The sequence below is a fragment of the Peristeroidobacter agariperforans genome, from assembly GCF_004138335.1.
GTDB lineage: Bacteria > Pseudomonadota > Gammaproteobacteria > Steroidobacterales > Steroidobacteraceae > Steroidobacter > Steroidobacter agariperforans.
Genome location: NZ_RYFW01000005.1, coordinates 115344 through 173014, shown reverse-complemented (window position 1 = coordinate 173014; position 57671 = coordinate 115344). Strand labels below are relative to the sequence as shown.

51 protein-coding genes (2 of these 51 cut by a window edge) are annotated in these 57671 nt (G+C 62.6%); 20 read left to right on the top strand and 31 right to left on the bottom strand.

The annotated features are described in order from the left end of the window. The 3 genes in view from EK373_RS28540 to EK373_RS28530 are tightly spaced (at most 14 nt apart) and all read left to right on the top strand, a layout consistent with a single transcriptional unit that may run on beyond the window. On the top strand, positions 1-466 hold the 3' portion of the coding sequence (locus EK373_RS28540; protein ID WP_157994584.1) for a YfiR family protein. Its footprint begins 80 nt before the window's first position; only the last 466 of its 546 coding nucleotides appear in the window; its start codon lies beyond the left edge, outside the window; its stop codon occupies positions 464-466. Positions 467-480: 14 nt separating this feature from the next. Further along, positions 481-2766: an ATP-binding protein gene (locus EK373_RS28535; protein WP_129648270.1), complete on the top strand. Its 2286-nt coding sequence runs from the start codon at positions 481-483 to the stop codon at positions 2764-2766. Positions 2767-2777: 11 nt separating this feature from the next. Beyond that, on the top strand, positions 2778-3281 hold the full coding sequence (locus tag EK373_RS28530) for a low affinity iron permease family protein (protein ID WP_129648268.1): 504 nt from the start codon (positions 2778-2780) through the stop codon (positions 3279-3281). A 6-nt stretch (positions 3282-3287) separates the two neighbouring features. Here EK373_RS28530 and EK373_RS28525 read toward each other — a convergent pair whose 3' ends face one another. The 4 genes from EK373_RS28525 to EK373_RS28510 are packed head-to-tail and all read right to left on the bottom strand — an operon-like array spanning position 3288 to position 5559. After that, on the bottom strand, positions 3288-4574 hold the full coding sequence (locus EK373_RS28525; protein WP_129648266.1) for a phospholipase D-like domain-containing protein: 1287 nt from the start codon (positions 4572-4574) through the stop codon (positions 3288-3290). A 51-nt stretch (positions 4575-4625) separates the two neighbouring features. Further along, positions 4626-4898: a DUF5985 family protein gene (locus EK373_RS28520; RefSeq protein ID WP_129648264.1), complete on the bottom strand. Its 273-nt coding sequence runs from the start codon at positions 4896-4898 to the stop codon at positions 4626-4628. A 3-nt stretch (positions 4899-4901) separates the two neighbouring features. Next, the gene (locus EK373_RS28515) at positions 4902-5165 is read right to left on the bottom strand and encodes a DUF5985 family protein (protein ID WP_198683717.1); all 264 of its coding nucleotides are present in this window, start codon (positions 5163-5165) and stop codon (positions 4902-4904) included. A 4-nt stretch (positions 5166-5169) separates the two neighbouring features. After that, positions 5170-5559: a hypothetical protein gene (locus tag EK373_RS28510; protein WP_129648262.1), complete on the bottom strand. Its 390-nt coding sequence runs from the start codon at positions 5557-5559 to the stop codon at positions 5170-5172. A 343-nt stretch (positions 5560-5902) separates the two neighbouring features. Between EK373_RS28510 and EK373_RS28505 the strand changes: the two genes are divergently transcribed. From EK373_RS28505 to EK373_RS28490, 4 genes are all read left to right on the top strand, one after another. Beyond that, a complete protein-coding gene (locus EK373_RS28505; RefSeq protein WP_129648260.1) occupies positions 5903-12682 on the top strand; it encodes a HAMP domain-containing protein in 6780 nt (2259 codons plus the stop codon). 17 nt (positions 12683-12699) lie between these two features. Then, positions 12700-14364, top strand: a complete 1665-nt coding sequence (locus EK373_RS28500) for an ATP-binding response regulator (protein WP_198683716.1) — start codon at positions 12700-12702, stop codon at positions 14362-14364. Between the two features lie 36 nt (positions 14365-14400). Continuing rightward, positions 14401-15051, top strand: a complete 651-nt coding sequence (locus tag EK373_RS28495) for a sensor histidine kinase (RefSeq protein ID WP_129648256.1) — start codon at positions 14401-14403, stop codon at positions 15049-15051. A gap of 185 nt (positions 15052-15236) precedes the next feature. Next, a complete protein-coding gene (locus EK373_RS28490) occupies positions 15237-18323 on the top strand; it encodes a TonB-dependent receptor (protein ID WP_129648254.1) in 3087 nt (1028 codons plus the stop codon). On the opposite strand, the gene EK373_RS28485 is transcribed toward EK373_RS28490, so the two are convergent. Genes EK373_RS28485 through EK373_RS28475 form a run of 3 tightly spaced genes read right to left on the bottom strand, consistent with a single transcriptional unit; the run spans position 18320 to position 22513 of the window. Next, complete coding sequence (locus EK373_RS28485; RefSeq protein WP_129648252.1) at positions 18320-20059, bottom strand: NADPH-dependent assimilatory sulfite reductase hemoprotein subunit; 1740 nt, start codon at positions 20057-20059, stop codon at positions 18320-18322. The two genes, EK373_RS28490 and EK373_RS28485, sit on opposite strands and share 4 nt — an antisense overlap. Then, positions 20059-21864, bottom strand: coding sequence for an assimilatory sulfite reductase (NADPH) flavoprotein subunit (locus EK373_RS28480; protein ID WP_129648250.1), 1806 nt, complete (start codon positions 21862-21864; stop codon positions 20059-20061). Before EK373_RS28480 ends, EK373_RS28485 begins: the two co-directional genes overlap by 1 nt. 16 nt (positions 21865-21880) lie before the next feature. Continuing rightward, positions 21881-22513 (bottom strand): peroxiredoxin, encoded by a 633-nt coding sequence (locus EK373_RS28475; RefSeq protein ID WP_129648248.1) that lies wholly within the window; start codon positions 22511-22513, stop codon positions 21881-21883. Positions 22514-22704: 191 nt separating this feature from the next. Here EK373_RS28475 and EK373_RS28470 point away from each other — a divergent pair, with 191 nt between their 5' ends. The 3 genes from EK373_RS28470 to EK373_RS28460 all read left to right on the top strand — a co-directional run bounded on the left by EK373_RS28470 (position 22705) and on the right by EK373_RS28460 (position 24439). Then, on the top strand, positions 22705-23133 hold the full coding sequence (locus EK373_RS28470) for a MarR family winged helix-turn-helix transcriptional regulator (RefSeq protein ID WP_198683715.1): 429 nt from the start codon (positions 22705-22707) through the stop codon (positions 23131-23133). Positions 23134-23278: 145 nt separating this feature from the next. Further along, positions 23279-23506 (top strand): hypothetical protein, encoded by a 228-nt coding sequence (locus EK373_RS28465; protein ID WP_129648246.1) that lies wholly within the window; start codon positions 23279-23281, stop codon positions 23504-23506. Positions 23507-23578: 72 nt separating this feature from the next. Then, positions 23579-24439, top strand: coding sequence for a LysR family transcriptional regulator (locus tag EK373_RS28460; protein WP_129648244.1), 861 nt, complete (start codon positions 23579-23581; stop codon positions 24437-24439). Here EK373_RS28460 and EK373_RS28455 read toward each other — a convergent pair. The 5 genes from EK373_RS28455 to EK373_RS28435 all read right to left on the bottom strand — a co-directional run bounded on the left by EK373_RS28455 (position 24436) and on the right by EK373_RS28435 (position 27085). Further along, positions 24436-25122 carry a superoxide dismutase gene (locus EK373_RS28455; RefSeq protein ID WP_129648242.1) on the bottom strand — a complete coding sequence of 229 codons (687 nt, stop codon included), beginning with the start codon at positions 25120-25122 and terminating at the stop codon, positions 24436-24438. The two genes, EK373_RS28460 and EK373_RS28455, sit on opposite strands and share 4 nt — an antisense overlap. A gap of 107 nt (positions 25123-25229) precedes the next feature. Then, positions 25230-25751 (bottom strand): hypothetical protein, encoded by a 522-nt coding sequence (locus EK373_RS28450; RefSeq protein ID WP_157994583.1) that lies wholly within the window; start codon positions 25749-25751, stop codon positions 25230-25232. Between the two features lie 118 nt (positions 25752-25869). Next, positions 25870-26283 carry a GFA family protein gene (locus EK373_RS28445; protein WP_129648238.1) on the bottom strand — a complete coding sequence of 138 codons (414 nt, stop codon included), beginning with the start codon at positions 26281-26283 and terminating at the stop codon, positions 25870-25872. 14 nt (positions 26284-26297) lie between these two features. Then, entirely contained in the window at positions 26298-26759 is a 462-nt protein-coding gene (locus tag EK373_RS28440; protein WP_129648236.1) for an SRPBCC family protein, read from the bottom strand. Beyond that, positions 26756-27085 (bottom strand): ArsR/SmtB family transcription factor, encoded by a 330-nt coding sequence (locus EK373_RS28435; protein WP_129648234.1) that lies wholly within the window; start codon positions 27083-27085, stop codon positions 26756-26758. Before EK373_RS28435 ends, EK373_RS28440 begins: the two co-directional genes overlap by 4 nt. A gap of 122 nt (positions 27086-27207) precedes the next feature. Between EK373_RS28435 and EK373_RS28430 the strand changes: the two genes are divergently transcribed. Together EK373_RS28430 and EK373_RS28425 are read left to right on the top strand one after the other, a co-directional pair. Further along, positions 27208-28221 (top strand): SDR family NAD(P)-dependent oxidoreductase, encoded by a 1014-nt coding sequence (locus tag EK373_RS28430; protein WP_129648232.1) that lies wholly within the window; start codon positions 27208-27210, stop codon positions 28219-28221. 213 nt (positions 28222-28434) lie between these two features. After that, the gene (locus EK373_RS28425) at positions 28435-28863 is read left to right on the top strand and encodes a nuclear transport factor 2 family protein (RefSeq protein ID WP_157994582.1); all 429 of its coding nucleotides are present in this window, start codon (positions 28435-28437) and stop codon (positions 28861-28863) included. A 285-nt stretch (positions 28864-29148) separates the two neighbouring features. Here EK373_RS28425 and EK373_RS28420 read toward each other — a convergent pair whose 3' ends face one another. Next, the gene (locus EK373_RS28420) at positions 29149-29784 is read right to left on the bottom strand and encodes an SRPBCC family protein (RefSeq protein ID WP_129648228.1); all 636 of its coding nucleotides are present in this window, start codon (positions 29782-29784) and stop codon (positions 29149-29151) included. A 10-nt stretch (positions 29785-29794) separates the two neighbouring features. On the opposite strand from EK373_RS28420, the gene EK373_RS28415 reads away from it, so the two are divergent. Continuing rightward, positions 29795-30460, top strand: coding sequence for a TetR/AcrR family transcriptional regulator (locus EK373_RS28415; RefSeq protein ID WP_232831342.1), 666 nt, complete (start codon positions 29795-29797; stop codon positions 30458-30460). Positions 30461-30506: 46 nt separating this feature from the next. Here EK373_RS28415 and EK373_RS28410 read toward each other — a convergent pair whose 3' ends face one another. Both EK373_RS28410 and EK373_RS28405 read right to left on the bottom strand, forming a co-directional pair. After that, entirely contained in the window at positions 30507-32486 is a 1980-nt protein-coding gene (locus EK373_RS28410; RefSeq protein ID WP_129648224.1) for a glycoside hydrolase family 97 protein, read from the bottom strand. Between the two features lie 24 nt (positions 32487-32510). Further along, positions 32511-35219, bottom strand: coding sequence for a TonB-dependent receptor (locus tag EK373_RS28405; RefSeq protein ID WP_157994581.1), 2709 nt, complete (start codon positions 35217-35219; stop codon positions 32511-32513). Positions 35220-35499: 280 nt separating this feature from the next. On the opposite strand from EK373_RS28405, the gene EK373_RS28400 reads away from it, so the two are divergent. Then, on the top strand, positions 35500-36726 hold the full coding sequence (locus EK373_RS28400; RefSeq protein WP_129648220.1) for an OmpA family protein: 1227 nt from the start codon (positions 35500-35502) through the stop codon (positions 36724-36726). An 11-nt stretch (positions 36727-36737) separates the two neighbouring features. Further along, positions 36738-37592 carry a hypothetical protein gene (locus EK373_RS28395; RefSeq protein ID WP_129648218.1) on the top strand — a complete coding sequence of 285 codons (855 nt, stop codon included), beginning with the start codon at positions 36738-36740 and terminating at the stop codon, positions 37590-37592. 38 nt (positions 37593-37630) lie between these two features. Here the strand turns inward: EK373_RS28395 and EK373_RS28390 are convergent, their stop codons facing one another. The 3 genes from EK373_RS28390 to EK373_RS28380 all read right to left on the bottom strand — a co-directional run bounded on the left by EK373_RS28390 (position 37631) and on the right by EK373_RS28380 (position 40132). Next, on the bottom strand, positions 37631-39130 hold the full coding sequence (locus tag EK373_RS28390; RefSeq protein WP_129648216.1) for an outer membrane protein assembly factor BamB family protein: 1500 nt from the start codon (positions 39128-39130) through the stop codon (positions 37631-37633). A gap of 181 nt (positions 39131-39311) precedes the next feature. Beyond that, on the bottom strand, positions 39312-39635 hold the full coding sequence (locus tag EK373_RS28385; protein ID WP_129648214.1) for a hypothetical protein: 324 nt from the start codon (positions 39633-39635) through the stop codon (positions 39312-39314). Further along, positions 39632-40132 carry a hypothetical protein gene (locus EK373_RS28380; RefSeq protein ID WP_129648212.1) on the bottom strand — a complete coding sequence of 167 codons (501 nt, stop codon included), beginning with the start codon at positions 40130-40132 and terminating at the stop codon, positions 39632-39634. The genes EK373_RS28385 and EK373_RS28380 overlap by 4 nt, the downstream gene beginning before the upstream one ends. 171 nt (positions 40133-40303) lie before the next feature. Between EK373_RS28380 and EK373_RS28375 the strand changes: the two genes are divergently transcribed. Continuing rightward, a complete protein-coding gene (locus EK373_RS28375; RefSeq protein WP_129648210.1) occupies positions 40304-40576 on the top strand; it encodes a hypothetical protein in 273 nt (90 codons plus the stop codon). 83 nt (positions 40577-40659) lie between these two features. Next, positions 40660-40959, top strand: a complete 300-nt coding sequence (locus EK373_RS28370; RefSeq protein WP_129648208.1) for a hypothetical protein — start codon at positions 40660-40662, stop codon at positions 40957-40959. Here the strand turns inward: EK373_RS28370 and EK373_RS28365 are convergent. The 3 genes from EK373_RS28365 to EK373_RS28355 form a co-directional block, all read right to left on the bottom strand. Continuing rightward, positions 40950-42197, bottom strand: coding sequence for a phospholipase D-like domain-containing protein (locus EK373_RS28365; protein ID WP_129648206.1), 1248 nt, complete (start codon positions 42195-42197; stop codon positions 40950-40952). The genes EK373_RS28370 and EK373_RS28365 overlap by 10 nt on opposite strands. An 18-nt stretch (positions 42198-42215) precedes the next feature. After that, positions 42216-43787: a M48 family metalloprotease gene (locus tag EK373_RS28360; protein WP_129648204.1), complete on the bottom strand. Its 1572-nt coding sequence runs from the start codon at positions 43785-43787 to the stop codon at positions 42216-42218. Positions 43788-43889: 102 nt separating this feature from the next. Further along, on the bottom strand, positions 43890-47177 hold the full coding sequence (locus EK373_RS28355) for a LamG-like jellyroll fold domain-containing protein (protein WP_129648202.1): 3288 nt from the start codon (positions 47175-47177) through the stop codon (positions 43890-43892). Positions 47178-47324: 147 nt separating this feature from the next. Here EK373_RS28355 and EK373_RS28350 point away from each other — a divergent pair, with 147 nt between their 5' ends. Continuing rightward, entirely contained in the window at positions 47325-47873 is a 549-nt protein-coding gene (locus tag EK373_RS28350) for a hypothetical protein (protein WP_129648200.1), read from the top strand. 4 nt (positions 47874-47877) lie between these two features. On the opposite strand, the gene EK373_RS28345 is transcribed toward EK373_RS28350, so the two are convergent. Next, positions 47878-48231: a DUF6152 family protein gene (locus tag EK373_RS28345; RefSeq protein ID WP_198683714.1), complete on the bottom strand. Its 354-nt coding sequence runs from the start codon at positions 48229-48231 to the stop codon at positions 47878-47880. Between the two features lie 118 nt (positions 48232-48349). Next, positions 48350-48736 (bottom strand): PEP-CTERM sorting domain-containing protein, encoded by a 387-nt coding sequence (locus tag EK373_RS28340; protein ID WP_129648199.1) that lies wholly within the window; start codon positions 48734-48736, stop codon positions 48350-48352. A gap of 189 nt (positions 48737-48925) precedes the next feature. Between EK373_RS28340 and EK373_RS28335 the strand changes: the two genes are divergently transcribed. Together EK373_RS28335 and EK373_RS28330 are read left to right on the top strand one after the other, a co-directional pair. Further along, a complete protein-coding gene (locus EK373_RS28335; RefSeq protein ID WP_129648197.1) occupies positions 48926-50098 on the top strand; it encodes an alpha/beta hydrolase fold domain-containing protein in 1173 nt (390 codons plus the stop codon). A gap of 4 nt (positions 50099-50102) precedes the next feature. Further along, the gene (locus EK373_RS28330) at positions 50103-51356 is read left to right on the top strand and encodes a DUF418 domain-containing protein (protein ID WP_129648195.1); all 1254 of its coding nucleotides are present in this window, start codon (positions 50103-50105) and stop codon (positions 51354-51356) included. 6 nt (positions 51357-51362) lie between these two features. Here the strand turns inward: EK373_RS28330 and EK373_RS28325 are convergent, their stop codons facing one another. The 8 genes from EK373_RS28325 to lpdA form a co-directional block, all read right to left on the bottom strand. Next, complete coding sequence (locus EK373_RS28325; RefSeq protein WP_129648193.1) at positions 51363-51923, bottom strand: hypothetical protein; 561 nt, start codon at positions 51921-51923, stop codon at positions 51363-51365. After that, the gene (locus tag EK373_RS28320) at positions 51923-52156 is read right to left on the bottom strand and encodes a hypothetical protein (RefSeq protein ID WP_129648191.1); all 234 of its coding nucleotides are present in this window, start codon (positions 52154-52156) and stop codon (positions 51923-51925) included. The genes EK373_RS28325 and EK373_RS28320 overlap by 1 nt, the downstream gene beginning before the upstream one ends. Beyond that, a complete protein-coding gene (locus EK373_RS28315) occupies positions 52153-54186 on the bottom strand; it encodes a carbon starvation CstA family protein (RefSeq protein WP_129648189.1) in 2034 nt (677 codons plus the stop codon). The genes EK373_RS28320 and EK373_RS28315 overlap by 4 nt, the downstream gene beginning before the upstream one ends. Before the next feature lie 78 nt (positions 54187-54264). Continuing rightward, positions 54265-55578 carry a cytochrome c gene (locus tag EK373_RS28310; RefSeq protein WP_129648187.1) on the bottom strand — a complete coding sequence of 438 codons (1314 nt, stop codon included), beginning with the start codon at positions 55576-55578 and terminating at the stop codon, positions 54265-54267. 59 nt (positions 55579-55637) lie between these two features. Continuing rightward, the gene (locus EK373_RS28305) at positions 55638-56063 is read right to left on the bottom strand and encodes a CHRD domain-containing protein (protein ID WP_129648185.1); all 426 of its coding nucleotides are present in this window, start codon (positions 56061-56063) and stop codon (positions 55638-55640) included. A 193-nt stretch (positions 56064-56256) separates the two neighbouring features. Continuing rightward, positions 56257-56727 (bottom strand): Lrp/AsnC family transcriptional regulator, encoded by a 471-nt coding sequence (locus EK373_RS28300; RefSeq protein WP_116811970.1) that lies wholly within the window; start codon positions 56725-56727, stop codon positions 56257-56259. Between the two features lie 288 nt (positions 56728-57015). Next, entirely contained in the window at positions 57016-57489 is a 474-nt protein-coding gene (locus EK373_RS28295) for an Lrp/AsnC family transcriptional regulator (RefSeq protein ID WP_129648183.1), read from the bottom strand. Between the two features lie 23 nt (positions 57490-57512). Further along, positions 57513-57671 carry the 3' end of a dihydrolipoyl dehydrogenase gene (lpdA, locus tag EK373_RS28290; RefSeq protein WP_129648181.1) on the bottom strand. Its footprint extends 1245 nt past the window's final position, so 159 of the gene's 1404 nt are visible here — the last part of the coding sequence; its start codon lies beyond the right edge, outside the window; it ends in the stop codon at positions 57513-57515.

Genomic DNA, 57671 nt, shown 5'->3' with positions numbered 1-57671 from the left:
GTTCACGCGCTACGTCGAGTGGCCCGCGAGCGCCTTTGCCACGCCCACGGCCCCGATTGTCGTGTGTGTATTGGGCTCAGATCCTTTCGGATCGGTGCTCGATGAGACCCTGGCCGGACAACTGAGCCAGAAGCGTCCCTTGAGCGTGCGCCGCGTGAGCGACGCGGGCGCGGCCGAACAGTGTCACGTGGTCTTCATCGGCGCATCGCCGACCCAGCCGCCGGCGAGCCCGCAAACGAGTCAATGGCTCGACACGCTCGCCAATCATCCAGTGCTCACGATCACTGAGACGCCCGAGACCCTCCAGCAGGGAGCCATGCTGTGTTTCGTGAGTGAAGTCGAAGGCGGTCAGGCCCGCATTCGTTTCGAAGCGAGTCTCCCGCCGATGCACCGCGCCGGTTTGACCGCGAGCTCGCAGATGCTGGTTGCGGCTCGCAAGGTTCATCGCGAAGCCCCTGGCATCTGAGCCGCGAGGAACCCATGAAACCGCTCGCCCTCAGCCACCTGCCACTGCAACGCAGAGTGCTGCTACTCGTGGGTTTGGCAGCGGTATTCTCTTTGCTGCTCGCCGTCGTCGCCGCGGCGATTTATGACTTCAGCACGTATCGGCCGCGCACCATCGAGCGGGCTCGCGCACAAGTGGAAAGCATCGCGGCGATCGTCACCGCAGCCGTGGAGTTTCAGGATGCGCGCACCGCGAACGAATATCTGAGCGAGCTCGGACGCGACCCCTCCATCGAAGCCCTCGCGATCGTGCAAGAGGACGGAACCGTCTTCGCCGAATATCACAGCCCGGGCACGCGTGTCAGGAATTTCGCCGATACTGGAGCGCGAGCGCAGCTGATTCATGCCGGGCGGATTCTCACCACCCACACGATCGATGCGGCCGGTCCGGCGCACGCCGATCTATGGATGGCGACGACGTTGATGCCGTTCGCCGATCGCATCTGGGAATATGCGCCGCTGCTCGGCGCTGTGGCGTTGTCGCTCTCAGTCCTCGCGATCATGCTGTCCATCACGCTTCGCCGCGCGATCTCCGAGCCCGTGCAGGCGCTTGCCGCGACCGCGCGCGATGTGACGCGGCTGCGTGACTATCGACGGCGTGTCTCGAGCGAAGGCAGCGATGAAGTCGGCCAACTGGCACGCGACTTCAACGCCATGCTCGATGCCGTCGAGGAACGCGAGCGAGCCTTGCGGCAGAGTGAGGAAACCGCGCATCGACAGCTGATCGAAATCGAAGCGATCTATGCCAACGCACAGGTCGGCCTGTGCGTGATCGACAACGAGCTGCGGTACGTTCGCATCAACAAGCAGATGATGGAAATGAGCGGACACCCGGCAGACGCGCTGATCGGGCGCACGCTCGAGGAGGCGACGCCCGAGCTTGCCACGGTGCTCGCGCCCATTTGCAGACAGGTGCTCACGACCGGCGAACCGGTCGCCAACATCGAGTACGCGAGTGCCGCGCCACCGGATGGAACGCAGCGCTACTGGATCGGCAACCACCACGCGCTGCTCGATGAGGTGGGCAACATCATCGGCGTGAACGTCGCGATCCACGACATCACCGATCGCAAGCGCGCCAACGAAGAGCGGGCGGCGCTCGAAACGCAGCTGCGTCAGTCGCAGAAGATGGAGGCGCTCGGCACGCTCGCCGGCGGCATCGCGCACGATTTCAACAACGTGCTGACCGCGATCTCGGGGAATGCCCAGCTCGCCATCGAAGATCTCACGCCGGAGCATCCGGCGACGCCCTCGCTGTACGAGATCAAACGCGCCACGGGGCGCGCCAAGGATCTGGTCCGTCGCATCCTGGCGTTCAGTCGTCCGGAGCAGAACATTCAGCATCTGATCGACCTGCGTCCGGTCGTCGAAGAAGCGCTGCGACTGTTGCGCGCGACCGTGCCGAAGATGATCGACATTCGTTTGGAAGCCGAGCCGGACCTGCCCGCGGTGATGGCCGATGCGACGCAGGTCCATCAGGTGCTGATGAACCTCGGCAAGAACGCCTGCGACGCCATGCAGAATCGCGGCGGGACGCTCACGATCCGGCTCGCGAGCGAACGCATCGATTCGCTGCTGCACAGTCCGTCGCCCGATCTGCACCCGGGCACTTATCTGCGCATCTCCGTCGAGGACACCGGCACCGGCATTCCCGCCGAGCTGATCGAGCGGGTGTTCGAGCCCTTCTTCACGACCAAAGGACACGGCGAAGGCACGGGGCTCGGGCTGTCGGTCGTGCACGGCATCGTCAGAGGTCACCGTGGCGCCATCCTGGTTCGTAGCAGACCTGGCACGGGCACCGTGTTCGATCTTTATTTTCCCGCCGCCGAGCGCGAGCCCGAGGATGCCTCGAAGGCTACTGCCGCCGCCACCACACCCGCCGGCCGCGGCGAGCATGTCCTCTATGTGGACGATGAAGATCAGCTGGTCGACCTGGTCACGCGAATGATGGAGCGCATGGGCTACAACGTCACCGGCATGACGCGCCCCGCCGAGGCCATCGATGCCGTGCGTGCCGATCCGACCACCTTCGATCTGGTCCTGACCGATCTGGGCATGCCCGGCATGAGCGGCATGGACCTGGCCGAAGAGCTGCTGCAGATCCGCCCTGACCTGCCCATCATCATCACCTCTGGCTACGTGCGCGCCGAGGATGCGCGGCGCGCGGAGCAAATCGGCGTGCGGGACGTTGTAATGAAACCCAACACCGTCGCCGAGATCGGTCAGCTCATTCGCGATCGTCTCGATGCATTGAAGAAATGATCGGAGCTCGCATGGCCAGCCACAGTCGCAATCGCACCTGGTTCACCCGTTTCGCCAAATCGACCGCTCGCGCCGCAGGCCACCCCGCCGTGTTTTGCGCAGCGCTGGCCATCATCGTGCTCTGGGCCGTGTGCGGCCCGCTGTTCGGCTTCAGCGATACCTGGCAGCTGATCATCAACACCAGCACCACCATCATCACCTTCCTGATGGTGTTTCTGATCCAGAACACCCAGAACCGCGACTCCGAGGCCATCCAGGTCAAGCTGGATGAACTGATCCGCTCCATCGACGGCGCGCACCTCGCGCTGCTCGACCTCGAAGAGCTCGAGGAGGAGGATCTGCAGCGGATCAGCAAAGGTTATCGGGAGCTCGCGCAGCAGGCTCGCAAGGAGTTGGACGAAGGCAAATCCGATACCGATGTGCGCGAGGTCGGCTCCTCCCATCGCAAGGAGCTCAGCGAACGGCAACGCTCCCACTCACGAAAAAAAGGGCACGCGAAGCGCGCCAGGCATTGACCGCCGTCAGAGCTGCGAAGCAAGCGCCGCGGCCGCGTTCTCCATGATCTTCTCGCTCAACGGTCGATGCAGCCAGGCCTGCAGCGTGATCTGCCGGGTGCGTTGCAAATCCTGCTCGAAGACTTTCGTCAGCGCTTGCGCGAACCGGGCATCGTAGACATTCAAATTGGCTTCGTCGTTGAGGCGAAACGAGCGCGTGTCGATATTGGTCGAGCCCACCGACACCAGCAGCCCGTCGACGATCAGCGTCTTGCAATGAAACATTGTCGGCTGGTACTCATAGATCTGCGCGCCGGCCGCCAGCAGCTCGCCCCACGACGCGCGCGAGGCCTTGCGCACGATCTCGGTATCGATGTCCTCGCCGGGCACGATGACCCGCACACGCACTCCTCGCTTCAGCGCGTCGATCAACACGCGCAGCGTCAGTTCGTCGGGCACGAAATACGAGGCGGACAGATCGATGGTCTTCGTGGCCGAGGAAAACGCGAGCAGGTACATCAAGAGCATGCTGTCCGCGCCGCCGGTGGGCGAACTGGTGAAGACCTGCCCGGCCGCATCACCCGTTGCTTCGAGCGCTGGGAAGTAGGCCTCACCGCGCAGCACGGCACCGGTCGCCTTGATCCAGTTGTCCATGAACGCGGCCTGCATCTGCGCCACCGCCGGGCCTTCGATGCGGTAGTGCGAGTCGCGCCAATGCTCATCGTCCTGCGCATCGCCCTCCCATTGATCGGCGATGCCGACCCCGCCGGTGAAGCCTACCTTGCCATCGACCACCAGCAGCTTGCGGTGCGTGCGATTGTTCATGCGGACCAGGTGATACCAGTGCAGCGGGTGATAGCGCTCGATGCGTATGCCCGCATTCGCCATCTCGTGCACCAGCACCTCATCCATCTTCTGGCTGCCCACCCAATCGATCAACACGTGCACCGGCACCTTGGCCCGGGAGCGCTCGATCAGTGCATCGGCGAACTCGCGACCGATGTCGCCCGACCAGTAGATGTAGGTTTCGAAGTTGATGCTACGGCGCGCGCCCCGGATGGCGGCGAGCATCGCCGGAAATATCTCATCGCCATTCTCGAAGTTCGCGACCCGGTTGCCCTTCAGAATGGGCGGACCGAGCAGCGTGCCGAGCTCATGCAGGAAACGCGGATCGTCGGTGGTGTAGCGATGCTCGACCTGGCGCTGGATGCGCCGCTCGGGTTGCACGAAATTCAGGGCGATGACGGTGAAGGCCACGGCGAGCAGCGCCCCGATCACGCCCGCGGCAACGATTTGCCTTCGGCTCCAACTCATGCCAGAGAAACGTTGTCGCCCCGGCGCTCGGTTCCGCCGATTCGGTGCCAGCTACTTCTTGCTCGACGGGCTGTCCCGGTTCTTGGCCACGATGGCGCCGAGAATCAGCAGGAACGCGACCAGCCGCACCATGTATATGACCGGACTGCCCTCGCTCGGCTTGTCCACCAGCAGGAACGCCATGCGGTTGATGCCTTCGATCGCGAACGCCAGCGCGAACGCAAAGAACAGCTTGTCACGGGTCTGGCGGTAGAACCGCCAGAAGAAGCCGGCGGCAGTCAGCGACGCCGTCACGATCACTCCCAGTAAGAAGCCCTCGACCATGACTCACTCGCTCTCGAAAACCAGCCCGTACACCAGCAGCAACATCGCCGCGGCGGCCGTGCTCAATCGCCACATGTAAAGACTCTGGTCCGCTCCCAGCACGACCAGGTCCACGAACAACAACACGTTCGATACCGTCAGGCCGGCGAAACACAGACCGCTCCACAACAACAGACGGCTGCGCGAGCGCGCGTAACCCCGCAGCAGCAGGATGGCGCTCGTGACGGTCACGATGGCGCCCAGCAAATAGACGAGCTTTGCCAGCATGGTGTTAGTCCTTGTCCTTGAGCCGGAACGCTCGCGCAAAGTCGCGCACGGAGCCCGAGGCGTTGGAATGAATGAAGCGGGTCAGTTGGACCAGCTGCGTGCGATAGGACTGTGCGACCTTCTCGAGCAGCGCGCTCTGCTCCGTCGAGCGTGGGACGTATTGATAAGTCGCCGGCGCCTGCTCGCTGCGCACGATCAGCGAGCGTCGCGTGAGATCTTCGAGAATGGTGCTCGCCTGCTTCTCGCTGACATAGATGCGCGCGGCCAGCTGCACCACTGTCCACACAGTGGCGGGTGCCTGAAAGAGCAACAACAGAGCCTCGAGATGAGGCACCGTGTCGATGCTATCGAGCAAGAACTGCTCGACTGCTGGATCAATCGCTCCTGCCGTCATCTCCCGTCCGTTCGACCTTTATTGCTCTTGCTCGTTATAATCATCGCCCGCTGAACCGCGTAAAACGCTTACCCGCAATGAAAGTTCCCGCTGTCAGGAACTTTCTTTCATCCGCAGGAGTAACGGACGTGTAATGGTTGCACGAGTGGCCTTGAATGGATAGGTTCCCAACCGCCTTCAGTAGCAACAACAACAGACGCTGCGCCGACCTGCGCCCGGTTCGTCCTCATTCGGAGCTTTGATGCAAACCCCCGCGAGAGTTCGTCGTCGGATCGCGAAAGCGCCTGTGAAAAAAATACCTGCCACGAAGGCCTCCGCCAGGTCGGTGGGCAAGAATGTCGCTATGAAGGCCCCCGTGCCGTTCGATTTGAAGAACCTCCTGCTCACGCTGCAGGCGGTGCGCGATGGCAACTTCTCGGTGCGGATTGCAGGTGACCATGAGGGCATCGAAGGCAAGATCGCCGAGACCCTGAATGACATCATCGCCGCGAATCAGCGCCTGTCCGAAGAGATGTCCCGCGCCGGTCAGCTGGTCGGCAAGGAAGGCAAGACGCGCCACCGCGTCGGCATCGATCGCCGCTCCGGCGCCTGGGGCGATATGGAAGGCTCGATCAATACGCTGATCGATGACCTGCTCTGGCCGACGACCGAAGTCACTCGCACCATCACCGCTGTCGCCAAGGGCGATCTGTCGCAAACCGTGCGGCTGGAAGTCGATGGCCGGCCCTTGAAAGGTGAATTCCTACGCTCGGCGACTATTGTTAACACGATGATCGAGCAGATGGGGCTGTTCACGTCCGAAGTGACGCGCGTGGCCCGCGAGGTCGGCACCGAAGGCAAGCTCGGCGGCCAGGCGTCCGTGCCCGGCGCCGCCGGCACCTGGAAAGACCTCACCGACAATGTGAATTCCATGGCCGGCAACCTGACCGGCCAGGTGCGAAACATCGCCGAGGTGGCAACCGCCATCGCCAGCGGCGACTTGTCTCGCAAGATCACCGCCAACGTCCGCGGCGAAATCCAACAGCTGAAAGAAGCCATCAACACGATGGTGGACCAGCTGCGCTCCTTCGCCTCCGAAGTGACGCGCGTGGCGCGTGAAGTGGGCTCCGAAGGCAAGCTCGGCGGCCAGGCCGTGGTGCCCGGCGTCGCCGGCACGTGGAAGGACCTCACCGATTCGGTGAACTCCATGGCCGGCAACTTGACCGGCCAGGTCCGTAACATTGCCGAAGTCGCGACCGCGATCGCGCGAGGCGACTTGTCGCGCAAAATCACGGTGGACGTGAAAGGCGAGATCCTGCAGCTGAAAGAAACCATCAATACGATGGTCGACCAGTTGAACGGCTTCGCCGCCGAAGTGACGCGCGTCGCGCGTGAAGTGGGCACCGAAGGCAAGCTCGGCGGTCAGGCCGAAGTGAAAGACGTGTCGGGCGTGTGGAAAGACCTCACCGACAACGTGAACTCCATGGCCTCGAACCTGACCGGCCAGGTCAGAAACATTTCCGAAGTGACCATCGCCGTCGCGAACGGCGACCTGTCGCGCAAGATCACGGTGGACGTGCGCGGCGAAATCCTGCAGCTGAAGGAAGCCATCAACACGATGGTGGATCAGCTGCGCTCGTTCGCCTCTGAAGTAACACGCGTCGCACGAGAGGTGGGCTCCGAAGGCGAGCTCGGCGGCCAGGCCATCGTGCCGGGCGTCGCGGGCACGTGGAAAGACTTGACCGACTCGGTCAACGCCATGGCCAAGAACCTCACCGGTCAGGTTCGTAACATCGCCGAAGTGACCACCGCCGTGGCTCGCGGTGACTTGTCCCGCAAGATCACCGTGGACGTGAAAGGCGAAATCCTGGAGTTGAAGGAAACCATCAACACGATGGTGGACCAGCTCAACGGCTTCTCCGCCGAAGTGACGCGCGTGGCGCGCGAAGTGGGCACCGAAGGCAAGCTCGGCGGCCAGGCCATCGTGCCCGGCATCAGCGGCGTGTGGAAAGACCTCACCGATAACGTGAACTCCATGGCCGGCAACCTGACCGGCCAGGTCAGAAACATTTCTGAAGTGACCATCGCCGTCGCGAACGGCGACTTGTCGCGCAAGATCACGGTGGACGTGCGCGGTGAAATCCTGCAGCTGAAGGAAGCCATCAACACGATGGTGGATCAGTTGCGCTCGTTCGCCTCCGAAGTGACCCGCGTGGCGCGAGAAGTGGGCTCGGAAGGCAAGCTCGGTGGTCAGGCGCTCGTGCCGGGTGTCGCGGGCACGTGGAAAGACTTGACCGACTCCGTCAACGCCATGGCCACCAACCTCACCGGCCAGGTCCGAAACATCGCCGAAGTGACGACGGCCGTGGCGCGAGGCGACTTGTCTCGCAAGATCACGGTGGACGTGAAAGGCGAGATCCTGCAGCTGAAAGAAACCATCAACACGATGGTCGACCAGTTGAACGGCTTCGCCGCCGAAGTGACGCGCGTCGCGCGTGAAGTGGGCACCGAAGGCAAGCTCGGCGGTCAGGCCGAAGTGAAAGACGTGTCGGGCGTGTGGAAAGACCTCACCGACAACGTGAACTCCATGGCCTCGAACCTCACCGGCCAGGTCCGAAACATCGCCGACGTGGCGACCGCCATCGCAAGCGGTGACTTGTCCCGCAAGATCACGGTGGACGTGCGTGGTGAAATTCTGCAGTTGAAAGAAACCATCAACACGATGGTGGATCAGCTGCGCTCGTTCGCCTCCGAAGTGACGCGCGTGGCGCGTGAAGTGGGCTCCGAAGGCAAGCTCGGCGGTCAGGCCTACGTGCCCGGCGCTGGCGGCACGTGGAAGGATCTCACGGACAACGTGAACTCCATGGCCTCGAACTTGACTGGCCAGGTTCGTAACATTGCCGAGGTCTCGACCGCCATCGCCCGCGGTGACTTGTCCCGCAAGATCACCGTGGACGTGAAAGGCGAAATCCTGCAGCTGAAGGAAACCATCAACACGATGGTGGACCAGCTCAATGGCTTCTCCGCCGAAGTGACGCGCGTCGCGCGCGAAGTGGGCACCGAAGGCAAGCTCGGTGGTCAGGCCGAAGTGAAAGGCATCAGCGGCGTGTGGAAGGACCTCACCGATAACGTGAACTCCATGGCCGGCAACCTGACCGGTCAGGTGCGAAACATTGCCGAGGTGGCCACAGCCATTGCGAACGGCGACTTGTCGCGCAAGATCACCGCCGACGTGAAAGGCGAGATTCTGCAGCTGAAAGAAACCATCAACACGATGGTCGACCAGTTGAACGGCTTCGCTGCCGAAGTGACGCGCGTCGCGCGCGAGGTCGGCACCGAAGGCAAGCTCGGCGGTCAGGCCGAAGTGAAAGACGTGTCGGGTGTGTGGAAGGACCTCACCGACAACGTGAACTCGATGGCGTCCAACCTGACGGGTCAGGTGCGAAACATCGCCGAGGTGGCGACCGCCATCGCGCGTGGCGACTTGTCACGCAAGATCACGGTGGACGTGCGCGGCGAAATTCTGCAGCTGAAAGAAACCATCAACACGATGGTCGACCAGTTGAACGGCTTCGCCGCCGAAGTGACGCGCGTGGCGCGTGAAGTCGGCACCGAAGGCAAGCTCGGCGGCCAGGCCATCGTGCCGGGCGTCGCAGGCACCTGGAAGGATCTCACGGACAACGTGAACTCCATGGCCTCGAACTTGACTGGCCAGGTTCGTAACATCGCCGAGGTCTCGACCGCCATCGCCCGCGGTGACTTGTCCCGCAAGATCACCGTGGACGTGAAAGGCGAAATCCTGCAGCTGAAGGAAACCATCAACACGATGGTCGACCAGCTCAACTCCTTCGCCGCCGAAGTGACGCGCGTGGCGCGCGAAGTCGGCACCGAAGGCAAGCTCGGCGGTCAGGCCACCGTGCCCGGCGTGGCCGGCACCTGGAAAGACCTCACCGACAACGTCAACACGATGGCGAACAACCTCACGAACCAGGTGCGCGGTATCGTGAAGGTGGTGACGGCCGTCGCGAACGGCGACCTGCGTCAGCGTCTCACCGTGGAATCCAAGGGTGAAGTCGCGGCGCTCGCCGAAACCATCAACAGCATGACGACGACGCTTGCGACCTTCGCCGATCAGGTGACGAGCGTGGCCCGTGAGGTGGGCGTGGAAGGACGACTCGGCGGCCAGGCCAACGTGCCAGGCGCTGCCGGCACCTGGAAAGATCTGACCGCGAACGTGAACCTGCTCGCCGCCAATCTCACGACGCAGGTGCGCGCCATCGCCGAAGTGGCGACCGCTGTGACCAGCGGCGACCTCACCCGCTCCATTCAGGTCGACGCGCGTGGCGAGGTGTCCGAGCTCAAGGACAACATCAACGCCATGATCGGCAACTTGCGCGAAACCACCGAGCGCAACACCGAACAGGACTGGCTGAAGACCAACCTCGCGAAGTTCAGCCGCATGATGCAAGGTCAACGCGACCTCGTGACCATGGGCGAGATGCTGCTCGCCGAGCTCGCTCCGCTGGTCGGCGCGCAGCAGGCCATTCTGTACATCGCCGAGCAGGAAGAGCAGCAAAAGGTGCTCAAGGAATTTGCGACCTACGCGGATGCGAATCCGGGCGAGCGTCGCGTCTTCGCGCTGCGCGAAGGTTTGGTGGGCCAGGCAGCCGCCGACGGTCGCCGCATCCTGCTCGAGAACGTCCCGCTCGACTCCATCCATGTGCGCAGTGGCTTGCTCGCCGCGCGCGCCCGCAACGTCATCGCCCTGCCGATTCTGTACGAAGGCCAGGCGAAGGCCGTGATCGAGCTCGCCTCGTTGCACGAGTACACCGCCTCGCAGCTCGCGTTTTTGGAACAGCTCGCCGGCAGTATCGGCGTCGTGCTCAACACGATCGAAGCGACGATGCGCACCGAAGGCCTGCTCAAACAATCGCAGGAGCTCGCGGGCGAGTTGCAGACTCAGCAGAAGGAGCTGCAGCAGACCAACGAAGAGCTCGCCAACAAAGCGATGCTGCTCGCCGAGCAGAACGCGGAGGTGGAGCGCAAGAACGAGGAAATCGAGCTGGCGCGTCGCGCGCTCGAAGAAAAAGCCACCGAGCTCGCGCTCACCTCGCGTTACAAGTCCGAGTTCCTGGCGAACATGTCGCACGAGCTGCGCACGCCGCTCAACAGCATCCTGATCCTCGGTCAGCAGCTGGCCGAGAACGCCGATTCGAATCTGTCGCCACGCCAGATCGAGTTCGCCAAGACCATTCACGGCGCCGGCACCGACCTGCTCAACCTGATCAGCGACATCCTGGACTTGTCGAAGATCGAGTCGGGCACGGTGACGGTGGAGTCCGAAGACCTGTTGTTCTCGCATCTGCGCGAGACCATCGAGCGCAACTTCCGTCACGAAGCCGAAGCGCGCGCCCTGCTCTTCAGTGCGGACTTCGATCCGGCGCTCGGCCGGCAGATCTCCACCGATCCCAAACGCCTGCTGCAGGTGTTGAAGAACCTGCTGTCGAACGCGTTCAAGTTCACCGCGCAAGGCAGCGTGATTCTGCGGGTGCGTCCGGCGGCCTCCGGCTGGAGTCCCGATCACCCCGTGCTCAATCAGGTCGCTACCGTCGTGGCGTTCTCGGTCACCGATACCGGTATCGGCATCGCGCCCGAGAAACAAAGAATCATTTTCGAAGCGTTCCAGCAGGCCGATGCCGGCACCTCGCGCAAATACGGCGGCACGGGCCTGGGCCTTGCCATCAGCCGAGAGCTTGCGCACCTGCTCGGTGGCGAGCTGCGTCTGGTGAGCGTGCCCGGTCAGGGCAGCACGTTCACGTTGTATATGCCGCTCACGTTCGTCGGCTCCGCCTACCGTCAAGCGAAGACGCAACCGGGCGGGAGCTCAACGCAGAACGCGCCGTTCCCGCCCCTGCCCTTGCCGCTGCGCGCCGAGGAATTGATCGACGATCGCCACGATCTGCAGCCCGGCGATCGGGTGCTGCTGATCATCGAGGACGATCCGCACTACGGCAAAGTGCTGCTGAACCTGGCTCGCGACAATGGCTTCAAGACCATCGTCGCGAAGACCGGCGCCGATGGCCTCGCGATGGCGCGCAAGCACTCACCGACGGCGATTTCGCTCGACGTGTTCCTGCCCGACATGCTGGGCTGGACGGTGCTCAATCAATTGAAACAAAGCCCGGCCACCCGGCACATCCCGGTGCAGATCCTCACCGTGGAGGAAGAGCGTCAGTACAGCCTGGAGCGCGGTGCGTACGCCTTCATGAACAAGCCTGCGACCACCGATGAGCTGGCCGGGGCCCTGCAAAGGATCCGCAACTTCGCGGCCGCGAATGTCCGCGAGCTGCTGGTGATCGAGGACGACCCGGCCGAACAGCTCAGTATCGCCGAGCTGATCGGCTTCGACGATGTGACCATCACGGCGGTCGGCAGCGGCCAGGACGCGCTGCAGGCCATGCGCACCAAGCAATTCGATTGCGTGGTGCTCGACCTGCGCCTGCCCGATGTTTCAGGGTTCGAGCTATTGGCCGAGATCCAGACCGACGCCAGACTGCGGGATACCCCGATCGTGGTATTCACCGGCCGCGACCTCTCGCCAGCCGAGGAGCAGGAGTTGCGCACCAAGGCCAAGAGCATCGTGCTGAAGGGCGTACGCTCGCCGGAACGGCTGCTCGATGAGACGGCGCTGTTCCTGCACCGGGTGGTGACCAACCTGCCGCCGGCCAAGCAAAAGATGATCGAAGCCCTGCACGAGGGCGATGAGCCGCTGCACGGGCGCAAGGTGCTGGTGGTGGACGATGACGTCCGTAACATTTTCGCCTTGAACAGCGTGCTGGAACGCCGCGGCATGCAGGTGATCAACGCCAGCAATGGCATGGACGCCATCAAACTGGTGGAATCTACCGACGACCTGTCACTGGTCCTGATGGACGTGATGATGCCGGAGATGGACGGCTACGAGACCATGCGACGGATTCGCGAAAACGCCCGATTCCGGCTGCTGCCCATCATCGCTTTGACCGCCAAGGCCATGAAGGGCGACCGGGAAAAGTGCCTGGAGGCGGGTGCATCTGACTATGTTGCGAAACCCGTCGATACAGCGCAGTTGCTGTCTCTGGTAAGAATGTGGCTGCAACCGTAACTTCATCCCCCAGAACCGTGAACGCGCCGCCTTTCAACGAGCGAGTCAACATCCTGCTGGTCGACGACCAGCCGAGTCGCTTGCTTTCCTACGAGTCGGTCCTGGCCGAGCTGGGGCAGAACCTGGTCAGCGCCCGCTCGGGCGAGGAGGCCCTGCAGCGCCTGCTCGAGGATGACTTCGCCGTCATCCTGCTGGATGTGAGCATGCCGGGCATGGATGGCTTCGAGACCGCGGCCATGATCCACGATCATCCGCGCTTCGAGAGCATTCCCATCATCTTCGTCACCGGCGTGCACGACTCCGAGTTCGATGCCCTCAAAGGCTATCGGCTGGGCGCGGTGGATTACGTATCGATTCCCCTCGTGCCGGAGATCCTGCGCAGCAAGGTCTCGGTGCTGGTCGAGCTGTACATGCAGCGCCGGGAGCTGCAGCGGCTCAACAACAGCCTCGCCGAGGCCAACGCCACCCTGCAAGCCGAGAAGGCGCGGGAGCTCGAGCGCGTCAATCGCAATCTGGAACAAGCCAACGCCGCCCTGCGCGACGCCGACCGTCACAAGGATGAGTTCATCGCGATCCTGGCGCACGAGCTGCGCAATCCCCTCGCCCCGATCCGGGCGGCGGTGGATGTGATGTCGCTCATGCCGCTCGATCATCCGCAACTGCGCTGGGCTCGCGAAGTCATCGATCGGCAGACGACGCATCTGAGCCGCCTGGTCGATGATCTGCTCGATGTCTCGCGCATCTCGCGCGGCACGATCAAGCTCAACAAGGAATTGCTGACGCTGCGGACCATCCTCGATCGCTCGGTCGAGGCGGCGCAGCCCATCATCTCGGCGCACCACCACGAGCTGCAGATCGAATGTCTGGCCGCGCAGGCCACCGTCGAGGGCGATCCGACCCGCCTGGTCCAGATCCTGAGCAACCTGCTCAACAACGCGGCGAAATATATGCAGGCGAGCGGCACCATCCTGCTTCGGGCCAGCGTCGACGCCGAGCACGCCGTGTTCGCGGTGAAGGACTCCGGCATCGGCCTTACTTCCGAGGCGCTGCCGAAGCTGTTCAATCTGTTCTCGCGCGTCCACGAGGATGAAGGTCATCTGCCGAGCGGCTTGGGCATCGGCCTCGCGCTCGTGCGTCAGCTCGTCGAGCTGCACGGAGGCACGGTCCATGCCACGAGTCCCGGCCCGAATCGCGGCAGCGAGTTCACCGTTCGCCTGCCCTTGACCTCGAGCGTCGTCCCGGTGGTTGCCTTCGATGAGATCGCCCCAGCATCGGGCACAGCTCGGGCGCTGCGCGTGTTGGTCGCCGATGACAATGCGGACGCGTTGGAGAGTCTCGCCCTATTGCTGGAGGTCTGCGGCCATGAAGTCCGCAAGGCCTCGGACGGGCAGGAAACCCTGCAGGCCGTGACGGCCTGGCGCCCCGACGTGGCGCTGCTCGACATCGGCATGCCCATCCTCGATGGCTATGAAGTCGCCCGGCGCATCCGCAGCGAGCCGTGGGGCACGCAACTGTTTCTGGTCGCCGTCAGTGGTTGGGGCCAGAGCGAGGACCGCCAGCGCGCCACCGATGCCGGCTTCGACCTGCACTTCAGAAAACCCATCGGCCTGCCCATTCTGGAAGGAATTCTGGAAAAAGCGCAGCGACTGAATGCCGAAACGGTCGTAAAGTCCGACACCTGAAGTTTTTCTCGCCACGGTCGGCGCAAAATTTACACAGTGAACGATATTTCTTTGCTGGAGGACGCGCTGTGCGCGTATCTCAACCGTCGCTGCCGGCGCGCTTACGGGCACGACCTGCGCAATGGGCTGCAGGGCATTTTTGGCGGCGTCGACGCCCTGACCCGTGCGGCCCGCTCGACCACGAGCGGCAAGCCGCTCGCTGTGCCGCTCGAACAATTGACGACGTTCGTCCAACAAGCGATCGCCAATCACGAGCGCGGCTTGGAACGCGTGCTCGAGCACCTGGCCCCCGAACGGCACGAGCCCGGCCCGATCTCCTGCCGGGAGCTGCTCATCGAGCTCGCACGCTTTCTCACAAACGATGCCGCCCGTAACAGCGTACGCATCCGCCAGGATTTCCACGACGATCTGAAAACCACGACGGTGGTCGCGCGGCTGCGTTTGATTTGCCTAGCACTGCTGACCGACAGCATCGATGCTCTCGCAGGCGGTGGTGAGATCCGAATCTCCGGACGTACGAGCGAGGGCCGCGTGCAGTTCGAGATCACCGATACACGCACCGGGCCGCGGCCCGTGTCATTCGTGAGCGATGCGATCGAACGTCTGGTCGCAGAGCTGTCGGGTCGGCTCGAAAGCAAACAAAACGAAACGGGCGGGCTCGCGGTCCGAGTCGAGCTGCCGGCCTGATCCAAGCCCGGCATTCGGTTGACCGAACAATTTCGACACCTGAACGCGCATTGACGGAATCGCTTCACGGGTGCTAACTAACCGCCGGTACTTTGTTAGCGCTCTCACCGTTGTGAATACAATCATGGCCTGATGTCGGGGGATTTCGACGGCCACTGCCCAACGAATGTTTGGGGGGAATTTGTATGAAGCAGTTCATCGCTCGCCCTCGCTCGACCGGCACCCTCGCCGCCACGCTGCTCGCCGCCGGCGTCTCGACCGCCCCGGCGCAACAGGCACAACCACCGGCGCAGTCTCAGTCTCAGGAACTCGAGGAAGTGGTGGTCACCGGCTTCCGGCAAAGTTTGCAGGACTCCACCGAGGCCAAGCGCGACTCGGTCGGCTTCGTCGACGCCATCTTTGCCGAAGACATCGGCAAGTTTCCGGACACCAATATCGCCGAATCTTTCCAACGCATTCCGGGCATCCAGATCAGCCGGGAAATCAGCGGCGAAGGCACCACCGTCGCCATTCGCGGCCTGAACACCAATTTCACGCGCGTGTTGTTGAACAACTCGCCGGTCGCGGTGGCGACCGCTCCGCAAGAAGGCTCGGGTGCGAACCGCGAAGTGCCGCTCGACATGTTTCCACCGGAATTGTTTTCCAAGCTCGAGGTGTTCAAAACGCCGACTGCGAGCATGGTCGAAGGCGGCGCGGCGGGCACGATCAATATGCGCATGGCGCGGCCCTTCGATACCGAAGGTCCGCATCTCACTTATTCCCTGCAAGGCACCGACAACAGCAACGGCAACGATCTTGGCGGTCGTGCCGCGTTGATCGCGAGCAACACCTGGGACCGCTTTGGCGTGCTGGCTGGCGTGACCGCGGTTCGCAACAAGGTCGCAACCACGGGGTTCGAATCGGTGGGCTGGGCGAACCTCGCCCTGACACCAGAACAGTGCGGCACCTCTCCCTGCAACACGACGCAAGGCAATGGCCCTGCCACTGTGCCTACCGTTCCGACCAATGCGAGCACGATCGGCGCCGGCCTCGCACCCGGCACGCCGGTCGATCAAGCATTCCTGCTGGCGAACAATCCAGGCCGCACCATCCGGCAAATCGACAACGCCGTGATCCCGCGACTGGGCCGGACGATGTTCGAAGAAGGCGACCGCGATCGTTACAACGCGGTCGTGAGCCTGGAATTCCGCCCCAGCCAGAACATGCAGTTCTTCCTCGATTCGATGTACGGCAAGCAGGACAGCGATTTCCATCGACAGGCGACGGCGTGGGGAATTCGCGCGGGCAGCCAGGGCGGCCGGCCGATCCCGACGCAGTTGCAGGTCGATCGTGACAACTGCGACAACGGCTGTGTCGCCACCGCGGGCGTGTTTCCGAACTCACAATTCCTGCTGGAGTTTCGGCCCTATATCGAGGAGTCCGAGTTCTGGGGCACGAATCCCGGCATGACCTGGCAGATTGCAGAGCAATGGAATCTCGACGTGCAGGCCAATTACACCAAGAGCAAGTTTTCTCGCCAGGCCTCGACCGCGCTGTTCATCTCCGACACCACCACCGTCAATTTCGACAACGGCGGTGGCGATACGCCGACCATCGCTTCGAGCGTGGATCTGAACGATCCAAACAGCTGGCAGTGGCTGATCACCGATCGCGGCGGCACGGACGTGGGTCGCGTCAACCTGCAAGACGAGAAACGCGAGACCGAAACGACGGGCGCTCGATTCGCGCTGACCTGGGGCGACAGCCAGTTCAATATCAGCGGTGGCGCCGCTTACGACGAGGTGTCACGCGATATCCGTCCATTCGCGGCCGATGCGCAATGGCAGGCGCAGGTCTGCGGCGGCAATCCGGGCAACTTCCAGGTCAATCCCAATGGCCAGCCCGGTTGCCGCGGCGAGACCGAAGGCGAGATCGCGCCCATCCTCGCCACGCCCGGGCAGACGATCTATCCAGGCTATGCCGGACCGTACGGCGGTTCGCTGATCCCGAATGCGGCGGTCCCAGGATTTCTGCGCGCCTCCCGATACGGAATCGCGACCGTGAACTGGGACGCCTTCCGTCGTGCGTCGAACTATGACGCGACTCGCGCAGCGGCGCCGGAAGCCGGGTCCACTCCGTCGACGGCTAATTGGGGCTCGATCGAGGAGGACGTCACCGCGGTGTTCACTCAGGTCAATGGCGATATGGATATCGGCGAGCAGCGCCTGCGATACAACGTCGGCGTGCGCTACGTCGAGACCGATCAGTTGGTGACCTCTCGCCTCACCTTCCCCAATCCTGCCAACACACCGACGACGCCCGACGGTCAACGGCTCGGCGATGTCGTCAATATCGTGCCGCGCGAGTCGACCTATGAGAACTGGCTGCCCTCGGCGAACGTGTCGTTCAATCTGACGGAGAAGGCCATCGTGCGTGCGGGCCTGTCGAAGACGATGACGCGCGCGAATCCCACCGACATGTTGCTGGGTCTGTCGATCCGTAACGCCGATGTGTCTCAGGTCGACTTGGGCAATCCGGAGCTGAAGCCGTACGTCTCGGACAACCTCGATCTGGGCTTCGAGTACTACACCGGCGACGAAGGCTACATTGGCGCGGCCGCCTTTCGCAAAGGCATCGACGGCTTCACGCAGCGCCAGTCGCAGTTCATTCCATTCTCGGAGCTCGCGCAATACGGCGTGACGCTCGACACGCTCGCCCAACAACAGCGCGACGCGGTCGAGGGGCGTGGCGGCAACGACGCCATCGTCGAACTGCGCCAGACCGTCAATGCCAGCGGTCGATTGACGATCAACGGTCTGGAATTCAACTGGGTGCAGCCGCTCGGTGTCCTGTTGAGCGGGCTCGACGGCCTCGGTTTCGCGGCGAACTACACCATCATCGATCAGAAGGGCGAAGGCGCTGCGCCCGCGATTGCCATCGGTGTTCCGCCCGAGAGCTATAACGCGACGCTCTACTACGACAAACATGGCATCAGCGCGCGCGTCTCGGTCACCCACAGCCAGGGCTCGCAAGGCAGCGGCCCGAACAGCAATCAGTCGGGCGTGGTAGGCGCCGAGCTGTTCGGCGACGACTACACGCAGTATGACTTCTCTTCCAGCTTCGACTTCACCGAAATGTTCGGCTGGCCAGAACTCGTGCCGCAGCTCACGCTCGATGTCGTCAATATCAGCGAGGAGCCGCGGCGCTCGTATCAGCAGTTCTCGAATGCGCCGTACAGCTATTTCGAGTCCGGCCGAGTCGTGATGGTGGGTCTGCGCGGACGGTTCGACTAGAGCGCGGGCGACTGGGCAAGTTGAAATCGCCGCCCGTCGAGCATCATCGGCACGACGCCCGTGCGCACGAGAAAATCGCCGAAGCACTCGCCCGCGGATCGTTCGCGTGCGTATGCGGCGAGCAAGGGCCGCAGCGTATCCAGGATCTGCAGCTCTCCGATGTTCTCCCGATGGAGCGCATTCAATCGCTCGCCTCGCACCGTGCCGCCGAGATAGAGGTTGTATTTTCCAGGCGCCTTGCCGACCAGGCCGATCTCGGCGAGGAACGGTCGCGAACACCCGTTGGGGCAGCCGCTCATGCGAATGGTGATGGGCGTGCCCGCGAGCCCGACTTCACTCATGAGAATATCGAGCTTGCTCAGCAACGAGGGCAGATAGCGCTCGCTTTCCGCCATCGCAAGCCCGCACGTCGGCAGGGCCACGCAGGCCATGGCATGGCGCTCCAACGCTTTGGAATTTGCAATCGCCTGCAATCCGCCCGCGCGGAGCAACTCGTCGATCCTCGCACGATCGGCTTGCGCAACCCCGGCGAGCGTCACGTTCTGATTGGTCGTCAAGGCGAACGTCACCGGCACCTGCCGAGCGATCTCTCGCAGCGTGCTCATGAGCGGCGCTTCGGGCGAGTCCGCAATGCGTCCGTTGCGAATGAACAGCGTACCGTGCCACCGACCATCCTCGCCCTGGCGCCAGCCATACTGATCGCCATTGCTCTCGAACTGGAAGTCGCGCGCCCGCTGAAGCGGCTTGCCGAGACGGCGCGCCAGCTCCTGCTTGAACCATTCGATGCCTCGGTCTTCAATCGTGTACTTGAAGCGAGCGTGCGCGCGATCGAGCCGATCGCCGAAGTCCCGCTGAATGCACATCGTGTGCTCGCCGACCGCGCCGATGTCGGCCGCGTCGCAGAACCCAGCGATCGAGCTGAGCCTCGGAAAGGTTGCGGGCACTTTGTGCGTCATGCCCATGCCGCCGCCGACCAGTACGTTGTAGCCGGCGATGGCGCCGCGCTCGACGATGGCGACGAATCCGAGATCGTGTGCATAGATATCTACGTCGTTGCACGGTGGGACCGCGATCGCGATCTTGAACTTGCGCGGCAGATAGGTTGGCCCGTAGAGCGGCTCCTCGTTCTCCGGCGGCGACGGTTGCGCACGCTCCTGTAATAGCACCTCCCGATAGGCGCCAGTACGCGGCATCAAACGTTCGCTCAATGTCCTCGCAGTCAGGGTCGCCTGCGCGTGCGCCTGCGAAAGCAGCGGATTGGAGGTGCAGATGACATTGCGATTGTCATCGCCGCAAGCGGCGATTGTGTCGAGCCCCGCGGCCACGAGCCCTTGAAGGTGCCGCGAGAGGTTGTGCTTGAGCACGCCGTGAAATTGGAACGTCTGACGCGTGGTCAAGCGCAGCTCGCCGTTGGCAGTGGCGCGTGCCTGCGCATCCAATGCCAGCCATTGTTCGGCCGTGCAGACGCCACCGGGCAGGCGCACGCGGACCATGAACTGATAGAGCGGCTCGAGGCGCGATACCCGACGCTCTTCCCGCAGGTCCCGGTCGTCCTGCTGATAGACGCCAAAGAACTTGGTGAGCAACGCGTCGTCAGCCGCGATGCTCGCACTGACCGGGTCCGCGAGGCTTTGCTCGAGCGTGCCTCGCAGATAACGGCTGCGCAGCTTGAGCTGCTCATTCGAGTGCAATTGCTCGACGGGCGTCGACAGATCGTTCTTGCGGCTGGCGTTCATCAGTAGACGTCCCGTTGATAGCGACGCTCGCGCTGCAGATTCAACATGAACTCCTCGACCTGCTCCTCGCCGAGTCCACCATGGCGGGCCACGACCTCACGGATCGCCGTGTCCACGTCGGGCGCCATCTGCTGAGCATCGCCGCAGACGTACACGTACGCGCCCTCTCGCAACCATTCATAGAAGCTCGCACCGTGCTCTCGTATCCGATGCTGGACGTACAGCTTCTCGTTGCCATCGCGCGAGAAAGCCACGTCGAGACGATGCAAGGCGCCCCGCCTGCGCCAGTCCAGCCATTCGGTCTGGTACAGAAAATCGTGGCGCAAGGTCCGATCGCCAAACAGCAGCCAGCTCCTGCCACGGGCACCGAGCGCTTCGCGCTCGGCGATGAACGAGCGAAACGGTGCGACGCCGGTGCCCGGACCGATCATTACGATCGACGCGTGGGGATCCGCGGGCAAACGAAACGCCGGATTGCGATGCGGATAGACAGCGATGCGAGCTTGCGCATCCGTGGCGCTGGCGAGTGCCGTCGACACCACGCCGCCGTGCACGCGGCCTCGCGATTCGTAAGTCACGATACGCACGGTGAGATGGACTTCCTCAGGCGTTGCGTGCGGGCTGGATGCGATCGAGTACAGGCGTGGCGCAAGCGGCCGCAGAATTTTCACCAGCTGCTCAGGCCCGATGCCCCGCGGTGGATACTCGGCCACCAGCTCCTGAAAGTCATAGCCACGCAGCGCCGTGTCCAGTTGCTGCGGCGTGGATGTCTGCAAAAAATTCGACAAGGCTCGATGTGCGGTCAGCTCCGCATAGCGCTCGAGCACACGACGATTCAGCGGCCCGATATCGAGCTGATCGGTCAGCGCTGCCCGCAAGGACATACTGGCCCCACCGATCTCGATCGCCGATTCGGGATCGAACGGCAGGCGCTCGAGGACCGCATCGACGTGCGCCGCCCGATTGCGAGGCACGACACCGAGCGCGTCGCCTGGCTCATAATGAATGCCCGAGCCCTCGAGCGACAGCTCGATGTGACGAACGTCCTTGCTCGAGTCTCTTGCCGTGAGACGGATGTTTGCAAGGACCGGCGCCTGCCAGGGATTCTTCCTCGTGTAAGCCGTCGCGATGGTTGCGCTCGGGCGCACCTGGATGGCGGGCTGCGCGCTCTCGCCCTGAGCCTTGGTCAAGGACGAGACGACCGCCTCGATCCAGCGATTCGCGCTCGCCTGAAAATCCACATCGCACTCGATGCGCTCATGCAGCCGCTGCGCGCCCAGACTTTCGAGCTGCGCATCGAAGCGACGGCCGACCTCACAGAAGCGCTCGTAGCTGGAATCACCGAGCGCGAGCACCGAGTACTTCAGATGCGCGAGTTTCGGCGCCTTGCGACCATGGAGCAGATCGTAAATGGGACGGGCGCGGTCGGGCGGATCGCCCTCGCCATGCGTGCTCACGATCACGAGCAGGTGTCGCGCCTGCTCGAGATCGGCCTTGCGACAATCGAGCATGTCGAGCACGACCCGGCTCACGCCGGCACCCGCCAGCGCTTCATCGAGACGTTTCGCGAGCGCCTCGCAGTTGCCGCTCTGCGAGCCGAACAGAATCGTCGCGGTCGGTACGACGTTCGAGGCGGCGGCGGTCGCAACGCCGCCGCCCATCCCGATCGATCCGAGCAGATAGCCGCTCAGCCACGCGCGCTGACCCGAATCGAGTCGGCCGACGAGCCGACGGACTTCGTCGGCCAGCGACGGCTCGAATGGAAATGCATCGGCCGCCGGCCGTGCGATCGCAGAGTCGGTCATGATTGACGGCGGGATCTCACGCAGGCTGCTTCGTCACGCGCAGATACGGCCGCTGCTCCTCCCACCCCTCGGGAAACAGCTTGCGAGCCTCCTCGTTCGAGAGCGAAGGCGCGATGATGACCTGCTCGCCCGGCCGCCAGTTCACCGGCGTCGCCACCTTGTGTTTGTCGGTCAGCTGCAGCGAATCGATGACGCGCAAGATCTCATCGAAGTTGCGGCCGGTGCTGGCCGGATACGTGATCATGGCGCGCACCTTCTTCGCCGGATCGATGATGAACACCGAGCGTACCGTAAAGGTGGTGTCCGCCTTCGGATGCAACATGCCATACAGATTCGCGACCGTGCGGTCGGCATCGCCGATGATGGGGAACATCGGGCGAGCGCCCTGCGTCGCCTGGATGTCATCCGCCCAGCGCTCGTGATCGCCGATCGAGTCGACCGACAGGCCGATCACCCGGACGCCGCGCTTTTCGAACTGCGGACGCAGCCGCTCGGTATAACCGAGCTCGGTCGTGCACACCGGTGTGAAATCCTTCGGGTGCGAAAACAGCACGCTCCAGTGCGATCCGACCCACTCGTGGAAGCGGATGCGACCCACGGTCGTGTGAGCCTCGAAGTCCGGCGCGATGTCGCCAATCTGCAGAGCCATCGATGTCCTCCCATTACGGGCTGTTGCCCACGTCAAGTGCGCCGACAGCATAACCCCTCACAACGTGATACATTTCTATCGATTGGTTTTGAGGCCATTCGGATTGAGCATGAGCCGCCAACCGGCGCTGGAGCGCGGCGACGGACGCTGCTACCTTTACCGTTGATTTTTGGCTTAACGAGAGCACGGCATTGGCAACCAATAGCGGCAGCCCCATCGGCAAGCGCCAGTACGAGGCGCTGGCGACCTTTCGCTATCAACTGCGCCTGTACCTGCGGCACAGCGAGGAGATGACCCGTCGCCACGGGATTACTCCGCTGCAGTATCAACTGCTATTGCACGTCAAAGGCTTTCCCGGCCGGGAGCATGCCTCGGTGACCGAGCTGGCCGAGCGCCTGCAGGCAAAGCATCACGGCGTCGTGGCGCTGGTGACCCGATCCGAAGCCGCGGGACTCGTAAGACGTAAAGTCAGTGATGACGACCGCCGCCTGGTTCACATCTATCTGACGGCGAAAGGCGAGCAGAAGCTCGCTCGCCTCGCCGATCTGCACCGACACGAGCTGTTGCAGCTGCAGGGCCGTTTCTTCGTGCCGGACGCGGAGACATTGCAGGGGAAATAAAGCCCCCGCGAGTTGTATCGAACATTTCGATGGCAGCCACGAAAATTCATCGCTTGTGCATGAGCGACGCGCGCTCTAGCGTGTGAGACAGCGCTTCTCGACTCGGTCCCTCGGCTGATGCTCGAGGAGCGGCTGGAGAACCGACATGAATGCACAGGTGCAACGCCATCCTTCCGAGCTCGACGAATCGATCCCCCGATCCTCCGCGCGGCCCGCAACCCCTGCACGCTCCAACGTGCAGTCATCTCCACCCGCCGCGGAGGATCGACCTCTCTCACCCAGGAATGCGCAGCGCGTCGATCCGCTGTGGATGATTACAGCGGCCGCGGCGCTGCTGTTTGTTTTTCTACTGGCCGCGATGTCGTTCGACTGAACGCAGGACGTTCGGTGCGACGAATCAGGCGTCGATTGACAAGCCCGCGGCATCCAGCGACATTTGCTCGCGATGGATACCGAGCTTGCCCGTACTTTCCTGGTCGTCGTTGCAACGGGCAGTTTCGTCGACGCCGCCCAGAAACTGCACATCACGCAATCCACCGTGAGCGCGCGCATTCAGCGCCTGGAAGAGCTGCTGGGCGCCGAGCTCTTCACACGGAATAAATCCGGCACGACGCTCACGCCCGCCGGCCAACAATTCCAGCGCCACGCCGCCGCGCTCACCCGAATCGTCGAACAGGCCCGCCAGGAAATCGGCGTGGTGAGCGGCTTTCGTGCAACGGTCACCGTCGGCGGACGCATCGGCTTGTGGGAAGATTTGCTGCTGCGCTGGCTGCCGTGCTTCGCAACCGCCGCACCGGACGTGGCGGTCCGGGCGATCGTCGGATTCGAGGAGGATCTGATGCAGGGCTTGATCGAGGGCCGCATCGACGCCGCCGTGATGTACACGCCGCAGGCGCGTCCGGGATTGAAGGTCGAACTGCTGCTCGAGGAGCAGCTCGTCATGGTGTCCACACGCCGCGATGCTGCGAGCGTGCCCGAATCGGATTATATCTATGTGGACTGGGGCGCTGAGTTCTTCGGCCATCACAGTCTCGCCTTCCCCAATTTCTCCGGCGCCCGCCTCGCAGCGAACGTCGGCTGGCTGGGCTTGCAACACATGCTTGCGGCCGGCGGCACCGGGTACTTCCCCGTGCGCTTGATCCAAGCGCCGGAAGCTCAGGGTACGCTACATCGCGTCGAGCACACGCCAGAGTTTCGAATCCAGGCGTATCTGTGCTTTTCCAACAAGATCGAATCCCCCGCTCTCGAGCTTGCGCTGGCGACGATTCGTCAAATCGCGCGTGAGGCGGATCTAGCGCGCCCCTAGCGCGCTTCGGCGGCTCGTATCGGAATATCTGAAGCGGCTGCACAGGCGGCAGTGTTCCAACGCGTGCGCCGCCCTGCTCTGCGCTCGCGTGCGGCCGCGAGGTTCTGGTTCGCAAACGTCCAGTTCACCAGATGCGTGATGAAAGCATTGACGTAATCCGCACGGCGGTGTCGGTAATCGAGATAGTACGCGTGCTCCCAGACATCGAGGGCCAAGAGCGGCGTACTGGCAGCCACGAGCCATGTGTTCACATTGGGCGTCGCGACGATTCTCAAGCCCTCGCCTTCGAGCACGAGCCAGATCCAACCGCTGCCCACATGCATCGTGGCAGTCCCGATGAACTGCTCCCGAAACGCGCACTGGCTGCCAAAGCTTGCCGCGATCAACTCCGCGATCGGTCCGCTCGCCTCCCCGCCGCCGGCCGCAGCCATGCACGACCAGTAGAACGAATGATTCCAGGCTTCCGAGACTGCACTGAAGAGCACCGGCTTGGCCATTTCATGGCTCGCCTGCACGATCGTTTCGATCGATGCGGTCTCGAGCGGCGTGCGATCGATCAGAGCGCGTGTGCGCTCCACGCAGGCCACGTGGTGACTGCCATAGTGAGCCGCCAGTGTGCGACGGGAGATATGCGGTTCGAGCCCATCCATCGGATACGGCAACGAGGGCACGACGACGTTCATGAAACATCCAGCTGAAGTGCGACCTGAGCTAGGATAGGGTCACGACGGCGGCAGACAAGCGAAGAATATTCGCCTCTGCAATCGCAATTATCGATGACCTCGGCCGATCAGGCGGCGATGCCCGCAGGCGGCGGATCGTCGAGTTGTTCGTAGTGGCTCAGCCACATCACCAGCCGGCCTTTGCCACCACTCATCTCCGCGAATCGGTCTGGATAGCCGAGCAGAACGGCAAGCGGCGCGCTCGCACGCACGATGCCGAATCTGCGGTTCACTTCGGCATCCGTGATCGCCGCAAGGCGCTGCCTGAGATCCTCCCTGATGCGCTCAAAGCTCGTTGGCGGGCACAGCACGCGCAAGCCCATGATGGGCTGCTCGAGGCCATCAGCATGACGATAGCGAACTGTGGGCGGGCCGATACGCACCATCTCGCCGTAGAGGTCCATGAGCCGCTGCACGGGACGCTCCAACGCCATCTCGGTCTCCCCCGCGATCAACAACCCGCGCGCATCGGGTACGTAGGAAGCCGCCGAATCATTGGGCAGCAGCTGGATCGCTCGCTGAGCAAACTCAAACTGGAGCCGCTCGCCTCGATGCGAGCAGCAGGTCTCGATGGGATGATCTGGCAGCACGGAACCTTTTGTACAGCGTCGGCGGTGCTGCGAACAATTGGAAATATTCTCGCGATTAGTTTCACTTTCTCTAATCGAGCGAGGCCCCATCGCCTCACTGAGATTGGAGTCGGAGCCTTCACATCGGCGGCAACCGATCGAACTTCGTCAACGCCGGATCCAAACAATCCCATCCATGTCCACTCACGGTGTACATGACCGCCTGCGGCCGATATCGGCTGGGGTCGTCGAGGCTCGCGGCGTGCACCGTGAAGAGATCGGGCATGGCTGCGGACGTGAGGTACACGGGCGATCCGCAGGTTGGACAGAACGCCCGAGTTTTGCTGTTGCCCCTGTCGCCGACCATGTCCCACAACTTTGCCTGGCCGCTGTGTTTCACGCCATCACGCCAGAAAGTGAGATACGAGCCGTGACCGGTGCCGCTCATGCGCTGGCAGTCCCGACATTGGCACTCGGCCTGGAACATCGGCTCGACTGAGATCTCATAGCGGATCGCGCCGCACGCGCAACCGCCCGTGTAAGCCTGGCTCATTCGCTGTCTCGCGTTCACGCGTCGCCAGCGATATCGCCGACCGTGTGAACAACCTTCTTCCACCCACCACTCATCTTCTCGTACGCCGAATCGTTTCTTGGCGTGATGAAGCCGGAGTGAACCAGGCGCAATCGTGTCCCTTGACCTGCCTTGGACAAACTCCACGTGACGACTGTGTCGAGCAGCGAGCCATAGCCGACATTGCCCTCGTGTCCACCCTTCCAGGAGTAAGCGATGCGCTCATTCTCCACCACTTCCAGGACCTGGCAATGAATGGTCCCATCCCACTCACCCGCCGCCGTCGTTTTGAATGTAAAGCGCTTGCCCTTCACCGGCTCGAACCCGGAAGGCGCCATCAACCAGCGACCGATCAGATTACCGCTCGTCAGCGTCTTCCAGATCACCTCGGGCGCATGCGGGAGCACCTCGTCAACCACGATCTCCTGCGTGGCTGAAGTCATCGCGGCAGTGTTCACGGATCGATCTCCTTCAAGAGTGTTCTGAGATTGGCGACGCGCTCGCGCCAGAAAATGCCGTAGTGGCTCATCCAGTCGACGAGAGGCGCCAGTCCCTTTGGCTTGGCGCGATAGAAGACGTTGCGACCCTGCCAGCGATCGGCGATCAGGCCAGCTCGCTTCAACGAACGCAGGTGTTGCGAGACCGCCGACTGGGTCACCCCGCTGCCGCTCACCAGATCTCCGACGTTGATCTCTCCGGATTGGATGATCCGCTCGAAGACTGCCCGGCGAGTCGGATCGGCGAGCGAGCGCATGATGGCGTCGATGGAAGCGGTGCTGGGCATGAACCATACATTAGTGGCCACTGATGCATAAGTCAATGCTAATGTTTGTAGCCGACAGGAGCACGCCGCCGCTGCAGCGAATCGCCGGCCCGGTGCAGTAAGCGGCCTCGGTCGGCGCGGAGGTGGGCACTAGACTGCAGACCTACTCCGGCAATCCCAATCGCGAGGCCGCCATGCGAATATTTCTGAGCACGATGTTTGCATTGCTCGCTACGATGCTATGCGCCCCGGCGCAGCCCAGCGAACAAACATCCAAGGCTGTCCTCGTAACCGGCGCCAGCAGCGGCATCGGGCGCAAGATCACCGAGCACCTCGCAGCAGAGGGCCATTTCGTGTACGCCACCGCGCGCAAGGAGGAGGACTTGAAGGCGCTCGGCGCGATCAAGAACGTGCAGGCCCTGCGCTTGGACGTGACACAACCTGCAGACATTGCAGCTGCAGTGGAAGCAGTAACCAAAGCCGGCCGCGGCCTGCATGGGCTGGTCAACAATGCCGGTGTCGCGACCTTTGGCACGATTGCCACGATGAGGATGGAAGAGTTCGACCTGACGATGAAGGTGAACGTCTATGGGCCGGTGATGATGATCAAGGCGTTCGCGCCCCTCCTCATCGCCGAGCAGGGGCGGATCGTAAACATCGGCTCACCTTCCGGCATCACCGATGGCGGCGGACCCGACATCGCCGCGTATGTCATGAGCAAGCACGCGATCGAAGGACTGACGAAATCCCTGGTTCTGCAATTCGGTCCCCTCGGAGTTCATGTCAGCGCTGTCGAGCCAGGCGCTTACCGATCCGAAATCGACAAGAACATGCTCGAGCGTCTCACTGAAGATGAGAAAGCGAACATGCTCAAGGTCTGGGGGCCGATGCCGGATCCAATGATGTTTCCGGAGGCCGACGAGGTCGCGGTCGCGGTTGCACAGGCGCTGTTCGAGCCCAACCCGAAACGCCGCTATCTAGCCATTCCACGCAATGCCCAGGACCGGATCAATCGCCGCCTGCCGGAGCGAATAATTCGTTATCAGATGAAGCAACTCGTGGAGTGGAACGAAGGCCATGGCTACACCTTCGATCGCGCGACACTAATCAAGATGCTGGATGACGCGCTGGTCAACGCCCGACCGCGAACCCAATGAGTGAGAAGTGATCGAAGATCCACAGACGACTCCGCCATCGCTCTGAAGTGGTATCACCGAGGGCACGGAGAATGGATCTGTGAAACTACCCTAAACCACGGCACGCTCGACTCGGTGCAGCCTACCAGGCCAATCCGAACGAGGTGACTCATGCCAATCCGGCTTGATGACGGTGCCGACTTACCGCGACGAGCCCTGCTTACGATGGCCGTCATGGCGCCAACGTTGGCTTCAGGCATCACGCGCGCCGCGGAGTCCGCGCCGCCAGGGAACGTCGAGCTGCCGCTCGATCTCGCCAAAGCGATAAAGGAGCACGAGCAGGCGACCGTCCGCAACGATATCGAGGTGCTCGGGGACCTGGTCGCCGAGGACTACCTGCTGGTGAACTCCGACTCGACGCTGCAGGACAAGCAATCCTATCTCGCCGATTTCACCGTCCCGGGATTCAGGCTCGATCCGTTCATGATGGAAGAACCTGTCCTGAAGCTATGGGGTGACACCGCACTAACAGCGGGACGTGTGCATCTCACCTGGACGCAGGATGGCAGACGACAGGACCGCCTGCTCCGCATGGTGCACGTCTGGGCCAAGGATGACGGCCATTGGCGACTGACGTATACCCAGCTCACGCGCATCCCTTAGTCCACGTGCTCGCGCCTGGCCCGGCCCGAAGGTCTGCAGGTTCAGGTCGCGCTTCGACGCCACGATGGTGCATACACGGTTGCCGGCTGCTCATCGAAGGTTTCCAGGATCGCGCTCTGCCGCTGCGGAAGCAAAAATTGGCTGCTCCTATTTCAAGCAAATCCATGCTCGATCCATGCTATCGACACGCTCACCGTGCAACATGATTCGAGCGCGGCAGACATTCCACCCTCGACGGATCGGCAAGAAGAACATGCACTCGCCGCTACCCACCGCCGCCCACGGTCATTCAACGTCGGCCGCGGGCGCCGCCTCGGCATTCGATCGTCCCCTCTCCAACAGGCTGCGCATCCATTCCGCAAACGCAGTATCGAGAAAGTCCTTGCGGAAAAGCTCGGGGTCGCGATCTTCCTTGAGCGCGAATCGATATGTCCAGTGGACACGGGTCCGGTCCGGCGCGGGTTGGGTGTGGACGAACTCACCGACGGCATACTGGACGTCGCGAAACTTGGGACTCGTATAGTTCCAGACCACATATCTGAATCGTTGGCCCTCACTGTGCGCCTCACGGTGCAGCACTTCTTCGACGGCGATGGAGCCATCGGTGAGACAAACGAGTCTGCGCGCGCCTACCGCGCCAAACCCTCCGCTGGTGAGATTGAGCGTGCCGCTGACGCCCGGCAGGTCACGCGTCGGCCGAATGCCCTCGCTCAGCGGTCGTCTGCCCGCCTGCATGACGGCCGCCAGGCTGCGAGCAATGTCTATTTGCTCCGTATGCGCCACGAGTTCCTCGAGCGGTGCGATGTCCGGACGAGGCGGATTGACGAACCCGACCGGGGGCTGGCAAGCCGGAGCCTGGCCCCCGAGCAGCAAGCCGGCGAGCATCAGAGCGAAGCGAAACCGATATTCGTAGGTGCGCATGCGAGGTATCTTGTCCAAACCTGCAGCGCCGGACTATTCGCATATGAAACGGAACCAAGCCGCATCGCTGAACCCCCGAAAAAGACCGCAGCAGCGCCGCTCTCGCGACACCATCGATACGATTTTCGAAGCCACCATTCAGGTTTTGCTCGCCAACGGATTCGACAGGACCACGACCCTGCAGATTGCCGATCGGGCCGGCGTTTCCGTCGGCTCTCTGTATCAATACTTCCCGAACAAGCGGGCCCTGCTGGCGGCAATCGTGAGGCGCCATGTCGGCGGGGTTGTCGACGCGACCGTTGCCGCCTGCCAGTCGGTGCACGGAAAGCCCTTCGAAGAAATGTGCGCCACGATCATGGCTGTCTTCGTCGATGCGAAGACGCGCAGGCCCGACATCTCGCGCGCGCTCTACCTGCCGACCGCCGCGATCGATGGCGACGCCATCGTCAAGGAGGAGTCGAGTCGATGCGCCCAGGCGATACATGACATGTTGATAACCGCCAGTGACGCGAAGTTCGAGCAGCCTCAGGTCGTGAGCAGCGTCCTGGTCGCATCCATCGTGGGACCGACGCGGGCAACCATAGAAGCTGGCGGGAACAAAAGCACGTTTGATCGCCTGAAGCTGCACCTGACCGCACTGTGTGTGGGTTATCTAAAAGAGGTGTCGAAGCAGTAGCAACGATTGCGCTGCCAGGCGATGCCACTGACGCATTCGTCCCAAGTCACCCGCCGCCTACCAAGACGGCAACCGCACCCCCGGCCGGTGCGAGCTTGAGCGTCAGTTTGTCGCCGCGAGTGAGCTGCGTTTTGTACTGCCGCAGTTCCTGCGGCATAGCGCCGTCCTCCCAGATCTGCGAGCGGTATTTGCCCGAGGCGAGAAAATCCAGCGGCACCGTGAGCTCACGGGCCGCTTCGTTCGTCATTGCGCCGATGTACCATGTGTTGCCTTTGCGGCGGGCAAGCACGACGTATTCCGCGATCGTTCCCTGCACGAAGCGCGTCTCATCCCAACTCGTCGGCACGTCGCGTACGAAATCGAAGCCGGCGGCGTTTTCATAAGCATCGGGGCTGTCCGCCACCATCTGCAGCGGGCCGTCGTACACCACAAACATCGCCAATGCCTGGCCGCGCGTGGTTTGGACGAAGGGCGGACTGTTGTTGATGCGGAACTCTTCCGGCCGGACGTTTCGGAAGCCGCCGGGCGTGTAGTCCATCGGCCCGAGCAACATCCGAGTGTAGGGCAGCGTCACATTGTGAGTCGCTGTGACCCGGCGGCTCCATTTGTTGTATTCCGCGCCCATGACACCTTCCTGGGTCATGTAATTTGGATAGGTGCGATACAGGCCCGTCGGTGGATAGGCGCCGTGCATGTTGACCATCAGCCGCTGCTCTGCTGCTTTCGACATCACGCGGTGGTAGTACTCGACCATCTGCTGATCGTTGCGATCCATGAAATCGATCTTGATGCCCTTGATTCCCCACGTCCGATACTGCGCAAGCGCTGCATCCATTTGCCGGTCCAACAGCGCCCACTGCACCCACAACCACAATCCAACGTTACGTTGGGCGGCGTAACGCACCAGCTCCGCCATGTCGATGCCGGGTTTCGATCGGGTGATGTCGGCATCCGCCCTGGCCACGCCGCCAACGCCGGAGTTCAAACACCAGCCTTCATCGATCAACATATATTCCAATCGCGCCGCTGCGGCGAAATCGATGTATCTCTTCAGCGTCGCCATATCCATGCCCGCCTTCGCCGGCGCAGGCAGGTGCGGACCGGACCACCAATCCCAGGCGCTCTTGCCGGGAACGATCCAGGCGGTATCGCGTAAGGCCGTCGGCGGATTCAAGTTCGCAATGAGCGTGGACTCGATCAGCTTGCCAAGGGTGTCCGCCATCATGATCACGCGCCAGGGCGATGCGACGCCGGCAGCGGACGACTTCACGCGCACGACGGCAGAGCCGGGGGTCGGATGGCGCGCGAGGCGTGTCACCACACCGGGCTCGCCGTTGCCTCGACCGCTCAGATACATGCCGGCGTAATTGCGCAGATCCGCCTCGGCGATCGCGAACTGCGTGCGACCACTCGGAATGCGGCAGCTCAACGGCGCATCGAACAGATGATGCTCGCGAATTCGGCTCGCCCGCACCGGATCGAACTCGCCTTCATGGCTCGAATACATGTGCCCGATATTCAATCCATGACACTCATAGTCGCCGGTGAAGGCGAACTCGGTCGACTCGGCCCGCAGCTGCACCTCCTCGAGCCCCGGTTGACTCGGAACGAAGTAACGCAACGCGACGCCATCGTCATAGGCTCGCAAGATGATATCCAGCCTGCGAGCAGACCCGCCGCGCTCCCGCAGCGACACGGTCATCTCATTGAAGTGATTGCGAGCCTGCGACGTCTTTCCCACGACCGTCCGATATTGCTCATCCACCGAGCGCCGCTGGGAAGACACCGGCTCGAACAGTTGGAAGCCACGGTCCTCGACCAGTTGCAGACGCAGCTGAGAGGGCGCGATCACCGTCTCGCGCTGCCTGCTGACCTCATATCGAGGCGGCTCATCCGCGCCGACTTGAAGTTTGATCGCTATGGAGCCGTCGGGTGAGCTGACGCTGTAGTCAGTTTGCGCAGACGCCGTCGCGGGCTGCGTCACGAGCACGCACGCCGCGATCGCCGCATATAGCTTTATGTGCATCCCGATGTCCTTGTCCGAGTTGCCTCAGAAGCGGGCACGTACGCCAGCCGTGATTCGCCGCCCGCTATCTTCCAGCTGCAGCAAGCGCTCTTTGAAGGCAGAGTAGCTGCGCGTACGCTCGTCCGTCAGGTTCACGCACTCGGCGAACACTGACCACGCTTCGTTCACCTGAAAGCTCGCGCTCACGTCGTACTGCCCATAGGCCTCGATGTTCTCCGGCTGTCCCTCGAAGCTGAAGGTCCGTCGCAGAAAATCATCTCGCCAGTTGTACGCGGCGCGCACCTGGATCGGACCCTTCTCGTAGAACAACACCAGGTTGGCCGAGTTGGACAGGCCTTCGACGTTGAATACCTGCGTGCTCAAGGTGGGATCGAACGTCACCGAACTGTCCACATCGGTGTAGTTCGCCGAGACACCGAACCCGTCGTACGGCGCCGGCAAGCGGTCGAAGGTGTACTGTGCGGACAGCTCCACGCCGTACACCTTTGCGTCATTGGCGTTGACCGGGCGCGTATCCAGGAACTCATAGCCGAGGATGGTCGTGGGCCTGGTCGCCAGCGAGACGAAGTTGTCGATCCATTTGTAGAAGCCGGCCACGCTGAAGTAACTCGCATCGTTGAGAAAGTAGTCGATGCCGAGGTCTAGATTCTTTGCGAGGTAGGGCTGCAAAGCCGGGTTGCCGCCGGAGCTGAAGAAAGAATCCGGCGGACGCAGGTTGTAGCCCTCGGTGGGCTGCAGGTTGGTGAGCGTCGGGCGTGTGAGCGTGCGCGAACCGGCGATCCGCAAGGCCCATTGATCGGTCACGTTCAAACGCAACGCGAGCGATGGCAGGAAGTAGTCGTAGTCGTTCTTCTCGGTGATCGGCATCGGATCGGTCAACGTGAACGAGACGGCCGTGGCATCGCCCGGGATCGGCGTGATCGACGCAATTTCCTGTCCCGTGCCCTTTGCGGTCAGATCCGTTTTGACCCAGCGCAGCCCGACTTGCCCCGTCCAGGCCATGTCCGCGACGTCGCCGCCGAGTTCCAGCTGCACATAGGCGGCCTGCGATTCTTCCTCGACCGAACCCGAGCCTTGCGGATTGAGCACGGCCCTGAAGTCCCCGCCATTGGCCGCGAGGTTCGCCGCAAACGCCGCTCTTGCGGCAGGGTCGCCGTTCAGTCCGTACGCCGCCGGTGATGTGTAATACGCAACCAGCGCATCGACATCGAAATCGAGCCATTGGCTGGGCAACCCGGAGCCGCCGAGGAACGAGCCGGCGTCATAGGAGCTCGTGACGCTGGCCGGCACCGGGGCGTAGTAGCCGCAGTAGTAGCAGTTCAGCGAGCCGGGCGTTCTGTAATCGGTGGTCGTCTTCTCTCGGGTGGAGGCCAGGGCGCCGAACTTGAACGTCCTGATCACACCATCGAATTCGTGGACGACATCGACCTGGAATTGTCCGATCTCATCTTCGACGTCGTTGCCCGACTGGTCGAGATAGTGCGCGCGCAGGTTCGAAGGATCGGTAGGCGACAGCACGTTGGTGTAGAGCGGCGTGGCGCTGCCGGGGCGCAGGTCGAACGTTGGATTCACGCCAGTGTTGCGTGTACCGAGCACATAGAAGCGCTCCTTGCCGCCGTTATCGTCCTCGGCTTTGGAATAGGAAACATCGAACGCGACGGTCGTGCGCTCCGTCAGCGTGTATTCGGTATTCAACGCCAGCTGATAGGTCGACGCATCGCGCGGCCGTTCGCTGACGACCCAGTCAGTGGCCAGGCTGCCCGTGTCGCCTCGCACGTAGCGAGTGACCGTGCCGTTACCGTTGGCCTCCGCAGAAATGATGTCCGCAGGGTCGCTGAAGTACGCAAGCACATGGTTGCGATTGTCGATCTCGTAGGTGGTGTAGAGGGCATCGAGCTCGAACTTCAGGGCATCGGTCGCGAGCCAGTCGAAGGACAGTGTCGCGCCCATGCGCTCGCGCGTGCTCTCGTCGACGATTTGATTGTACGAGCGCGTGATGGCCACGTCGGTCAGGTCTGCGGCGCCGTCCCGGTTGAAGTCGAGGTCCTGCCCCGTCAGCCAGCCATCGGTGTGGAATCGCTCGAGCCGCGCCTTGCGCTCGTCGTAAACCACGCTCGCCAGCGCACCGAACGTGTTGCTCTCGTTGGTCATGCTGATGAGGCCGGACATCGTGGGAGTCGTCTCCTCCGAGCCGCCGTCGTACTTGGCGGCCGCGCTGCCGGCGGCGTGAAAACCCTGAAAATCCAGCGGCCGGGCAGTGCGTAGCTGAATGGTCGAGCCGATGCCGCCCTCCTGGAATGCAGCCGAGGAGGATTTGTACACCTCCGCGCTGCTGATCAGTTCGGGCGCCAGAATGTCGAAGCTGAACTCGCGTCCGTCGTTCTCGGTCGCGAGCAGCCGACCATTGAACAAGACATTGTTGAACTCGGGACCGAAACCGCGCACGGTGACGAAGCGGCCCTCGCCCGCGGTTCGATCGATGGACACACCGGCGATGCGCTGGAGCGATTCGGCCACGTTCTGATCAGGGAACTTGCCGATGTCCTCCGCGGCAATGGAATCGACCACGCCGAGCACTTCCTTTTTCAGATCCAGCGCGCGGGACAAGCTCGCGCGCGTGCCGGTGACGACGACTTCTTCCACGGGCGCTTGCGCCATCGCTACACCGACCAGGCCGAGCGGCAACGCGCTCGCGCCAAACAGCACTCGGCGGATCCATCGGCCGTGACTCATCATTGACCCCCTGACCATTTTTGAAACGCCCGCGCGCCAGAGCGCCACAGGATTGTTTGTTGGTGACATCGAAAGCGTCCCGACGGGCCACGCCTCGATCGACTGCGGACGTAGAATTAATAATACAAGTTGTTTTATTTAGTCAACACCGCGTTGACGCTCAGAGACCGCTGCGTTTCCGCCGCGGTATGAAATAAATTCAAAACCTGGATCCGTTCATGTCAGGATTTGCCGCGGGATTGCGTTACGGGAGTAAGGCACTCCACTGAAAGGACTTGTCATGGGCGCCCTGCCCCTCGTTCCGCTGCTCACGCTCGCCGTGATCGGCGCTGCCCATTCCGACAATGCAACCCCATCGACATCGCGCGTTCCGCTCTGTCCCGGCTTGCAGATCGTCACAGCGATCAGCCAGGCCAATGGAGACTATGAGTCGATCAAGACCGTCCTGTCGGTCGATGACAAGAACGTTCTGATTCGCTACTCCTCCGAACAGCTCGTCACGGATCTGTTGGCAGCGGACTTCGGTCAGGTGCGCAAGCAAACATTGAACCGGTCGGTGCGCCGCTCCGACTTGAAATCGGCGGCCTTGTATCAGCAGCGCTTCATGCCGGGCATGCCCACCGAGATTGCCGAGACGACCGCGATCGGCACCTCGCAGGCCGTGCTTCGTGCCCTGAAGACGGCCGGTCGAAGCGAATTCTCGATCTCCAATGCCTACTCGGGCGAATTCCCAGCCAATCGCGATCACAGTCCCAATCTCTACGACTTCATGTCCCCGGGCGAGCTCGTCCGCATCGGCCAGGCCGAGCGCATCCCAGTGGTCATCAACGGCGTCACGACCTCTCTTCCTGCAATCCGCGCGCGCGGCGAATTCGCAGCTGAGCCGGCAGAGTTCCTGTTTCTCGATGACGACGCCAACCCGCTCACATTGAAGTTTCGCGTCGGCATCGATTCCGAGCCGCCCATGGATTCGCACATGAAGGAGCTCTGCCGCACGATGCAAGCAGCCGCCCCGGAGATCAGCCGCGCGTTGTGCGGTCGAGAGACCGCAAGCGATCGGGAAACCCTCGAGGTGGTGAAGATCGCCTATCGCTGCGATGTGCCGGTTGCCGCAGCGGAGCCCGCGCCCGCGGCCGGAGCGCAACTGGAACAGCAGCTCGCGACCAGTGGCAAGGCGGTCGTCTATGACATTCACTTCTCGTTCAACAGCGATCGAATCCGAGAAGAGTCCGCGCCGCGACTGGCGGAGATTGCCAACGTCCTGCGCAAACATTCGGACTGGAAGCTCGTCGTCAATGGACACACCGATTCCATCGGCGGTGATCGTTACAACCTGGATCTGTCGCGCCGACGTGCCGCAGCCGTCAAACAGGCGCTCGTGAAGTCACACGGGATCGCCGCCGAGAGGCTGACCACCGACGGTTTCGGTGCCTCACAACCTCGCGATACGAACGAAACTCTCGCCGGACGCGCGCGCAATCGGCGCGTCGAGTTGATCAAACAATAGGAGGTCGATCCATGACGATCCGCGGTTTCCTGGGCTCATTGCTGTGCCTCGTCGGTGCGAGTGCATACGCCGGTGGCGATCCGATTCCGGTCTGTGTGGGCTCGGGTGGCACGATGCGGCTGATCCAGATGCAACTGAGCTGCAAGGCCGGTGAGCAGAAGAAGCTGTTCGCGGAGTGGGAAGCGGAGATCGCTGAACCGCCGGAGGAGGAAGATGCGCGCATTGCGAACATGCAGAAGCAGTTGCAGGAGATGACCAAGCGCCTCGCCGCGCTCGAAAAAGCGCCAGACCCTCGCGGCAACAGTCAGGCCGCGACTCGCATCACAGCGCCCTTCGAAGTCGTCGGCCGCACCGGCAAAGTCATCTTGCGCGTGGCCGAGAAAGTTTCCTCCACCTCCGGCGAAGGTGCTCAGGTCACGATTGGCGCAGGCGACGCAGGCAATTACGGCGTTCGCGTTTACAAGGAGGGCGCCACGTTCGTTGCCGGTGTCGGCCAGGCGCGCGGTGGCACGGGCCTGGTCGCGGTCATGGATGAGGATGGATCGTTGGTCGCCAGCATGAGTGCGCGAGATCGCAGCGTCTCTGTCTACGAAGGCGACAAGGCCGCGGCGAGCCTTGTGCTGGACGACACGGGCGGGACCGTCGCCATCTATCAGGGCTCGCAGGCCGTCGCCTATCTGACACGCAGCTCACATGGCAACGGCGGCAATGTCACGCTCACGGATGGCAAGGGCTTCGGCGTGTTCTCGGCGGGCGCCGCATCCGATGGCGGCGGCGAGGCTTGTCTCAACCGAGTCACCGGCGGCGGCAAGCAACGTAACGTCTGCCTGGGCATCGAACTGCCGAGCATGGGGCTCGGCAAATGACGCGCCGGGTCGCCCGCCGCCGCGAGCGCTAGTGTGGATTAGCTCCCCAGCTCGAACGCGTAGAGCCGGCCATTGAGGTCGACGGCGTACACGACGTCGTCGACGATGAGCGGGGATGCGCCAAATCCCCAGTTTTTCTTCGCGTCGATCACGTCTTTGGAGGGTGCCTCCTGGTACAGCCAGCGAACTGCGCCAGTGCCACGATCGAGCGCGACCAATCCACCGTTGCGAAATCCGGGCGACGCTCCAACACCGACCGCGCCCGCCACGACGAACCGGTCGTTCACGGCGGGGCGTGACCACGACCAACCCGGTACCGGCGCTTTCCAGCGCAAGGAACCATTGGCGGCATCGATGGCATAGACGTTGACCGCGTCCGAGGAGCCCGTGTAGACGACACCCTCGCGCACGACCGGCGGCGATTCGATCCACGAGAACCAGTAGTAACGCCGCCATTGTTCTTTGCCGTTGCTGGCGTCGAGAGCGATCAGTTCGTAGGTGCGACTGCCGAGCAATACGCGATCGCCGCTCACGACGAGATCACCCGCGACTGCAAGCTTCGCATCGTAAGTCCACCGCAGCTTGCCATCGCGCGCCGATACGGCCTGGACTTTGCCGTCGAACGCCGCGAAGACAACAAGATCGCGATAAACGGCAGGTGTCGCGGTCATCATGTCACCGGCAGCCACGCGCCAGATCTCACGACCGTTCACTGGATCGAGTGCATAGAGGTTCTTGTCGCGGCTGGCGACGTAAAGGTGCTGCGCGTCCGCGACGACGCTCGAGCCGTACCGGTCCCAACGCGATTTCTCCTGGTCGGGCGGAATGCGCGCCGGGCTGCCCGCATCGATGCGAGCTCGCCATTGCTCGACGCCCGTGCGTTTATCCAGTCGATACAGGAAGCCGGAGTCCGAAGTGACATAGACGCTCTCGCCAATGACGGCGGGCTGGCCACGGATGGGCTTGTCCGTCGGAAACTTCCAGCGAATGCTGCCGCTCGCATCGACGGCGCTGAGCAGCCCCTGTTCATTGCCGACATACAACAATCCGGACTGCGCATCACGCTCGAGCCCCGCCCAGGCCGGACCGCCGACCTGCACCGACCACTTCACCGTCGGCGCCTTGACCTTCCACTGCGTGGGCTCGGGCTTCGCGACCGGTTCGCTTCGATGGAATTCGACCGGGATGTCATAGACCGGCACCGCCTCGCGCGGCAGCACGCCACTGAGCGTCTGACGCTCGGCATTCCAGGTGAGAGGAAACGAGAGCGGCTGGGTATCGATGCGATTTCCATCCAGCGTCACCGTGCCCAGCGGCACGGCATGCACGCCGATCGCGGGGAGCGAGAGCGCCGCCACGGGCTTGCCATCCTTCTCACTGATTTGCAGCACGACTCGGGACGACTCGCCCGCGTGGACCGGATCAGCCGACCACCAGCCGGTAAGATCGGAGATTGTCAGGGCCGCAGCCTGCGCCTGGAGCGCGATCGCATTCGTTGCGCAGATCAGCCCAAGCCCCAATCGCACGATCGTTCTCATGGCGCCCCCTCGTTCGAATTCTCATGCCTCCATGCTAACGCCGCAGGGGTGATCCACAAATACGGTCCACGCGATCACAGCTTGGAGGGCCCGATGTGGCCTTCGTTCGGATCGATCGCAGTGGCGCCGTGTCAGCGTCCGCTGCAACGGCTTGCCAGGCGGGCTGGCGCAACTTTACTACTTAGACCTTGATTGTGCCCGAGAGCCAACCATCGACCAGAGCCTGCACGTCAGCTGCAAGGTACGCAAACCGCGCTTCTTGCGGGTAGTACGCCCACACTCCGCCGTGGCCGCGCCGGTACCCAAATTCGATCCCATCAACACCCGGCCGTCCCACGATCAAGAACGCATTCTCGGGACGTTCGGCAATCTCGTTCGCCGGCACGATCAACCACACCTGCTCCGACTCACTCCAAACACCATCGACGAGCCCCGGCGACTCGAAGTAGTCATCGCAGGCGTATTCGCGAAAGCGCGCTGGAACTTCCATACTGAACCGCGTCATTGCGCCTGAAAGCTGCTCACGTTAAACAATCGCTCAAAATCCGCTCCAACTTGCAGTCGCGCGAGAGTCTCTGCACCGAACGGCTCGCGTTCGACGTGGACCAAATCATCCAGCGTAACGCGCTTCATCACCTCGGGCAGCGTACCTTTCAGGTCAGCCAGGATCGTGGCGATTTCCCTGGAGCGCTGTTCGCCCCAACTCAGGGGATAGTAGACGGGCGTGTCGATGCCGAATCTCCTGGCAAGTATCGCGTAGTTGTTCGAAAAGTACGCACCCCCACCCTCGCCCAGGGACCAGAGTCGGCCAAAGGACACCACTGCACTCCTGCTGTCATTTTCGAAGCCTACGCACAACCTCAGGCCGCGACAGCACTCGTAGTGCGCGCCCGAATCACTGTAACGACCCGTCGTCTGGCACGGGTCATTCGCCAGCGAAAATCCGAGCCGGACGAGGTCGTCGCCGGCCAGCGCGTGGAAAGTCTCAGCGTCTGTGGTCAATGCCCACTCCCGGCAGGCTTTGGTGGCGACAAAATGGCGTCAAGGATTTGCTGATCATTGTAAGTATCTGAGAAAGTGCGTGCTTTGAATTCAATCGCTCCAGCCCGTCGTTGCCGTCTTTCAAAGCAATCTACAATCCCGTCTATGTTGCTACAAACGCTTCGACGACGCATGATCGTGTTCCTTTGCGTGACCGTGCTTTCACTGGTCACGTTGTTCTCATACGAAGAGAACCGTACGCTCTATCCGTATCCAAATGTATTGGGAAGCACCTGGTATGGCCCCATCCTGCTACTGACCATACCAATTGTGTTTGCCTGGGCCGCGCAGGCATTTAGATCGCGCATGCTCAGAATCGTCGGTTCCGTAGCCTCACTGCTGGTGCTGGCGGTGTTTGTTCACTTGATTATCGTCGGATACCAACGCGCACGCCCGCACTTTTGATGCGGGCGGGACATTCCGAGCGCAGGCAGCGGCAGTTTCCACCAGGAGCGGCAGATGATTCGACGGCTCTACGGTGTGCCACTGTGACTGTGGTTGGAGCTAGCCATCTGCTTCGGCGCGACGGCGTTCCGCGTCCCGTTCTCGATGTTTTTTCTTATCTCGGCAATACGCCTTTACAATGGCCGTGGTTGCCGGGGCTGGGCCTGATGATTGGGTTGTTGACGGTCGCGGTGTTTCCGGAAGGGCGTTTGCCGGCGGAACGCGTGGCCGAGCCGGATCTTTTGTCTGAATTGAGTTGCTTCGTGCTGCCGCTTCTGGGTTTCCTCCATGTTGCCTATCTGGCCGGCCCACTGGAGCGATCGCAATCTTCCGATCACAACTGATCGTGCACCTGATAGGCAATCCAATCGAACAACCGGCTGTACCACGGCCGGCGACGCCATCCCTCCAGCGTCAATTCCTTGCTGCGCTTCAGATCCTCCTCGAACGCAGCCTTGAGCTCCGCCGCGATCTTCGCGTCGCGAATGCCGATACCCACCTCCTCGTTCAAGGACAGCGAGCGAGCATCGAAATTGGTGGAGCCGATGTGCGACCAGATGGCGTCGACGATCACGATCTTTTGATGAATCAGCGTCGGCATGAATTCATACAGGCGCACGCCGCCCTCGAGCAGCTGCGCGTACAAGCGGCAGCCTGCACGCCGCACGAAGGGGCTGTCGGTGTGTTGTCCGGGCAGCATGAGATGAACGGCGACGCCGCGCTTGACCATCATCGTCAACAACTCACACACGCCATCGTCGGGCGCGAAGTACGGATTCTGGATGATCACCTCGCGCTTCGCGCAGGCGATGGCGACGGTATAGAGCAGCGCCACCGACGACACGGCATCGCCCGATGCGCTGCTGACGACATGGGCATCGCTCGCGCCCTTGGCCTCAACTTCCGGAAAACACCCGTCGCCCGCCGGCACGCAGTGACTTTCTTCGATCCAGTTCTCCATGAACACGGACTGCAAGGCTTGCACCGCCGGGCCTTCGACGCGTACCGCGGTGTCGCGCCAATGTTTCTCGTCCTCGCCGTGGCCGAGCCACTGATCGGCGATGCCGTGACCGAAGGTGTAGCCGATGACGCCATCGACGATGAGCAGCTTGCGGTGAGTGCGATGATTGAAGCGGCGCAGGTTCCACCAGCGCGGCTTGCAATAGGTGGATAACTGCACGCCCGCCTCGACCAGGCGCTTCAGATTGTCATCGTCGCCGCCGGCGCTGCCCATCGCATCGATCAGCAGACGAACCTTGACACCCTCGCGCGCTTTGCGGCTGAGCAGCTCGATGAATCGACGTTCGACCGCACCTGCCGTCCAGACGAATGTTTCCAGGTGAATGGCGCAGCGAGCGGCGGCGATGTCTGCTTCCATCGCAGGAAACAACGCGCCGTCTTGCAGAACCTGGCAGGCGTTGCCTGTCGTGACCGCGCCATTGGTCAAGCCCGCGAGCGTGTAGAGATCCTCGCCGAGCGAAGGCAAGGCATCGAGATCGAGCTCGAGATACGGCGTGTTACGCCGATTCTTGAGCAAAAAGTAGGCACTGGCCAGCAGCGCGCCGGCCAGAAACGTCAGCACTCCTGCCCACACGTTGAGCTACTCGGCGACGCGCGCGCCATCCACGCGGAAGCGAAGATAGGGAAGCTGCGCCTGCGCGATGCTGTCGATGCCTGTCTGAGCCGCCGCTTGCTGGCCGGGTTGCACGGCGGAGCGAAACACCACCGGCTGGCCTTGTTGCACGACGCGACCACTCGCATCGACGAGCACAGGCGTCACTTGAATGCCCACGAGCGGAGCCGGCGCTCGATTCTGGACGACGACCACCACCCGTCCTTGCGGATCGAGCTGACCCTGCGTCGCGACGTAGTTGCCAGGGTTCTGCGGCAGATCCATGCGCACGAACTCCGCCGCCGCGCGCTGTCCGATCTGACTTTGCGAGCCGGCCGCCGCACGAAAATATTCCATCGCCTTGGCCCGATCGCCGCGATCGCGCGAAATCGTGCCTAGGTAATAAGCGGCCGGAGCCGTGGGCAACAGCTCGACGCTCTTCGTCAGCCATTCCTCGGCACGCGCCTTGTTGCCCGCCTGATATTGAGCGACGCCGGCGCCGAGGTAGGAGCCGAAATAATCCGAGTTCAGATCGATGGCCTTTTGATAGTGCGGCAACGCCTCCTCGGGCTTCTTCTGCGCGAGTTTCATTTCGCCCAGGAACTCATGGAACCGCCCTTCGCGCGGCTCGATCTTGATCGCCTCCTGCACGAGCGATTCGGCCTTCGTGTATTCCTTCTTGCGCGCCGCCATCATCGCCTCTTCAAACTTCTCATAGGCGGGCTCGATCTTCTTGAACGGTTGCAAGCGCGCCTGATATCGCTCCTGCCCGAGATCGCCGCCCACACCGAGCCGGGCCGCTGTTTCTTTATTCTTGGCAACGCGCTCCTCAGAAGGTGGATGCGATGCGAACAGACCTTCGAGCCAGCTCTGGCCCTTGGCTCCGCCCTGCTGCGACAGGCGCACGAATGTTTCCTGCAACGTGATCGCGCCTTGAACATCGTAGCCGGCCGCCTTCATGTACTTCATGCCGTACTCATCGCTCTCCAGCTCCTGGTCGCGACCGTACTTCTGCTGGATCATTTGGGCGCCGATGCCCGCACCCTGCACGGCGAGGTTCGCGACGGTTGAGTCGACGTCGCTGATGGCAGCGCCAATCTGAGCGGCGGCGAGCCCGACCTGCATGAGGGTGCCGCGCTCCTGCGCCTTCGCGCCGTGCCGGGCGGCGGCGTGCACGATTTCATGGCCAAGCACGGCCGCAAGCTCCGCTTCGTTCTTCAATTCCGAGAGCAGGCCGACGTTGATCGCGATCTTCCCGCCGGGGAGCGCCCAGGCATTGGGCACCGGGTTGTTCAGCACCACGAACTCATAGGGAAGCGGGCGGTCGGAGACCGCCGCGAGCTTCTGGCCCACTTCGTTGACGTAGGCGGTGAGATCGGGCAGCACGTCGAAGTCGCCGCCCTCGCTCTGTTGGGTCGGCGCGTAGTTCTGCTCGCCGATCTTGATCTCCTGCGCCTCGGAGACGAATTGAATCTCTTTCTTACCCGTTACCGGGTTCACACCGCACGCACTGAGCAGGAGTGCAAGGATCGGTAAGCACAGCAGCTTCGCGTTACGCATCGGGGTTCCGCCGGTTCAGTGGTAGTGGAAGATTCTACGGCCCTCCTCGTTCAAGAGCGATCAATGGCGGCTATTTGTTCCCAAGCGGCGCGCTGGAGGGCGTTAACCGTCGCCCTCGGCATACAACTCACTGACCGCCTCGGCATTCACGGCCTCGTCATAGATCTTCAGCTGATCGACCAGGCCCGTGTATGGCACATCCCAAAAATTCACGCCCAGGGCAAACTGGCGTTGCGCCGCGGGCGCAAAGACATCCGGGAACCCGGACATCGTGCTCACCAATGTGCCGTTCAGATACAGCCGCAAGCTGCCGTGGTCGACCGACATCACCAGGTGCGACCACGAGCCGACGGGAATGGAGGAGTTGAACGAGCCATCGAACCACGCCGTGCCCGACCACAACATGGTCGGCTGCGTCGAGCCCGGGCCCCTCGGCACAAGGCTGATCCAGCTGGTCGGACTGGCCCAGCCGAAGAACGCGGTCGTGAACTGCGACACCCCCGTCGGCTGCAGCCACATCGCGATCGAGTAGCTGTGATCGTCGATCAACCCATCGGGCAGCCGTATACCGGAGGCGCCGTTCAACACCAGCGCGCTGCCAGCCGCACCGGGCGCGAACGAGATCGTTCCGCCGGCCTGATCCACCCGCGGGCCAGTGACGACGCCGGGACCAAACACGCCGCGGGACGCATTCAAGTCGTTCTCGAAGTCATAGGCGGCAATCGGCTGTGGCGGCGCGAGCGAGCGGACCGTCACATCGAACGTCTTCGTCGTCTGCGCGCCGTTGAGCGTAATGGTCGCCGTCAACGTCACATTCACATCCGGCGAATTGCGATCCGGACGCGTCACCTGACCCGTCGGACTCAACACGTCCGGATGGGACGACGCCCAGCTCACGACCGACGCGTAGGGTCCGGTGCGCGGCAATTCGAGATCCGACTGCACGGCGCTCACATCGCCGAGATCCAGGATCTGCGCCGCCGATTGCAGCAGCTGCGCACCGGAGAGACGATCGATGTCGAGCCCCCGAATCTCCGCCGCGGTCAGGCTGGCCTCGTAGATTTTCAGCTCATCGATCAAGCCGTCGAACGGCAGATCCCAGTAGTTCACGCCGAGCGCGAACTTGCCCCGTCGAGTGCTGAAGAAGTCGGTGAGCGTGCCCGCACCGAACCTCCGCACGCCATTCAAATACACCGACACGACACCGCGATTCACCGAAAACGCAACGTGCGTCCAGGCATTCGCCGGGATGCGCTCGCCCGCGCTGCCATCGAACCACGCCTCGCTGCCACTCCAAAGCATCGTGTTGCCGTCCCAGCTGTGCGGCACGAGACTGATCCAGCGATTCGAGGATGGCACGCCCGCGGCATCGGTTTGCTCATCGACTGCACCGAAGAACGCCGTCGTGAACTGCGCGAGCACGCGCGGGTTCGCCCAGAACGACACGGTGTACTCGTAATTGTCGATCACGCCTTCGGGCAACAACACACCGGAGGCGCCCCCGAGACTGACGGCCTGGCCCTGCTGACCCGGCGCGAAGCTGACTGACCCCAAGTTCCAGATGCGATTGCCCGTCGCGGTCGCGGCGGTGAATCGACCGAGCGCTTCGTCCAATGAATTCTCGAAGCTGAACTGCGCGACGCGATTGAATGGCAGGCGCGCGGGCACGGTCACCTGGAACTGCCGCTGCATCGTCACGCCATTCAACGTCATCGTCGCGGTCAGGGTGACGATGCGATCGCCCTCGCCCACGTTCGGCCGAATGACCGTGCCATCGGCTTGAATGACGGACGGATCGCTCGAGGACCAGACAATCGCCGTCGCCCGCGTGCCGCGAGTCGGCAGATCCAACGTGCCGGCCTTGATGGTCTGCGGCAGCGACAAGGCGTCGGCCACATCTTCGAGCGCCTGACGCGTGGTGCGCTTCTCGAGCTTCGAGCCCCAGATCGACACGCCTTCGCTCGAGAGCGCCGTGAAGCTCGGCACGAGCTTGCTCGCCGCTTCGTTCCACTGCCACGCCAGCCGGCCTTCGTAAACCTGATCGCTGCCGTCGAGCTGGATGCTGATGCGATTGGGGTCGCCAAAGTAGCGGCGATACTGGCCCGTCACCTCGCCCGTGATGGAGTAGTCGGCGTTCAGGGAGATGTAGACCGACTGCTTCGGCTGGCGATTGATGTCCTTGCCCAGGTTGATGAACTTGTAGTCGCCGAGCGCATCGTGCGCGTCGACGATGTTCTGGCCCTTGATCGGCGCGTAGCGATGCGGGGAGGCCACGAGCCAGCCGTCCGCATTGACGAACATTTCGTGCACCCGAATCGAATGGCCTTCGCCGCGATTCGGAAAGCGCGTGTGCGTGATCAGGAAATGTTTCTTGGAGGCGGCATCGTAATAGGCCGAATTGTGGCCCGGTGAGAGATAGCCGCGCGCCGTTTCGCGATCGCCCGGCGCCGCGGCGAAGTTGAAGCCGCCCATCAGCTTCACGCCATAGGGCGCGATGCTGTCCCAGTTGCCGCGCGCACCGGCCATGTCCCGGCCTTGCGCATCGAGATACGGACCATCGGGATTGCGCGATCGGGCAATACGAATGTTGTAGCCGTCGGTGGAAACAAAGCCGCCGAAGGACGTGAACAGGTAGTAATAGTTCGTCTGCGGGCTGTAGAGAACGTAGCTGCCTTCGATGGCGCTGTGATCGCCGCCCGCCAGGTGTTTGCCATAGCCCTGCCCGGGCAGCGGCCTGCCGGTCGTCTCATCCATCTTCAAGATGAAAATGCCGCCCGAATACGAGCCGTAGGTCATCCACAGCTTGCCTTGCTTGTCATAGAAAACATCCGGATCGATGGTGTTCGGATGAACCGTCGCATCGTAGCTTGCGATGCCCTCCGGCCCGTAGCCCGCCGCGATCTCCGCGGCCGACATGCCCGAGCGCAGGAAGATGCCCTCGTTCGCATACGGCCCTTCGATGTGATCGGACGTTGCAACACCGAGATACGAGCGCGGCCCGGTGCACTCGCCGTTCGGCGGGATGCCGCAGAAACTGTAGTAAAAGTGATACTTGCCGTTCTTGAACTTGATGACATCCGCGGCCCAGGAGCCCGGCACGCCGGTCCACGCCGTGCCCTCGGCAGGGATCGTGCTCCACAGGGGATTTGCGGCGTCGACGCCATTCGCGACGAACTGCCAGTTCATCAAATCCGTGGTGCGCGCGGCGGCGAGGTGCGAGCCGAAAACATAATAATTACCGTCATCGGCGCGAATCACGGAGGGGTCGTGCACCGCCAGATCGTTGTGAGTCATCGAATTCGGATCGACCGTCGGATCCGGTGCATCTAACAGACAGCCGCCCACGATCAGCAGCACGCCCGCGGCGAGCGCCGTTCTTATCGATTTCATTGTTTATCCCCCGTCTGGTGCCGGCTTTATAACTCAGACAAATAAAGACTGGCAATAGCCATCGCGGCAGGCAGCGTCGGACGGGCTGGAACGATCTGCGGGGGAAGGCGTTTCTCGGGTGCTGACCACGAGCTTCGGGGGACGGTTATGGCACCTTCGATGGGCAATGCAGCGATCGTGACGGCCCTGTTCAAGAACGCCGCCGATGTCGAGCGTGCGTACCACACCGCACTTGCGCGCGGTTACAGCCGGGACGACATCAACCTGGTGCTGTCCGAGCAAACCCGCCGCAAATATTTCAACGTCGATCAGGTAGAAACCGATCTCGCCCACAAGGCCGCGGAAAGCACGGAAAAGAAACAACCGGCGGCGGCGAAAGTCGCCGGGCCTGCAGGCGGCACGGCGGCAACGATCGCCCCTGCCCTCGCCGCTGCGGGATCCGCAGCGTTGCTGCCAGGTTTGATCCTTGCCGGCCCCGTTGCCGTCGCCTTGGCGGCCGGCGGAGCAGTGGCGATTGCCGGCGGATTGGTCGGCGCGCTCACCAACTGGGGCATTCCCAAAGGACGCGTCGAAGAATACGAAGCGGAGATTCGTCAGGGCGGTGTGTTGGTCGGCGTTCAAGCACGCAACGACGCCGACACGGCTTACCTGCAAAACGAATGGCAAGCCGCCGGCGGCGTGTTGGTGCGTGCTTGAAGGTTTATCTCAGCTCGACCGTCTTGCCCGCGACGGTGATTCGTTCGGCGCGCAATTCTTTCTCATCGGTCTTGCTCTGATAGCCCTCGACCGTCGCGCTCGTGCCGGCCTTGAGCATTTCTTCGCTGAGGCCGCGAGTGGTCATGCGTGAGGGTGGCGCGAGCACCACTTCCCAGGTCTTATCGGCGGTCTTCAGCTGAATGGAGCCGTGCGGGTTGCCATAGCTCGATTGTTCGATCGTGCCGGAGAGCTTCTGGATCTCCTCGTTGTAACCCGTCCAGCCATGATGGGCGAGCGCGGTGCCGGCGAGCGCGACCGAGCACGCCCCCGCCCAGAGCATTCCACGTGTGCGACTCATGAGTCCTCCTCGACGCGATGGGTGTCCAGTCGCTCGATGTTACTCATCCGCACCGTGGACGCCAGAAGTCCGGCGTGCCTGAGCACGCCGGAGCAAATTTACAACCTCGAATGGACCGTCAGCCCTCGGCGGCCGGCTTGCGGCGACCGCGAGTCACCGCGACGCCAAGCAGTCCCGCCATCAACAGCGCCAGCGTTTCGGGCTCCGGGACTTTGGTGGTTGGCGGAGGTGGGGTCGTTGGAATCTCGTCGCAGATGCGATCCACGATCGAGCGGTCGTTCCTGCCCAGCCCGTGGTCGGAGGGTCGCAGCGGCACACGGCTGATCAATCCAGAGACCTCCGACTGCCGGCCTAGCGCCCGCGCCCAATCCCGGGCCTGGGGGGGCGCCCCGCGCGCCTGGGCGCCGGCCTCAACATTCTCCACCGAGATCGGATGAGCCTGCGCTGCTGAAGCCGCCATCAGTACGCACAGCCCGGTCATCGCAACCCATGATTTGTTGCTCATTTGTTAGATCCTTACGGAGCGGATGTCCGTCGCACGAGTGTGATCTTTGTACCTTGTGTCGCGCCGCCAGATGATCGTGGCGAGGTGCAGTGGTGCCAGCCCCGCACCGACGCGGCCGCTTTAGTCAACTCCCGCGACGACGCCGATCCGATACAAAGCACCGTGACGCTTAAGCACGGGCTAACAAAAATGATCGAGCGACTCGGCATCGTCGTCCTGGCCATGGTTGCACTCACCGGCGCGGCTCAACCGGAAGATGATTTCCGGCCCACGCCCGAGGAGCAAAAGCGCTATGAAGTAATGTCTCGTCCCGAGCACTGGTTCCTGAAATCCCTCGCGGGGCCGAGAGAAATCATCGACGGCCAGCCGCTCGATCCCAAGCTTCAGTATTACTTCGAAGAGCGCCGCCGACGCACCCCTGAACAAGTCCGATTCGGACTGGCCACCTTTCTGGATCCACAGGCACGCGTCGTGACTCGCGAGCGTCTGACGCGTGAATGGGCGCTGTTCACCAAAGTCACCGCGCCGATGCACGCGGTCGAAGATCGCAAGATCGATGGCCGTGGTGGACCCATCCCTATTCGTATTTACACGCCCAAAACCCACGCTGCCGGACCGTTGCCGCTGCTCGTGTATTTCCATGGCGGCGGCTGGCTATACAGCGGCATCGAAGCGACCGATCGATTCGCCCGACTGCTCGCGAACGAGGCGCAGGTGATTGTCATTTCCGTCGACTATCGGCTCGCCCCCGAGCATCTGTGGCCGGCATCGAACGACGATGGAGAAGACGCGTTTCTGTGGGCGCGAGCGAACGCGAAGCATTTGGGCAGCGAGCCGGACCTCGTGGCCGTCGGCGGCGACAGCGCCGGCGGCCATATCTCGCTCAACATCTCGCTGCGACAGATCGCCGCCAGGCGCCCCACCCCCGCCTACCAGTTGCTTTATTACACCTCGAGCGATTTTGCCGAAGGCGACGAGTCGTATCGATTGTTCGCCGAAGGTTACGGGCTCGATACCACCTTTCGCGCCTTCATGATCGACACCGTCTTTCCGGGCGAACTGCTCCAGAAAGCGACCAAAGAACTGAACGGCGCAAGCTTCGTCGGCATGCCCGCGACCATCGCCGTCTCGGCCGGCTTCGACATGCTGCGTGACTCTTCGCGCCGATTGACGGAGCGCCTGACCAAGGCGGGCGTGCCTGCCCTGTATCTGAACTATCCCACGCTCGCGCATGGCTTCTTGCAGTGGTCGGCGGTGGTTCCGGACGCCGAGCACGCATCGGTAAATACGGCGCGACTCTTCGGCACGGCGATTCGCAGTCGCGCCGCGCAGCTTCGCCAGCAAGCGCGCGGCCGGGAGTGAGTCCGTGACAATCCCAACCTTCGAACGCATCAACACGCTCGATGCCATCCGGGGCGCGGCGGTTCTGGGCATTCTGCTGATGAACATCGTCGACCTCGCGATGCCCGGCTATGCCTACTACGATCCTTATTACTATGGCGGCGCCGAGGGGGTGAACTTCGCAACCTGGGCCATCAACTACGCGCTCTTCGATGGCAAGATGCGCGGCCTGTTCACGATGATGTTTGGTGCGAGCACCGTGCTCATCGCCGAGCGCGCCTTGAACTCCGGCGACAGCCCGGCGCGCATTCACTACGCGCGCATGTTCTGGCTGCTCGTATTCGGCATGATCCACGTGTGGTTCATCTGGTATGGCGACATTCTGGTGCTCTACGCCGTCGCCGGCATGATCGCGTTCATCGCGTGGCGCTGGTCGGTTCGAACGTTGATCGCAACGGGCGTCGTGCTGCTCGCGTTGAAGCTGATGCTGGCCGCGTGGGCCTACACGGGGCTGAAGAGCTTGGAACAAGCTGCAAGTCAGCCTGATGCACCCGCCACGGTGGTACAGCAGTGGCAGGCGGTCAAAGAAAAAATGACCTTCCCTGCGCCGCAGACGCAGCTCGAGGGTTATCGCGGCAGCTATGTCGATGCGTTCAAGGCGCGCGCGCCGATCACGATGTATATCCTCACCGAAGCGCATCCGCTTGCGATGACGGACACTCTGGCGCTGATCGCCTTCGGCATGGCGCTGTTCCGTCTCGGCTTCTTTTCGGGCGCGTGGTCGAGGCGCACCTACCAGCGAATCGCACTGTGGGGGTTCGCAATCTGCGTGCCGTTACATCTTCCGCTGATCCAGTGGAACGATGCGGATCGTTTCTCACCCATCACGCTGCACATCACCGAAGCGTTGCACCTGTCGCTGCTGCGACCGTGGCTGGTGCTCTCGCATGCATCGCTCATCGTATTGTTCATGCAGTCGGGCATGGCGCGCTGGCTCGCCGAGCGATTGATCGCGGTTGGGCGGATGGCGTTCACGAACTACATCGCCATGAGCGTCATCTGCGTGCTGCTGTTCCACGGGTACGGCTTGGGGTGGTACGGCGAGCTCGAACGCTGGCAGTGTTATCTGATCGTGCCGCTGATTTGGGCCGCGTTGCTCGGGTGGTCGAAGCCGTGGCTCGAGCGGCATGCCTATGGTCCGCTCGAATGGCTATGGCGCGCGTTGGCCCGCGGGCAGCGGCCCACGCTGGCTCGGCCGGCGCCCGATCCGACGACGTGATCTCGATCAGACGGCGGTCTTGCGGTCGATGCGCTTCAAGATCTGCGGTGCGAGCTTCTCTTCCATCGCGCTCGTGCGCGGCTCACCGCGCTTGGGCATGAACACGGACACGCCGAAGCTCACATCGCCCTTGCGAACGGCAAGGCCATCGCCCCACCACAGCGCCTCATCGCCGAACTTGCGAGGCACGGGCTTGTTCGCGATCACGCCCTGGTCGGCGGACTCGTGAAAGGCCTCTAGAAACTTCTTCGCCATGTCGCGCCCGGCGGGCCAGCGCTGGGCGTTCAATATCACGAAGCGGCGACCGCGGCCGGGCGCGGCTTGATCCGGCGTCTTGCCCGGCTCGATCGTCCAGAAGCAGGTCGATGAGTATTGTCCGTCGCGCGAGAGGCCGTCGTCCTCACGACGGCCGTTATCGACCGGCAAGCCGATCGCGGCAGTGATCTCCGCGGGAGTGAGCAGCTCGCAGGCGTTGATTTCAAGCGATGTCTCCGCCGCGGAAGCGGCAGAGGCCATCGCACCGGACAGCACTGCTGTCGCTATCGCCGTCGCGAGCGTTCGTTTCATCAGGAGGCGAGCCCGTGTTCGTGCGTGGGTAACGACGAGGCGAGACTCTCACCGCAACGCTTGAGCGAAATGCCGTGCATCGTCGCCTTGTTTCTGATGGCAGAGCGCGTCCTGCGCAACGTGACACAAATGGTGTCGAGCGAAGCGCCGGCGGTCGCGAGCTGCCGCAACTGACGGATTTCCTCGGTCGACCAGGTGTTGGCCGGAATGGATCTGCGAAGTGTGTTGATCATGCCGCTCCTCGGGCCGGGGCCTCCGAGCTGGGCGGCACCGGCAAGCCTTGTACGACTCGCATGCACACGCGCGCGGTATCGGCGATCACGATCCAGAGAATCAGCGTCAGCACGATCGCCAGCACGGCATCGAGACGTTGGTTGAAGATCAGCTGTGGCGCGACCGCGGCTTGTTCCGGGGTCAACGTGCCAGCAGCCAGTTTCGATGCGATCTGATCGGCAGCGGCCAGGAAGCCAATTCTCACATCATCGGAAACGACCTTTTCCCAGGTCGCTACGGTGGTCACGAGCGTCAGCCACGCCAGCGGCACGCCCGTCACCCACGCAAAGCGCAATTTACCTTGTTTCACCAGGATGCCCGTGCAGATGCACAGCGCGATGCCGGCGAGCAGCTGATTGGAGATGCCGAACAGCGGCCACAGAATGTTGATGCCGCCATTCGGATCGATCACGCCGATATACAGGAAGTAACCCCAGCCGGCGACGATCAGTGCGCTCGAGATCAGCACGGAAGGGTACCAGGAGGTCTGACCGAGCTTCGGCCAGACATGCCCGAGCGCATCCTGCAGCATGAAGCGGCCGACGCGCGTGCCGGCATCGAGCGTCGTCAGAATGAACACCGCCTCGAACATGATCGCAAAGTGGTACCACAGCGCCATCATGCTCTGGCCGAAGGTCGAGGCGAAGATGCTCGCCATGCCGACAGCGAGCGATGGCGCACCGCCCGTGCGAGCAAACAACGTGGACTCGCCCATTTCCTTGGCGAGGAACGCCATCTGATCGACGGTGACCGGAAAGCCCCAGCTCGTGATCGTCGCGACCGCTGCCTCCGGGGTTGCGCCCACCGCGCCCGGTCCGCTGTTGATCGCAAAGAACACGCCCGGATCGAGCATGGTCGCCGCGATCATCGCCATGATGGCGACCGCGGACTCGAGCATCATGCTGCCGTAACCGATCATGCGCACATCGCCTTCATTGGTGATGAGCTTGGGGGTCGTGCCGCTCGAGACCAGCGCGTGAAAGCCCGAGATGGCGCCGCAGGCGACGGTGATGAACACAAACGGAAACAGTGTGCCGCCGAAGATCGGACCGGTGCCGTCGACGAATTGGGTCAGCGCCGGCATTTGAATCTCCGGACGCATCACGATCACCGAAATGAACAGCAGCATCACCGTGCCGAGCTTCAGGAACGTCGAAAGATAATCGCGTGGCGCAAGCAGCAGCCACACCGGCAGCACGGCGGCGATGAAGCCGTAACCGATCACGAACCAGGCGAGCGTGAGCGCGTCGAGATCGAAGAACTGACGAATCGTCGGATGACTGTCGACCCAGCCACCGCCGCCGACCGCCAGCAGCAACAGCGCGACGCCGATGACCGAGGCCTCAAGCACTCGGCCCGGACGAATGTCCTTCATGTAGACGCCGACCAGCAGCGCGATCGGAATCGTCGCGAACACGGTCGAGGTGCCCCAGGGGCTGTGACGCATGGCGTTCACCACCACGAGGCCGAGCACGGCGATCAGGATCACCATGATGACGAGCGTGCCGATCATCGCGGCATAGCCGCCGATCGGTCCCATCTCATCGCGCGCCATCTGGCCGAGGCTGCGGCCGTTACGACGCGTCGAGAGGAACAGCACCGTCATGTCCTGCACGCAGCCGCCGAGCACCGCGCCGACCAGAATCCAGATCGTGCCCGGCAAGTAACCGAATTGCGCGGCGAGCGTGGGGCCGATCAGCGGGCCCGGGCCTGCGATCGCGGCGAAGTGGTGACCGAAGACGATCCACTTATTGGTCGGAACGTAATCGCGTCCGTCGTTGAGCCGGACGGCCGGCGTGACTCGACTCGGATCGAGCACGAGCACCTTGGCCGCGACCCACGCGCTGTAGAGACGATAGCCGATGGCGTACACACAGGCGGCCGCGACGATCAGCCACATTGCGTTGATGGATTCGCCCCGATGCACGGCGAGCCCACCGATTGCGAATGCGCCGACGATGGCGACCAGCAACCAACCCAGTTTTTTCATTCGACCCCCGCAACCGGCAACGCGCCCGTGCGCAGCGCGCGTCGCCGATATTTCTTCACTGCTGAACGCAGTCCCGCTTTAGCGCTGCTTGGCCACTTGCTCTTCGCTGACCGCGCCACCGACGTTGCCCCATGCGTTGCGCATGTAGCTGGCAATATGCGCCACTTCCTCATCGGCAAGCTTCGCGCCGAAGTCGTTCGGCATGTCCTTCCAGCGCTTCGGTCCCGACAACTTCGCGAGGTGCGGTCCGTACAGGATCACGTTGATGAGCGAGGCCGGATTGCTCGCCTGCACCATCGGATTGCCGACCAGCTTCGCGCCCGCATCGGCGCTCAACGCGCCCAGGCCATCGGGCTGATGACAGGTGCCGCAGTGAAGGTTGTACAGCGCCTCGCCGGACTTGAGCACTGCGGCGCTCGCGGGCTTGCCGATATCGCCTTCGTTGGCGGGCAGGCTCTTCAGATAGGTCGCCATCGCCATCGTGTCCGCATCGCTCAGGTGACGCGTGCTGTTCACGATGACTTCGTTCATCGGACCGTGCGTCTCGCTGAACGCGTTGCGTCCGGTCTTCAGATACGCCGCGACTTCTTCGACGGGCCAGGGTCCCAGACCATTCTTCGCGCTGGTGAGATTGGGCGCCGACCACTGCCGGATCTCGCCGGTCACGACCTTGTCGTTATATTCACCGCCCGTGTACGCCATGCTGCTCTTCTCCGCGCCCATGAAGTTGCGCGGGGAATGACAGGCGGAGCAGTGACCCAGGCCTTCGACCAGATACGCGCCGCGATTCCACTCGGGCGATTGCGCCTCGTTCGCCTGGAAGCGGCCTTCATCGAAGAACATCGCTTTCCAGATGCCAAGCGCCCAGCGCTGGTTGGCCGGGAAGCTCATCTCGTTCTCCGGCGTCTGGTTGTTCACCGGTTTGATGATCTTCATATACGCATACAGCGCCGACACATCCTCATCGGAGAGCTTCGTGTAGGCGGTATATGGGAACGCCGGATACAGATGTGCGCCATCGGGCCGCACGCCTTCACGCACCGCGCGAGCGAACTGCTCCTCGGTCCATTTGCCGATGCCGGTTTCCGGATCGGGCGTGATGTTGGTGGAATAGAGCTTGCCGAAAGGCGTCTCGAAGGCGAGACCGCCCGCGAACGCGGCGCCACCGGCGGCGGTGTGACAGCTCACGCAGTTGCCGGCGCGCGCGAGATATCGGCCGCGCTCGACCAGCGAGTTGGCTTGATCGCCGCTCGAGGCAGCCGGACTGTCGGCGCGGCTCGAGTCCGCGATCGACAGTCCCGCGACGCTTGCGGCACCGAACGTCAGAGCAAGTGTTACCCAGGTGGCGGCGACGCGTGTGCGTCGGCCGCCTGCAAAGTTCAATTTCGTCATTTGTTATCGAGTCCGGCGATTCGGCCGCTTGATGATGGATCCGCCGCGCGCACCGCCGCTTACGGCTTCAACTGGCCCCGGATCTCTCCGCCCTTGTGAGCGGCGCTGTGCACGTTCACGTACAGCTTGCCTGCCTTGAACGCCTGGTACTGCTCTTCGGTGAGCTTCGCCCCTGGCGGTGTGGTCCACGCGCCGCCCTCGCCCTTGATGAGCGTGACGACCGGCGGACCGTTCTTACCCGCTTCGGCAAGATGGATGTGAGCGGCGACGCCTTCGATGCCCTTGGTCTTCACGGTGCCGCTGACGGACATGTCCTTGCCAATCGCGATCGTTCCTTCGCCCATGGCTGTGGTGGTGACGGCAGGCACTTCCTCGGCGCCCGTGAGCGTGACTTTCACGTCTTCGGCGCTCGCCGCGAAGCTCACGGCAAAGACACCCAGCGCGAGCAATGTGCGACCGACAATCTTCCCGGCACGATGCGTCATACATCCCCCTCGAGCGTATCGCTCTAGTGAGCCCTTGCGGGCCGTTGTTACAGCGCCGTCGAGCGGCGCCCTTGTTGCTAGCAAAAGCCTACTCCTGAGGCTAGGCAGGAACTTCGCGGAAATGCGTCCCCAGCTCGCGCCTTGCGCATGATGTATGCGTATTGCACGGTGCTTGCGGTGGCGACATGCGAGTTCAGATCTTCAGCGGCAGCGAGGTCGTCGACTTCACTTCCCAGGCCGCGACGAAGGAATTCACCTCACGGATGTTGGGCACGGTGGAGAGCTTGCCGAAGTAAAACTTCTCGTAAGCCTCCATGTCGCGCACGACCACGCGCAGCAGGAAATCGTAGGCCCCGAGGATCACGTGACATTCGAGCACTTCGGGAAAGCTGCGAATGTATTCGGTGAATTCCTGCAGGCTCTGCTGATCGTTGCGGATGACCTTCACCTGCACGAACAACTGCGTCAGCAGGTTCAGCTTGCGCCGGTCGAGCATCGCCACGATCCTGGTGATGTAGCCTTCTTCCTTCAGGCGTTGGATACGCCGATAACACGGCGACTGCGATAAGCCTACCGAGTCTGCGATCTCGGCGGCTGAGTGCGAGGCGTCCTCCTGAAGCGCACGCAAGATTTTCAGATCGATCTTGTCCAGACCTTCCATCATTCCCCCTCTCAATACGCGATCGGTGCGCCCGTAATGTGCTGGTCGGGCATCTACCGTTTACAAGGCATGTCTTAGGACGATTTTGTGCGGATCGGTGTGTTCGGTGCGTTTACTTATCAACCTTCTCGGCTTTGGTGGCGTAGTGATGCACGTAATTTGCGACAGTTGCAAGACGCTAACGTGGTTCCAGGTAATTTATGAAGAAGGTTTCAGGTAAAGGCGGAAGGCGCACGCAAGCGCCCGCCGCGTAAGGCGCGGCGGTGTTGCGTTTGGCGGCAAACTTCGTTGCTAGACGTGCAACGGCCAGGCGGTCGTGGTTTTTATTTCCGAGGCCGCGACATAAGAGGTGACCTCGAGAATGTGCGGCACGCGGGAGAGCTTCTCGAAATAGAACGTCTCGTAGGCGTCCATGTCCTTGGCCACCACACGCAACAGGAAGTCGAACACGCCGAGCACGACGTGGCACTCCATGACTTCGGGGAAGGCGCGGATCGCCTCGGAAAACTCGGCCAGGCTCGCGCGGTCGTTCTTCATGACCTTGACCTGGACGAACAGCTGCGCGCGCAGGCCGAGCTTGTGACGATCGAGCAGGGCCACGATCTTCGTGATGTAGCCGTCATCCTTGAGCCGCTGGATCCGGCGCCAGCACGGCGACTGGGACAGGCCCACCGCTTCGGCGACCTCCGCCGCCGACAGCGACGCGTCCTGTTGCAGGACCGACAGGATCTTGTAGTCGATTTTGTCGAGACTGCCATTGCTCATGGCGCTTCTTTCCTCGGCAGCCATTAGACGTGCAGCGCGTGGCCGAGACCGGCCAGCGATGCCTCAAAAAACGCCTCGGACAGCGTCGGATGGGCGTGAATGACGCCCGCCACATCCTCCAGCGTCGCGCCCATCTCGAGCGCGAGCGCAAACTCTCCGGAGAGCTCCGAAACGTGCGCGCC

Bases quoted from the DNA above. Each gene is read 5' to 3' on its own strand.
- EK373_RS28535 (WP_129648270.1), top strand. From the start codon at position 481: ATGAAACCGCTCGCCCTCAGCCACCTGCCACTGCAACGCAGAGTGCTG.
- EK373_RS28530 (WP_129648268.1), top strand. From the start codon at position 2,778: ATGGCCAGCCACAGTCGCAATCGCACCTGGTTCACCCGTTTCGCCAAA.
- EK373_RS28525 (WP_129648266.1), bottom strand. From the start codon at position 4,574: ATGAGTTGGAGCCGAAGGCAAATCGTTGCCGCGGGCGTGATCGGGGCG.
- EK373_RS28520 (WP_129648264.1), bottom strand. From the start codon at position 4,898: ATGGTCGAGGGCTTCTTACTGGGAGTGATCGTGACGGCGTCGCTGACT.
- EK373_RS28515 (WP_198683717.1), bottom strand. From the start codon at position 5,165: ATGCTGGCAAAGCTCGTCTATTTGCTGGGCGCCATCGTGACCGTCACG.
- EK373_RS28510 (WP_129648262.1), bottom strand. From the start codon at position 5,559: ATGACGGCAGGAGCGATTGATCCAGCAGTCGAGCAGTTCTTGCTCGAT.
- EK373_RS28505 (WP_129648260.1), top strand. From the start codon at position 5,903: ATGAAGGCCCCCGTGCCGTTCGATTTGAAGAACCTCCTGCTCACGCTG.
- EK373_RS28490 (WP_129648254.1), top strand. From the start codon at position 15,237: ATGAAGCAGTTCATCGCTCGCCCTCGCTCGACCGGCACCCTCGCCGCC.
- EK373_RS28485 (WP_129648252.1), bottom strand. From the start codon at position 20,059: ATGAACGCCAGCCGCAAGAACGATCTGTCGACGCCCGTCGAGCAATTG.
- EK373_RS28480 (WP_129648250.1), bottom strand. From the start codon at position 21,864: ATGACCGACTCTGCGATCGCACGGCCGGCGGCCGATGCATTTCCATTC.
- EK373_RS28475 (WP_129648248.1), bottom strand. From the start codon at position 22,513: ATGGCTCTGCAGATTGGCGACATCGCGCCGGACTTCGAGGCTCACACG.
- EK373_RS28465 (WP_129648246.1), top strand. From the start codon at position 23,279: ATGAATGCACAGGTGCAACGCCATCCTTCCGAGCTCGACGAATCGATC.
- EK373_RS28460 (WP_129648244.1), top strand. From the start codon at position 23,579: ATGGATACCGAGCTTGCCCGTACTTTCCTGGTCGTCGTTGCAACGGGC.
- EK373_RS28455 (WP_129648242.1), bottom strand. From the start codon at position 25,122: ATGAACGTCGTCGTGCCCTCGTTGCCGTATCCGATGGATGGGCTCGAA.
- EK373_RS28445 (WP_129648238.1), bottom strand. From the start codon at position 26,283: ATGAGCCAGGCTTACACGGGCGGTTGCGCGTGCGGCGCGATCCGCTAT.
- EK373_RS28435 (WP_129648234.1), bottom strand. From the start codon at position 27,085: ATGCCCAGCACCGCTTCCATCGACGCCATCATGCGCTCGCTCGCCGAT.
- EK373_RS28425 (WP_157994582.1), top strand. From the start codon at position 28,435: ATGGCGCCAACGTTGGCTTCAGGCATCACGCGCGCCGCGGAGTCCGCG.
- EK373_RS28420 (WP_129648228.1), bottom strand. From the start codon at position 29,784: ATGCGCACCTACGAATATCGGTTTCGCTTCGCTCTGATGCTCGCCGGC.
- EK373_RS28410 (WP_129648224.1), bottom strand. From the start codon at position 32,486: ATGCACATAAAGCTATATGCGGCGATCGCGGCGTGCGTGCTCGTGACG.
- EK373_RS28405 (WP_157994581.1), bottom strand. From the start codon at position 35,219: ATGAGTCACGGCCGATGGATCCGCCGAGTGCTGTTTGGCGCGAGCGCG.
- EK373_RS28400 (WP_129648220.1), top strand. From the start codon at position 35,500: ATGGGCGCCCTGCCCCTCGTTCCGCTGCTCACGCTCGCCGTGATCGGC.
- EK373_RS28395 (WP_129648218.1), top strand. From the start codon at position 36,738: ATGACGATCCGCGGTTTCCTGGGCTCATTGCTGTGCCTCGTCGGTGCG.
- EK373_RS28390 (WP_129648216.1), bottom strand. From the start codon at position 39,130: ATGAGAACGATCGTGCGATTGGGGCTTGGGCTGATCTGCGCAACGAAT.
- EK373_RS28385 (WP_129648214.1), bottom strand. From the start codon at position 39,635: ATGACGCGGTTCAGTATGGAAGTTCCAGCGCGCTTTCGCGAATACGCC.
- EK373_RS28375 (WP_129648210.1), top strand. From the start codon at position 40,304: ATGATCGTGTTCCTTTGCGTGACCGTGCTTTCACTGGTCACGTTGTTC.
- EK373_RS28360 (WP_129648204.1), bottom strand. From the start codon at position 43,787: ATGCGTAACGCGAAGCTGCTGTGCTTACCGATCCTTGCACTCCTGCTC.
- EK373_RS28355 (WP_129648202.1), bottom strand. From the start codon at position 47,177: ATGAAATCGATAAGAACGGCGCTCGCCGCGGGCGTGCTGCTGATCGTG.
- EK373_RS28350 (WP_129648200.1), top strand. From the start codon at position 47,325: ATGGCACCTTCGATGGGCAATGCAGCGATCGTGACGGCCCTGTTCAAG.
- EK373_RS28345 (WP_198683714.1), bottom strand. From the start codon at position 48,231: ATGAGTCGCACACGTGGAATGCTCTGGGCGGGGGCGTGCTCGGTCGCG.
- EK373_RS28340 (WP_129648199.1), bottom strand. From the start codon at position 48,736: ATGAGCAACAAATCATGGGTTGCGATGACCGGGCTGTGCGTACTGATG.
- EK373_RS28335 (WP_129648197.1), top strand. From the start codon at position 48,926: ATGATCGAGCGACTCGGCATCGTCGTCCTGGCCATGGTTGCACTCACC.
- EK373_RS28325 (WP_129648193.1), bottom strand. From the start codon at position 51,923: ATGAAACGAACGCTCGCGACGGCGATAGCGACAGCAGTGCTGTCCGGT.
- EK373_RS28320 (WP_129648191.1), bottom strand. From the start codon at position 52,156: ATGATCAACACACTTCGCAGATCCATTCCGGCCAACACCTGGTCGACC.
- EK373_RS28315 (WP_129648189.1), bottom strand. From the start codon at position 54,186: ATGAAAAAACTGGGTTGGTTGCTGGTCGCCATCGTCGGCGCATTCGCA.
- EK373_RS28310 (WP_129648187.1), bottom strand. From the start codon at position 55,578: ATGACGAAATTGAACTTTGCAGGCGGCCGACGCACACGCGTCGCCGCC.
- EK373_RS28305 (WP_129648185.1), bottom strand. From the start codon at position 56,063: ATGACGCATCGTGCCGGGAAGATTGTCGGTCGCACATTGCTCGCGCTG.
- EK373_RS28300 (WP_116811970.1), bottom strand. From the start codon at position 56,727: ATGATGGAAGGTCTGGACAAGATCGATCTGAAAATCTTGCGTGCGCTT.
- EK373_RS28295 (WP_129648183.1), bottom strand. From the start codon at position 57,489: ATGAGCAATGGCAGTCTCGACAAAATCGACTACAAGATCCTGTCGGTC.